Annotated in this window: 59 protein-coding genes and 1 tRNA gene (2 of these 60 cut by a window edge); 25 read left to right on the forward strand and 35 right to left on the reverse strand. The window is 42.9% G+C overall.

Translation table 11 applies throughout. The features are described from left to right. Both FN815_RS09010 and FN815_RS09015 read right to left on the reverse strand, forming a co-directional pair. On the reverse strand, positions 1 to 234 hold the 5' end (the start) of the coding sequence (locus FN815_RS09010) for a nucleotidyl transferase AbiEii/AbiGii toxin family protein (RefSeq protein ID WP_142454304.1). Its footprint begins 546 nt before the window's first position; only the first 234 of its 780 coding nucleotides appear in the window; its start codon is at positions 232 to 234; the stop codon falls past the left edge of the window. Continuing rightward, complete coding sequence (locus FN815_RS09015) at positions 221 to 850, reverse strand: type IV toxin-antitoxin system AbiEi family antitoxin domain-containing protein (protein ID WP_142454305.1); 630 nt, start codon at positions 848 to 850, stop codon at positions 221 to 223. Before FN815_RS09015 ends, FN815_RS09010 begins: the two co-directional genes overlap by 14 nt. Before the next feature lie 278 nt (positions 851 to 1128). Here FN815_RS09015 and FN815_RS09020 point away from each other — a divergent pair, with 278 nt between their 5' ends. Beyond that, entirely contained in the window at positions 1129 to 2415 is a 1287-nt protein-coding gene (locus FN815_RS09020; protein WP_142454306.1) for a hypothetical protein, read from the forward strand. After that, positions 2412 to 2609: a hypothetical protein gene (locus tag FN815_RS09025; RefSeq protein ID WP_069130090.1), complete on the forward strand. Its 198-nt coding sequence runs from the start codon at positions 2412 to 2414 to the stop codon at positions 2607 to 2609. The genes FN815_RS09020 and FN815_RS09025 overlap by 4 nt, the downstream gene beginning before the upstream one ends. A 233-nt stretch (positions 2610 to 2842) precedes the next feature. On the opposite strand, the gene FN815_RS09030 is transcribed toward FN815_RS09025, so the two are convergent. The 6 genes from FN815_RS09030 to FN815_RS09055 form a co-directional block, all read right to left on the reverse strand. Then, a complete protein-coding gene (locus FN815_RS09030) occupies positions 2843 to 3232 on the reverse strand; it encodes a hypothetical protein (RefSeq protein ID WP_142454307.1) in 390 nt (129 codons plus the stop codon). A 236-nt stretch (positions 3233 to 3468) separates the two neighbouring features. After that, positions 3469 to 4248 (reverse strand): endonuclease NucS domain-containing protein, encoded by a 780-nt coding sequence (locus FN815_RS09035; RefSeq protein WP_142454308.1) that lies wholly within the window; start codon positions 4246 to 4248, stop codon positions 3469 to 3471. 42 nt (positions 4249 to 4290) lie between these two features. Further along, on the reverse strand, positions 4291 to 7965 hold the full coding sequence (locus tag FN815_RS09040; RefSeq protein WP_142454309.1) for a type IIG restriction enzyme/methyltransferase: 3675 nt from the start codon (positions 7963 to 7965) through the stop codon (positions 4291 to 4293). A 198-nt stretch (positions 7966 to 8163) separates the two neighbouring features. Further along, positions 8164 to 10080 (reverse strand): heavy metal translocating P-type ATPase, encoded by a 1917-nt coding sequence (locus tag FN815_RS09045; protein WP_142454462.1) that lies wholly within the window; start codon positions 10078 to 10080, stop codon positions 8164 to 8166. Between the two features lie 71 nt (positions 10081 to 10151). Next, positions 10152 to 10379, reverse strand: coding sequence for a heavy-metal-associated domain-containing protein (locus FN815_RS09050; RefSeq protein ID WP_142454310.1), 228 nt, complete (start codon positions 10377 to 10379; stop codon positions 10152 to 10154). Positions 10380 to 10515: 136 nt separating this feature from the next. After that, positions 10516 to 11109 carry a DUF6448 family protein gene (locus FN815_RS09055; RefSeq protein ID WP_142454311.1) on the reverse strand — a complete coding sequence of 198 codons (594 nt, stop codon included), beginning with the start codon at positions 11107 to 11109 and terminating at the stop codon, positions 10516 to 10518. A 215-nt stretch (positions 11110 to 11324) separates the two neighbouring features. Between FN815_RS09055 and FN815_RS09060 the strand changes: the two genes are divergently transcribed. After that, positions 11325 to 12476, forward strand: coding sequence for a cytochrome P450 (locus tag FN815_RS09060; protein ID WP_142454312.1), 1152 nt, complete (start codon positions 11325 to 11327; stop codon positions 12474 to 12476). Positions 12477 to 12489: 13 nt separating this feature from the next. Continuing rightward, complete coding sequence (locus FN815_RS09065; protein ID WP_142454313.1) at positions 12490 to 13887, forward strand: hypothetical protein; 1398 nt, start codon at positions 12490 to 12492, stop codon at positions 13885 to 13887. A 19-nt stretch (positions 13888 to 13906) separates the two neighbouring features. Here the strand turns inward: FN815_RS09065 and FN815_RS09070 are convergent, their stop codons facing one another. From FN815_RS09070 to FN815_RS09145, 16 genes are all read right to left on the reverse strand, one after another. Beyond that, positions 13907 to 14578, reverse strand: coding sequence for a glutamine amidotransferase-related protein (locus tag FN815_RS09070; protein ID WP_185957235.1), 672 nt, complete (start codon positions 14576 to 14578; stop codon positions 13907 to 13909). A gap of 49 nt (positions 14579 to 14627) precedes the next feature. Then, positions 14628 to 15335 carry an SDR family oxidoreductase gene (locus FN815_RS09075; RefSeq protein WP_142454315.1) on the reverse strand — a complete coding sequence of 236 codons (708 nt, stop codon included), beginning with the start codon at positions 15333 to 15335 and terminating at the stop codon, positions 14628 to 14630. A gap of 12 nt (positions 15336 to 15347) precedes the next feature. Next, positions 15348 to 16046 (reverse strand): succinate dehydrogenase cytochrome b subunit, encoded by a 699-nt coding sequence (locus tag FN815_RS09080; protein ID WP_142454316.1) that lies wholly within the window; start codon positions 16044 to 16046, stop codon positions 15348 to 15350. Positions 16047 to 16260: 214 nt separating this feature from the next. After that, the gene (locus FN815_RS09085) at positions 16261 to 16530 is read right to left on the reverse strand and encodes a hypothetical protein (RefSeq protein WP_142454317.1); all 270 of its coding nucleotides are present in this window, start codon (positions 16528 to 16530) and stop codon (positions 16261 to 16263) included. Between the two features lie 20 nt (positions 16531 to 16550). After that, complete coding sequence (locus tag FN815_RS09090) at positions 16551 to 17879, reverse strand: NAD(P)/FAD-dependent oxidoreductase (protein WP_142454318.1); 1329 nt, start codon at positions 17877 to 17879, stop codon at positions 16551 to 16553. A 19-nt stretch (positions 17880 to 17898) separates the two neighbouring features. After that, a complete protein-coding gene (locus FN815_RS09095; RefSeq protein WP_142454319.1) occupies positions 17899 to 18258 on the reverse strand; it encodes a DUF488 domain-containing protein in 360 nt (119 codons plus the stop codon). 58 nt (positions 18259 to 18316) lie between these two features. Beyond that, a complete protein-coding gene (locus FN815_RS09100) occupies positions 18317 to 18781 on the reverse strand; it encodes a carboxymuconolactone decarboxylase family protein (protein WP_142454320.1) in 465 nt (154 codons plus the stop codon). Between the two features lie 17 nt (positions 18782 to 18798). Next, positions 18799 to 19143, reverse strand: coding sequence for a carboxymuconolactone decarboxylase family protein (locus FN815_RS09105; protein ID WP_142454321.1), 345 nt, complete (start codon positions 19141 to 19143; stop codon positions 18799 to 18801). A 21-nt stretch (positions 19144 to 19164) separates the two neighbouring features. Then, positions 19165 to 19902 (reverse strand): acyl-[acyl-carrier-protein] thioesterase, encoded by a 738-nt coding sequence (locus FN815_RS09110; RefSeq protein ID WP_221930293.1) that lies wholly within the window; start codon positions 19900 to 19902, stop codon positions 19165 to 19167. Between the two features lie 193 nt (positions 19903 to 20095). Beyond that, positions 20096 to 20920 carry a phosphosulfolactate synthase gene (locus FN815_RS09115; RefSeq protein ID WP_142454322.1) on the reverse strand — a complete coding sequence of 275 codons (825 nt, stop codon included), beginning with the start codon at positions 20918 to 20920 and terminating at the stop codon, positions 20096 to 20098. Then, positions 20913 to 22319, reverse strand: a complete 1407-nt coding sequence (locus FN815_RS09120; RefSeq protein WP_425461075.1) for an MmgE/PrpD family protein — start codon at positions 22317 to 22319, stop codon at positions 20913 to 20915. The genes FN815_RS09115 and FN815_RS09120 overlap by 8 nt, the downstream gene beginning before the upstream one ends. A gap of 122 nt (positions 22320 to 22441) precedes the next feature. After that, positions 22442 to 23188: a Crp/Fnr family transcriptional regulator gene (locus FN815_RS09125; protein WP_142454324.1), complete on the reverse strand. Its 747-nt coding sequence runs from the start codon at positions 23186 to 23188 to the stop codon at positions 22442 to 22444. A 15-nt stretch (positions 23189 to 23203) separates the two neighbouring features. Further along, a complete protein-coding gene (locus FN815_RS09130; protein WP_142454325.1) occupies positions 23204 to 23956 on the reverse strand; it encodes a DUF2249 domain-containing protein in 753 nt (250 codons plus the stop codon). 49 nt (positions 23957 to 24005) lie between these two features. After that, on the reverse strand, positions 24006 to 24944 hold the full coding sequence (nadA, locus tag FN815_RS09135) for a quinolinate synthase NadA (protein WP_142454326.1): 939 nt from the start codon (positions 24942 to 24944) through the stop codon (positions 24006 to 24008). A 45-nt stretch (positions 24945 to 24989) separates the two neighbouring features. Then, positions 24990 to 25616, reverse strand: a complete 627-nt coding sequence (locus FN815_RS09140; protein WP_142454327.1) for a helix-turn-helix transcriptional regulator — start codon at positions 25614 to 25616, stop codon at positions 24990 to 24992. A gap of 11 nt (positions 25617 to 25627) precedes the next feature. Continuing rightward, the gene (locus FN815_RS09145; RefSeq protein ID WP_185957236.1) at positions 25628 to 26353 is read right to left on the reverse strand and encodes a hemerythrin domain-containing protein; all 726 of its coding nucleotides are present in this window, start codon (positions 26351 to 26353) and stop codon (positions 25628 to 25630) included. A 178-nt stretch (positions 26354 to 26531) separates the two neighbouring features. Here FN815_RS09145 and FN815_RS09150 point away from each other — a divergent pair, with 178 nt between their 5' ends. From FN815_RS09150 to FN815_RS09190, 9 genes are all read left to right on the forward strand, one after another. After that, complete coding sequence (locus FN815_RS09150; RefSeq protein WP_142454329.1) at positions 26532 to 27551, forward strand: COX15/CtaA family protein; 1020 nt, start codon at positions 26532 to 26534, stop codon at positions 27549 to 27551. Between the two features lie 95 nt (positions 27552 to 27646). Beyond that, positions 27647 to 27985 (forward strand): ferredoxin family protein, encoded by a 339-nt coding sequence (locus FN815_RS09155; RefSeq protein WP_142454330.1) that lies wholly within the window; start codon positions 27647 to 27649, stop codon positions 27983 to 27985. A gap of 36 nt (positions 27986 to 28021) precedes the next feature. Next, positions 28022 to 28261 (forward strand): DUF2249 domain-containing protein, encoded by a 240-nt coding sequence (locus FN815_RS09160; RefSeq protein ID WP_142454331.1) that lies wholly within the window; start codon positions 28022 to 28024, stop codon positions 28259 to 28261. A 14-nt stretch (positions 28262 to 28275) separates the two neighbouring features. Continuing rightward, positions 28276 to 28593 carry a metal-sulfur cluster assembly factor gene (locus tag FN815_RS09165; protein WP_142454332.1) on the forward strand — a complete coding sequence of 106 codons (318 nt, stop codon included), beginning with the start codon at positions 28276 to 28278 and terminating at the stop codon, positions 28591 to 28593. 4 nt (positions 28594 to 28597) lie between these two features. Continuing rightward, a complete protein-coding gene (locus FN815_RS09170) occupies positions 28598 to 29677 on the forward strand; it encodes a hypothetical protein (RefSeq protein ID WP_142454333.1) in 1080 nt (359 codons plus the stop codon). A 12-nt stretch (positions 29678 to 29689) separates the two neighbouring features. Further along, positions 29690 to 30181 (forward strand): DUF4149 domain-containing protein, encoded by a 492-nt coding sequence (locus FN815_RS09175; RefSeq protein WP_142454334.1) that lies wholly within the window; start codon positions 29690 to 29692, stop codon positions 30179 to 30181. A gap of 145 nt (positions 30182 to 30326) precedes the next feature. Further along, positions 30327 to 31715, forward strand: a complete 1389-nt coding sequence (locus tag FN815_RS09180) for a chloride channel protein (protein ID WP_142454335.1) — start codon at positions 30327 to 30329, stop codon at positions 31713 to 31715. A gap of 176 nt (positions 31716 to 31891) precedes the next feature. Next, on the forward strand, positions 31892 to 32071 hold the full coding sequence (locus FN815_RS09185) for an acetyltransferase (protein WP_142454336.1): 180 nt from the start codon (positions 31892 to 31894) through the stop codon (positions 32069 to 32071). 207 nt (positions 32072 to 32278) lie between these two features. Further along, positions 32279 to 33439 (forward strand): IS481 family transposase, encoded by a 1161-nt coding sequence (locus FN815_RS09190; protein ID WP_342780481.1) that lies wholly within the window; start codon positions 32279 to 32281, stop codon positions 33437 to 33439. A 66-nt stretch (positions 33440 to 33505) separates the two neighbouring features. Here the strand turns inward: FN815_RS09190 and FN815_RS09195 are convergent, their stop codons facing one another. Together FN815_RS09195 and FN815_RS09200 are read right to left on the reverse strand one after the other, a co-directional pair. Then, the gene (locus FN815_RS09195) at positions 33506 to 34183 is read right to left on the reverse strand and encodes a hemerythrin domain-containing protein (RefSeq protein WP_221930294.1); all 678 of its coding nucleotides are present in this window, start codon (positions 34181 to 34183) and stop codon (positions 33506 to 33508) included. 19 nt (positions 34184 to 34202) lie between these two features. Beyond that, positions 34203 to 34511, reverse strand: a complete 309-nt coding sequence (locus tag FN815_RS09200) for a hypothetical protein (RefSeq protein ID WP_185957237.1) — start codon at positions 34509 to 34511, stop codon at positions 34203 to 34205. 263 nt (positions 34512 to 34774) lie between these two features. Here FN815_RS09200 and FN815_RS09205 point away from each other — a divergent pair, with 263 nt between their 5' ends. Beyond that, positions 34775 to 35026 (forward strand): hypothetical protein, encoded by a 252-nt coding sequence (locus FN815_RS09205; RefSeq protein ID WP_142454338.1) that lies wholly within the window; start codon positions 34775 to 34777, stop codon positions 35024 to 35026. Positions 35027 to 35233: 207 nt separating this feature from the next. Here FN815_RS09205 and FN815_RS09210 read toward each other — a convergent pair. Both FN815_RS09210 and truA read right to left on the reverse strand, forming a co-directional pair. Next, positions 35234 to 35305 (reverse strand) — tRNA-Asn (locus FN815_RS09210). A 51-nt stretch (positions 35306 to 35356) separates the two neighbouring features. Beyond that, the gene (gene truA / locus FN815_RS09215) at positions 35357 to 36115 is read right to left on the reverse strand and encodes a tRNA pseudouridine(38-40) synthase TruA (RefSeq protein ID WP_142454339.1); all 759 of its coding nucleotides are present in this window, start codon (positions 36113 to 36115) and stop codon (positions 35357 to 35359) included. A 266-nt stretch (positions 36116 to 36381) separates the two neighbouring features. On the opposite strand from truA, the gene FN815_RS09220 reads away from it, so the two are divergent. Beyond that, complete coding sequence (locus tag FN815_RS09220) at positions 36382 to 36984, forward strand: DedA family protein (RefSeq protein ID WP_142454340.1); 603 nt, start codon at positions 36382 to 36384, stop codon at positions 36982 to 36984. Between the two features lie 94 nt (positions 36985 to 37078). On the opposite strand, the gene FN815_RS09225 is transcribed toward FN815_RS09220, so the two are convergent. Beyond that, positions 37079 to 38383 carry a polysaccharide deacetylase family protein gene (locus FN815_RS09225; RefSeq protein ID WP_142454341.1) on the reverse strand — a complete coding sequence of 435 codons (1305 nt, stop codon included), beginning with the start codon at positions 38381 to 38383 and terminating at the stop codon, positions 37079 to 37081. A gap of 256 nt (positions 38384 to 38639) precedes the next feature. Here FN815_RS09225 and FN815_RS09230 point away from each other — a divergent pair, with 256 nt between their 5' ends. Beyond that, on the forward strand, positions 38640 to 40415 hold the full coding sequence (locus FN815_RS09230; RefSeq protein ID WP_142454342.1) for a chloride channel protein: 1776 nt from the start codon (positions 38640 to 38642) through the stop codon (positions 40413 to 40415). A gap of 181 nt (positions 40416 to 40596) precedes the next feature. Here the strand turns inward: FN815_RS09230 and FN815_RS09235 are convergent, their stop codons facing one another. Further along, positions 40597 to 41598 (reverse strand): TIGR00341 family protein, encoded by a 1002-nt coding sequence (locus tag FN815_RS09235; RefSeq protein WP_142454343.1) that lies wholly within the window; start codon positions 41596 to 41598, stop codon positions 40597 to 40599. Between the two features lie 173 nt (positions 41599 to 41771). After that, positions 41772 to 43067: an adenylosuccinate lyase gene (purB, locus tag FN815_RS09240; protein WP_142454344.1), complete on the reverse strand. Its 1296-nt coding sequence runs from the start codon at positions 43065 to 43067 to the stop codon at positions 41772 to 41774. A gap of 296 nt (positions 43068 to 43363) precedes the next feature. On the opposite strand from purB, the gene FN815_RS09245 reads away from it, so the two are divergent. Together FN815_RS09245 and FN815_RS09250 are read left to right on the forward strand one after the other, a co-directional pair. After that, positions 43364 to 44776, forward strand: coding sequence for an ammonium transporter (locus FN815_RS09245; RefSeq protein ID WP_142454345.1), 1413 nt, complete (start codon positions 43364 to 43366; stop codon positions 44774 to 44776). Positions 44777 to 45106: 330 nt separating this feature from the next. Beyond that, complete coding sequence (locus FN815_RS09250; RefSeq protein WP_142454346.1) at positions 45107 to 45799, forward strand: TorF family putative porin; 693 nt, start codon at positions 45107 to 45109, stop codon at positions 45797 to 45799. A 1059-nt stretch (positions 45800 to 46858) separates the two neighbouring features. Here FN815_RS09250 and FN815_RS09255 read toward each other — a convergent pair. From FN815_RS09255 to FN815_RS09270, 4 genes are all read right to left on the reverse strand, one after another. After that, positions 46859 to 48349: a M48 family metalloprotease gene (locus tag FN815_RS09255; RefSeq protein ID WP_142454347.1), complete on the reverse strand. Its 1491-nt coding sequence runs from the start codon at positions 48347 to 48349 to the stop codon at positions 46859 to 46861. 74 nt (positions 48350 to 48423) lie between these two features. Then, positions 48424 to 49461: a UDP-N-acetylmuramate dehydrogenase gene (gene murB / locus FN815_RS09260; protein ID WP_142454348.1), complete on the reverse strand. Its 1038-nt coding sequence runs from the start codon at positions 49459 to 49461 to the stop codon at positions 48424 to 48426. 3 nt (positions 49462 to 49464) lie between these two features. Further along, positions 49465 to 50847 carry a hemolysin family protein gene (locus FN815_RS09265; RefSeq protein WP_142454349.1) on the reverse strand — a complete coding sequence of 461 codons (1383 nt, stop codon included), beginning with the start codon at positions 50845 to 50847 and terminating at the stop codon, positions 49465 to 49467. Between the two features lie 203 nt (positions 50848 to 51050). Beyond that, positions 51051 to 51524, reverse strand: a complete 474-nt coding sequence (locus FN815_RS09270) for a single-stranded DNA-binding protein (protein WP_142454350.1) — start codon at positions 51522 to 51524, stop codon at positions 51051 to 51053. Positions 51525 to 51884: 360 nt separating this feature from the next. On the opposite strand from FN815_RS09270, the gene FN815_RS09275 reads away from it, so the two are divergent. The 7 genes from FN815_RS09275 to FN815_RS09305 all read left to right on the forward strand — a co-directional run. After that, positions 51885 to 52385: a TspO/MBR family protein gene (locus FN815_RS09275; protein WP_246075219.1), complete on the forward strand. Its 501-nt coding sequence runs from the start codon at positions 51885 to 51887 to the stop codon at positions 52383 to 52385. A 556-nt stretch (positions 52386 to 52941) separates the two neighbouring features. Continuing rightward, positions 52942 to 54987, forward strand: coding sequence for a S9 family peptidase (locus FN815_RS09280; protein WP_142454351.1), 2046 nt, complete (start codon positions 52942 to 52944; stop codon positions 54985 to 54987). A 306-nt stretch (positions 54988 to 55293) separates the two neighbouring features. Continuing rightward, positions 55294 to 55935 carry a hypothetical protein gene (locus FN815_RS09285; RefSeq protein ID WP_142454352.1) on the forward strand — a complete coding sequence of 214 codons (642 nt, stop codon included), beginning with the start codon at positions 55294 to 55296 and terminating at the stop codon, positions 55933 to 55935. 17 nt (positions 55936 to 55952) lie between these two features. Beyond that, positions 55953 to 56261, forward strand: a complete 309-nt coding sequence (locus FN815_RS09290; protein WP_142454353.1) for a hypothetical protein — start codon at positions 55953 to 55955, stop codon at positions 56259 to 56261. A 5-nt stretch (positions 56262 to 56266) separates the two neighbouring features. Beyond that, positions 56267 to 56905, forward strand: coding sequence for a hypothetical protein (locus FN815_RS09295; protein WP_142454354.1), 639 nt, complete (start codon positions 56267 to 56269; stop codon positions 56903 to 56905). 9 nt (positions 56906 to 56914) lie between these two features. After that, a complete protein-coding gene (locus FN815_RS09300) occupies positions 56915 to 57469 on the forward strand; it encodes a hypothetical protein (protein WP_142454355.1) in 555 nt (184 codons plus the stop codon). Positions 57470 to 57552: 83 nt separating this feature from the next. Continuing rightward, on the forward strand, positions 57553 to 57671 hold the beginning of the coding sequence (locus tag FN815_RS09305) for a PH domain-containing protein (RefSeq protein WP_142454356.1). 367 nt of this gene lie beyond the right edge of the window; the window shows 119 of its 486 coding nt (coding positions 1-119); its start codon is at positions 57553 to 57555; the stop codon falls past the right edge of the window.

Raw genomic sequence — 57671 nt, forward strand, 5'->3', positions numbered from 1 at the left:
TTCAAAGTCATCTTCACTCAATGAAATATTATCAAAATCGAGATCTTCGGAAAAGCGCTGATTCCCATGTACAATTCGAAGACATGTCCCTCCAAGAAAGCATAGTCCTTTGGCATACGGACTTTCAAAAATGATCTCTAAAATTTTGTATTGCAGGTACTCCCTCAATAAAAATTTAGGATAGCGGTGTAACTGATCCGGGTAAAAGGATTGGATTTCGTCAAGCGTTAGCATTCAAATAGTTTTTTAAGTGATTAATTCGGGTATGTAGTGCATTGGACCCAATATGATTGACATAGGCATCCAGCTTATCCATGGATATGCGGGTTACAATTTCTGCTGCATTCCATCGCAAACTTTCAAATTCTGCCGGACTCTCTATTTCACTGTGCAGGTACAGATAGTCAATGATTGTTTTTTCAGGTCCGGCAATGGTATAGTGGTGGTCATCCCACTGCTGAAGGTGATAGCCAAAAAATAGATCCGGTTTCAGGTTGCGGTATGAGAAATTACCTATCGGTGTATCAAAGGTATTTGTCTTTACCGTAGTGCATGAAGTGATTTGAAAGACTCCTTCCGGTATAAACCCATAAACGGACAAGGCTGATTCCAACGACACATAGGAAGGGCCATAGATGGCATTTGCACAATAGAACAGATAAGCTTCATCAACCTTGTAATCTGTGAACCGATAATATCGATTTCGTAATTTTTGGATGTAGCCTTTCTCCTGCCACTCTACCAGCCTGCGATTGTCGAAATTTGGGAAATGCTTCTCGATCTCACGGACTGAAAAGACCGGAAACCTCTGCATACTTTCTTTGAACTCAAGATAAGTCATATTTTTCATTTCTATTTATTGTTAATAATAACAATTTTTAGAAATAAAATCTCTCTTTAAATCTACGAGATCAAGTTCCACTTGGGAATAGCCCCGGAAAAGCGCCTCAAAGTCCGAGGTATGCTTCTCGGGAGAGGATTTTGAAGGCAAAGTCGTTGGATGGGGTTTTTTAACTCAAAAATAATACCCTAATAGTTACATCCAGCAATAAAAGTTGAAAGATTTGACTATTTATAATATCCGATTAACTTTTACGCATTGTCAATTCAATTAACTACACTAAAGTTATGTCATCGGTTATCGGGATTCTTAATAAACAAGCTGTAGCGTTAGCTGCTGATAGTGCCGTTACTATTTCCAGGAGAGATAACAGAAAGATTTTTAATACGGCCAATAAAATTTTTACTCTGTCAAAATATCACCCGGTTGGGGTAATGGTTTACAATTCCGCTTCCTTTATGGGAACCCCTTGGGAAATTATCATTAAAATGTACCGGGATCAGCTAAAAAATAAATCTTTCAAGACTGTTAAAGCCTATCAAGAAGATTTCTTCAAATACTTGCGTTCAAATAATTTTTTCAGTGACAGAGAAGAGGAAGACGGTGAGTTGACTGATTTTTTTATTTTCTGGATGAACGTGTTAGTTGAGGAAGTATTGAAAGACCACAGAAATCTACTTTTAAATCCAACTGAGGAAAACAAAGAAAAATTTCTAAACCGCTTCGCGGAAATGGTCACTAAGTTTACTAAAAATGTGAATGGGCGGGAATTATGCACTGACTTCAAAAACTATACTCAACGCTCATTTAGTGCCTATACCAAAGATATTTTTGATCAATGTTTACAATGGATTTTTGACCCGTTAGAGCTTGAACTAAAAGATAGCCTAAAATCGAAACTGCGGAAATTTCTCTTTTATCAGACAACTACCAAAGACTTTTATCGCAATTATACCGGTTTGATTTTTGTAGGGTATGGCGACAAAGAAATTTACCCGCAATTGATTCCTGTCCATGTATCATTTGTACTCGATGAAAAACTGAGAGCTTTTGTTGACGTTGATAATCAGGCCCAAATTTCCTCAAAAAATAGTGCCGCTATTCGGCCATTTGCACAGACTGATGTGATTAATACTGTACTTTCAGGGATTGACCCAGAGTTGGATTCTTTTTACACAGACAATTTCATGAAATTTCTACAAAAATATAATCGGCTCGTAGCAAAGACGATAGAGGATCAGTCTCAGGAACTTGCAGATGCCATTCTTGGTTTAAATTTAGAGAAAGTAGTCAAAGAATATATTGATGAAAACTTCAAGATCCGGCGGGAGAATTACATAAACCCTTTGATGAGTGCCGTTGGAAGCCTCTCAAAGGAAGACCTCGCAGAAATGGCGGAAAGTTTAATTTACTTAACGTATCTTAAACGCAGAATTACTTTTAAAGAAGAAAGTGTGGGCGGTCCGGTAGATGTAGCCCTTATCACCAAAGGTGATGGATTTATCTGGATAAAACGTAAACACTATTTTGATCCGAAACTTAATCACCACTTTTTCAAAAACTATCTGGAATGACCGAGCAACCAACAGATAACACAAGCCGTCGCTTTGATCCTCATGTAGCCGCTGACTTGTGGCGGAAAAAAGAGCAAGAACAAGAGGAACGTAAAGTGATGAATCCTGAAAAACTTGCTGAAGAAGTTTCTGACCGGCTGATTAGAATTATTGAAAAGGAGATGAAACGACAGCAGCCTAAAAAAACAGGGTAAGCCCCCTACCTAATCCTTCTTAGGAGGATTTGTCTTTGTAACATCCGGACGCGGAGGCTTTGTTTTGCTGTTGTGCCTAACTCTTTTCTTTTCCGGATACTTTGTAGTGCTTTTCTTTTTCTTTGAATCGCTCATTTTTTAGGTGGCTTTTTACCTTGACTTGCTGATGGTCTAGGTGGTTTGGTTTTTCCTTTCTTTACTGGTACCGTTTGTTGTGTTTTTTTAGCCATGATCTATAGATTAATGGTGAAGAATAGTACAAAAACCGTTATTGCTGCAATTAAAAACCCAAATGACCAGTTATTCAATCGGTTCGTCCTTTCATCTTGCTCATCACTTTCGGTGTGTTTTCCTTGTAACTCAAGAGTTCCCGCTTTAATGGCTGATTTATGGGACAATAGGATAAGCAGTAATGATATGACAAATCCCGCCCACGAAGCTATCATAAGAAACTTCCAACCTGCTTCATCCAAATCAACTAAGTCTTTTACGAAGCCCAACGTCAAAATCAATCCCCCGCTGGATAAGTACACAATTAGTTTGTCAAACTGTTCTTGGGCATAATCCCGCATCTTTCGGACAGTTGCTCTGTATTCTTCTAATTCTTTTTCTTGGTCTGTCAAACTTTTACTGTGTTTCTATTTACAATTCCTCCGGCTCCAGTAACTGAATCAATCGCTATATGTACGATCTATAAGAATGTACTTAATTATCCAAAGGGAATTGAGATTCTTTTTCCACAAATTTAGAACAGGGTTAACCACAGAAGTATCTTTTTGATAAAAAACATAAACAACTAGTGAAGATCTTAGAGTGATTAGCTTATAACTATATTAGATAATTCTTTTAAGCTAATGCACTATTTCAATTTTAACTGCTTGTAGTATTCCTTAACAATGGGAATAAAATTTTCAAAATCGGTTTTACTTTCAATAGATGTAGTTACCCATTTTCCATCTTGATTGTAAGTACCCAGCCTGAAATTTTGTCTTCTTGGATCTATATAGGCAAGAACATTTCCTTCATATTTAATTGAGATAGAATATTTGAGTGGTTCTGGTTTAATTTTTTCTTTGTCCCAACTTTTAACCTGTTCTACAACCCATTTTGCCAATTTTCTGCTTTCAGAATCTTTAATGTAATTGTATCTCTCATCTAGGGTATATGATTGAATTCTTTCAGGAAGACTGGGAGCATTTACCTCATTATAAATTAATATGATGTCATCGCTTCCCTCGAATTGAATACTTTGAAATGATATTAATGTTATTGGTATATCAATCCATTTTATTCTATTCAAAAGTTGAATGGAAAAACTTGGTGCAATTAACATTAATCTTAATTCCTGCGATGGATCTATATCAAGCTTACTATATGCTCTGGCATACCCTTCTATATTTCGATTCACATAATCATAATAGTCAATCGCTTGATCAAGCATTGAATCATTTTCAGTCACTTTCAGTTCGGCTACTACAAGTGATTTCCCTGCGTCTCTAAATAAAACATCTAATGGGCCCCTTGTTGTAAACGACTGGTGATCTACAAACTCTAGTTCATCTTCAATTAAATGTGGAGCCTTTCTTACAAGATCTTCCAACTTCGTCTCACTTATATCAACTGTTTTATAATTCTTCATACCCTATATGGAATATTATTTCTACTGCGTTATTACTTAATCTCATCCCACACTCCCCTCCACAATCCCAATCTCCTCTTCACTCAAGCCATACAGCTCATACACCAGTTGGTCAATTTCGGCTTCCAGTTTGCTGGTGTCGGTTTCGGGGTTTTCTTTTTTGGCCGCGAGGATTTTACTGACTAAATCACTCAACTCCTCTTGAGATTTAGAAACTTTGATAGGTAAAGTTTTAAATTCACCTACTCTTATTTTCGGGAATAAATCGTCAAACTCATTTCTTTCATACCTGAAAAACCAAACCATCAATTTAGATCCAAGTATTCCTAAGACATATTTTGGATCAACCTCTTTCTTAATTGGTTTTGCTATGTATAAGCTTCTATCAATTATTATATCATCCTCCAACAAAGTACAAATAAACCGATCTCCTAAAATCTCTCTCATCACTATCCTTTGACCAGTAAAAAATTTAGGATCTCTTGGGGCAGCAAGCCATTCACCGTAACTTATAAAGTGTTTTTTGTCCCACTTGGTAACAAACCAATCAATGTGTTTACCTCTAATTTCAGGTACAAAAGTTTCATCTTTTGCGTGATCGGAATGATACACTTTGTTCTTTATTACATGTTGGGACTGCCCTGTGTATTTATCATAAGGATTTACCCCTCTTGTAATATCAAACAATTCTTCAATATTTTTGCTCTCACTCCTAATTTTATCTAAAATCTTTTGAGCAAATTCGCTTACTAAGACATTAAATATCAGACCTTCGTTATTTGCAAATCTTAAAGAGTTTATTTCATGATTAATAGTTACCTCCTCTTCTTTGAAGTGCCAAACTTTTAAGGACTTCTCTTCTTTGGACTTTTTTCCTAAGAATATTAAGGTATCTACTGTAGCCTCTTCAAAAGCGTTTGAGATATTGGGATTAACTGAGATAAGGGGAATATTATCTAATACGAATTTTCTACATTTTGTCATGGTCATGTTTTTCAACCATGAATTAGGTGTAATAAAACTTATATATGCATTCTGTTTAATTAAGTTTGCTCCTCTTTCAATGAAGAAAACATATAGATCTAATTGATATTCAGCAGTCTCAAAATTTGAACGTAAGTAATCTTTTTGCTCTGGCACGTTTGTTCCTGATAAATAAGGCGGATTCCCAATCACCACATCAAAGCCAATATATTTGCCCTCTTCATCCAGCACTTCCGGGAACTCGAAGCGCCATTCAAAGGCCTGGTTATAAAACGCCCCGCTTTCTTCATCGGCTTTCTGCTCCTCCAGTTTTTCTACTTTCTTTTTCTGCTTTTTAATGTCCTTTTTGGTGAATTTCTGCTCGCCAAACAGGTCGGCATTTTGCATTAGCTCCAGCCTGCCCCGTTCTTTGGAGAGCTTTTTGTTAATGGGACGGATATTGGTCAGCGTGGTGGTGTATTCTTCCTTAATCTCACCAATGAGGTTCTGAAGTCGCTTTTTTTCGGAACGGTCACCCGTGTGTTTGTAATTGCGCACGGCTTCCTTATAGTCCTCCAGCGAATGATCGCTATCCTTGAACACCGAAGACAGATCACTGTCCAACTCAAACCGGCTGACCAGCGAATTACCCTGCTTAATGTTAATATCAATATTGGGCAATACTTCCAGTTCCAAATACTCGCTTCCTGGCGTGTAAAAGGCTCGCTTCAGCAGTTCGATCCACAGCCGCAGCCGGCATATTTTCACTGAATTGGAATTGATATCTACCCCAAACAAACAGTTCTCAATCAGGAATCTCTTTTCGTGAAAAAGCGCCTGCTGTATGCGCTGTCGCTCGGAGGCTATTTTTCGAGAAGCCAGTGTTTGTCCCTGCCAGGTGTGAGACACATCATACTCAAACAATTCATCATCCCCGTAACTGACAATTAACTCATCATTTTCGACCATCACGTTCAGGTCCCGAAACGCTTTGCCGTCCACATCACATAAAATCCCCAAATCGGATTTTATGGCCAGCAGCTCATTCAAACACGACACCAAAAAATGACCGGAACCCACAGCCGGATCACAAATAGTAATGGAATTAACGATCTCATTAGCCTCTTTAATAGAGACGGATCGGTTCGGGCCAATATGATTATAGAGATCTGAAATAGTAAGCTCTTCCCCGTTTTCAATCCCTCCGTACTCAATAAATTTATCAACCACGGCTTTTCTTAAGGTCTCTCGTGCCATGTATTCGGTAATGAATCCCGGCGTATAAAACGAGCCGTCCTTATAACCGTTTATCTTTTCAAAGATCAGTCCCAGCACCGAGGCATTAATAAGCGATTTACGTTCGCTTCGGATTTCCTCTTTTCCTTCCGCAGAAAAGTCAAAGGCTTCCAGAAACCGGAAAAGATAATCAAGAGTTGAAAGCTCGTTCCCTCGCAACTCATTCAATACGCTGCGATTGTACACCGGCATGGTGGTATCGGTTAGACCGGAAATGCGGGTTGTATCATGCTCCAGGTCCGAGACATCAAACAACGAACTGTTCAGGTACGGGATATGGCCGAATTTCTCCTTTATGGCCTCACTACGCTCCTCCGTTCTGCGGGCAAGCACCTGGAAGAACAGGGTATTCAAGGCATCAAAGCCAGCCAATTCTTCACTGTTCAGGAATTTGAATTTCTTGTCCCCCCGGTGATAGCGGAATAGCTGGGCTTCCAACAGCTTCAGGAACAGCACCCGGTTCATCCACGTAATGCAAAGTTCCAGGGCTACACCGAATAATTGATCATCTTTGTCTTCCCCGTAATTTTTAACAGGTTCGCTAAGCGTACTCAAATGATCTTCCGCATCCAATATGCGAATAGTGTTTTCGATCATGGAGCCGGGATTTCGATGCTCTTCGCTTACCCGACGAATGTAGCGGGTGTTGCCTTCTGTGGTCTCTTCCAGCCCAAGGATATATAGCAGTTCGCGATAGAATTCCCGGTTCAGGCTGTTGCTGTCATTGGCAAACGATTCTTTCAGCAGGTGAATGGGAGTAAACAGCTTGAAAAGCGGAATGAGTTTCTTTTCGTAATCGCTGCCTTCTTGTCCACCCAATAATTTCCGGGTTTTATCCAGCGGAATGTACAAACCTGTTATAGACGTATCCTGTTGGTCTATATATTTCGCGATTTCATTGTACATGAAATCATTGTTGGAGGACACTTTTTGGTCGGCCTTCCAGCTTTTCCACGTTTTTCTAAGCACAGACGGTTTGTAGAAACAGCGTTCAAATTCCTGTGCATCAAAAATAAACCAATCGTGCATGTTGGTGATGATGACATGCTTTAGATCGGTGTTCCCTTCCTCAATGCGCTGCTCCAGGTAATACAATACCGCTTCATGCAGAGCTTTTTTGTTGAAGTTATCCTTGGTGATCATCTCCGCTTTATTCCCCGGACGCTTCACCTCCATTAGCACACCTACCGGATCATTCTTTTTAGTGCCGGTATAAATGGCTAAATCAATGCGCCCACTGGTATTGATCTTGTGATCATCAAAGCCAAGTGCTTTAAAAAAGGGTGGCAAAAGGTTTTTCAGATGTTCTTCATGCTCATCTGCTTCAACTGCATGATCTATTTGATCCAGTACCCCTGATAAGACATTCTTAAAATTATCAAACTCCGGTCGCTCTACCGGTTCTTTTAGAAAAGCTTTATTGATCCCCTGCCGAACTGTTTTTGTCTGTAGCTGCATGTGCAATAATTTCCTCTATTATTAACAATGGATTATAGGGAAAGCGGACCATTAAGAAAAGGAAAGTTGTGTGTTCAAAAAAGCTCGGATTAAAAGGTGTATGTATATGAATTAATTGCAGGAAGTAGAAACCTAGCCATTCAACATCAAGATCATTATGCCAATGTGAAAAGGTGAGGCTACCACATCTTAACACTATCATTTCATCCACTTTAATCTCATCCCATTCAAGATCACTAACATTACTGAAAGCTCGTGAATGAGCATTCCGCCGGCCATGTGAACTTCCCCGGCAAATACGCCGGTAAGCAGTGCCGCAACGGTAATGAGTGCTATCACCACGTTTTGGCGGATGTTTCTTAGGGTGAGTTTGGAGATGCTCAGCGCTTCGGGAATTTTGGTGAGATCATCTGCCATCAAGGCAATATCGGCCGATTCTATGGCTACATCGGTTCCGGCAGCTCCCATCGCAATGCCGATGTCAGCATCGGTAAGTGCCAGTGCATCATTGATGCCATCACCTACCATCGCCACACGGTGTCCGTCTGCTTTTAGCTGCTCAATGATCTTATGTTTGTCCTCGGGAAACATGCGAGAATAAATGGTTTTGATGCCCACTTCTTCAGCAATGCTTTGGGCGGTTGAATCAGTATCTCCGGTTAACATGACCAACTCCTCTATGCCAATTTCACGAAGTTTTCGAATAGCAGAAGGAGCATCGGGGCGGATGGTATCAAACAAGCCAAGTCCACCGATCAACTCTCCGTTTTTTGCTACCAGCACCACCGTTCGTCCTTTCCCTGAAAGTGCTTCGATATGCTGAAGCGCCTCATCATCCACCCTAATATTCTTTTCTTTCATGAATGATGGATTGCCTACCAAGATTTCATTTTCCAAATAGCCTGCAGATACACCAAATCCGGTGTACGACTGAAACGAATCCGCCTCAGGGACTTCTTGCCTGTTTCGGGCTTCCTCCAAAATGGCTTTTGCCAACGGATGTTCGGAACCGGATTCGGCAATACCGGCCCAATATAAAACTTCATCTTCAGTAATTTCAGACTCAACTTCTTTCTCGAAACCGTCAGGTACTTTTTTGGATTGAAGACTAAATACTTCAGTCACTTTTGGCTTGCCCTGAGTCAGCGTTCCGGTTTTATCGAACGCCAAAGCCGAGATCTTTCCGGCATTCTCCAAATATTCTCCTCCCTTAATGAGGATGCCTTCTTTGGCTGCCCGACCAATTCCGGTAATCACGGAAATGGGCGTAGAAATAACTAATGCTCCCGGACATCCAATCACCAACAAGGTAATCGCCAGTTCAATATTTTGGGTAATGATGAAAGAGATCACACTTAACCCCACAATACCGGGTGTGTACCAGCGAGCAAAACGTTCGATAAACCGCTGTGTAGGTGCTTTGGCATCCTGGGCTTCCTCCACCCTGCGGATGATCTTGGCCAGCGTAGTATCCGCTCCGGCTTTGCCTGCCCGCACAAAAATGCGTCCGTTTTGGTTGATGGTTCCTGCAAATACCTTCGAGCCCTGCTTTTTGTCGACGGGAATGGATTCCCCGGTGATGGCGCTTTCATCCACCGAACTTTCCCCCGATTCTACCTTTCCATCCACCGGAATTCGGCCTCCGGGTTTTACCTGGACCAACATATCTTTTTCTACTTCTTGCGCCGGGATAGTCTCTGTTTCATCTTCACGAACTATCGTTGCTGTTTCCGGAACCAATTCCACCAGGTTTTTCAAGGTTTTGCGGGTATTCTGAAGAGTTCGGCTCTCCAACCATCCCCCCAGCAAAAACAGGAAGGTGACGGCCGCCGATTCCCAGTAGATCCCAATTAAAAGTCCACCGATGGCCGCAATACTCACCAGCAGCTCGATGTTGGTTTGACGGTTCTTCAGTCCCAGCCAAGCTTTTTGGATGATCTCATAACCGGCAACTAAAGCCGCTAAAATCATCAAAGCATTGCCAGTGAATGTAGCCTCCATCACCCCAAAAAAGAACCAGCCTGACAAGATTGATATACCACTAACAATCAGCAGTATCTTTTTGCGGGATGTTGGGTTTTTGAACATGGAAGTAAATTGGCTGAAAAGTGTCATCATTCTAAATTCTTTGGTTAAAAAAGACCTGTCAGGTTTCATAAACCTGACAGGTCTGACTTTGAGTTGATCTAAAACGGAGAAACCGTAGCCGAATAGCCCGACTGCTGAACAGCAGCTAATAGGTCATCTTCGGTTACTAATTCCGGGTTGTGATCTACTTCGATTTTGCCGGAATTGAATTTCACGGTTGCTTTTTCAATGCCCTCCATGCTGTTCAAATTGGATTCGATGTTGTTCACGCAAGAGGGGCAATTCAGTTCGTCACTTCTTAGGATGGTTTTAGTTAGTGTCTTCATGGTTATTGATTGTTTGTTTTATTAGAAATTATCAGTTGGAATAAACATTGATATGTGTAATCTCTATTCCCGAAAAATCGGAATTAAGGAAGAGCGCCCCGAGGATTTTACCTCGGGTGCTCCGAGTTTAAGATCCTCAATGGCTATGTGGGGTTGCGTTTTCAGCTTTAACTGCTTCATAAACCGGCTCCACATAATGCATGAACTTCACATATTTGTGCACAAACTCGCGGCCGGCCTCTATGTTTTCAGGATTGTAATCTTTGGCTTCAATCATTTCATCAAAATGCTTGTGAAGTCCTTCTTCAAAGGTTTTCACAATGAGGTTTCGTACTTCTTTTAATGAACCGGTTTCAAGGGCATTATCTCCGGCGGGAATGGCAGGTCCAAAATCGGTGCCGGCTGGCTTTAATCCGGTATATGGTGCACCTTCAGATTCGCGATGCAGGCGAACCAAGGTTTCAAGGAAATGGCGATCGGCGACTTTCCGTACCTTCTCATTCATATCCCTGATTTCCAGAGTTTCACTAAATGTAGTTTGGACTTCCCTTTCTTGTTCTTCGGTGATCCACTTGAGTACCGGGGTGATATCGCCGTTTTCAAGAGCGATTTGAGCGTCTTGCACTACCGGACCATCCATGCTGTCGCAATGAGCCTGCGAGAGGATGGGGGTTAATGAAAAGAGGGTTACAAGTAGGAGTGTAAGTAATGTTGATATTTGAGTATTCATAACTGTTAGTTTTTGGGGTTCTTGATTTTCATCCCCAATCTAACAGTAAGAGGTGCGCACTAAAATGATGTAGATCAATCAGACTACTTCAGTTTTAAGAGTCTTTACTCTTAAAATATATACCTCTATTTTGGATAATCCATCTATTTCCTTGGTTAACAAACTAAAGGCATTTTTCAAACTTCTTTCTGAATTAGAATTACGTTCGTACAAGCATGACAAACAGCAGTAAGAGTCAAACCATCAACCAGAATTTCCCCGACGATATGCGCAAAAGTTTCGACAAACTACGCAACCAATGCCCGGTTGCCAAGGATGCAAGCGGCCACTGGCAGGTAATGGACTACGCAACCGTGGAACGAATCTTGGAAGACCCTCACACTTTTAGCAACCAAGTTTCAAGTCATCTTTCAGTACCCAATGGAATGGATCTTCCTGAACACACCAAATACCGTGTACTGATTGAACCCTATTTTTCAGAGAGTGTAATTAATCGGTTTGAAGATGATTTCAGGAAAACGGCCCGTAAGCTCATCAGTAATGCAAAAAAGCAAGATGCAGCTGAACTCATGGGAACCCTTGCCCGGCCTTATGCAGGGCGCGTACAATGTGCTTTTCTCGGATGGCCGGCTTCCCTGGCAGATACGCTCATAAGCTGGACGATGGAAAATCAGCATGCGGCCCGTATTAACAACCGTGACCGGTTGGATGAACTCGGGCAGGAATTTGAGGAGCTGGTTGCAGAAATCATGGAACAGCAGCGTTCATCCTTAAAAAATAATGCGCCTTCAACCCTTACGCAGTCGCTGATGAACGAAGAAGTAGACGGGCGCAAATTAACCACTGAAGAACTCACCAGCATATTACGTAACTGGACAGTTGGAGAAGTAGGATCTATTTCAGCTTCTATTGGAATCATAATACATTTTTTGGCCCATCATCATGAAGTGCAGGAGCAGCTTCGGAATCATCCCGAAAAAATAACAGACGCCACTGATGAAATTCTTCGCATCCACGGGCCACTTGTATCAAACCGAAGAAAGACCACCTGTCCCGTACAGCTAAACGGCGAAAAAATTGAGAAAGGTGAAACTATATACCTCAACTGGATATCTGCCAACCGAGATGAAGCCGTATTTGAAGCACCTGATGAATACCGGGAAGATCGTGATTCCAAAAAAAATCTTTTATACGGGAAAGGCATTCACGTTTGTCCTGGTGCACCGCTGGCCCGCATGGAGCTTCGGATATTCCTGGAAGAATTGTTTGCGCAAACCCAGGTTATTTGTCCCTCACCCGGCTCCAACGAATGCTACGAAACCTTGCCCGCCAGCGGATTTTCATACCTGCCCTTAACCTTTAGATAATGCGGCCCATATCTTGACCACTAAGCAGCCACAAAATATTCTAACTGGCTTACATTTAAGAATTAGCCCGAGACAACTGTCGCAGGCATGGATTCTGTTCAGCATTTTCGCGCTAATTTTAGCCGGATTTCTTTCCCTATTCATAATGTTGGGGCGCGCTCCGTACATCAACGATTGGATGTTTGGCACCGAATGGATGCGACGCATCCTAGTAGTGCACGTCAATCTCGCCCTTACAGTCAGCTTTTATGCTTTCATCACGGGGCTGTTCTTGATGATTCCATCCTCTCAAACCTTCATAAATAAAAGGCAGCTTCTATCTTTTGGAATGGCATTGGCAAGCACTCTTGTACTTACCATCAGCGGCTTCATTCCGATTGGGGAACCTATTTTATCAAACTATGTGCCCGTTATTGACCATCCCATTTTTATTGTCGGTCTTTGTTTTTTTGCATTGTCGCTAATCCTCACGTATTGTGATGAACGCTTGCTACCGAACTTTGTAAGATATACATATATCAGCGAATTCAACTTTCCGGTTTCGATCATTCCAATACTACAGTCGGCCGTTATAATCCTTGTTATCGGTGTACTTAATTTTCTCCATGCCTGGGTGATTACTCCTGCAGAATTATCCCCGGAAGTCTATTTTGAATTAGTACTTTGGGGCGGTGGACATGTACTACAGTTCACAAATATGGCTGCTGGTGCAGCAATTTGGGGATTGCTTTTCCACAGTACAACTCAGAAACATTTTATGTCTTATCGCACCAATTTCATTCTTTTTGGACTATACGCATTACCCCTGTTTTTTACACCTTTTTTGCTGCTCGAAGGCACAACTACCGCTTTGTATATCACAGGGTTTACCCGTTATATGCAGTGGGGCATTTTTCCGGTTATTACGGTTGTAACAGTGATTGTAATTATTAGGATGATCCAGAACAGGACCTTTTTTAAGCTCAAAACCATCCTGTCTAACCCGGCCTATACGGGACTTGTTTGGAGTCTATTTTTAACTATTTCCGGCTTCATCCTCGGGGCAATGATTCGAGGTTCAAATACGATGGTGCCCGCTCATTATCATGCAACACTTGGAGCTGTTACCATAGCCTTTATGGCTGGTACATATGAACTTATGGGGTATTACGGTTATCCGTCGCCATCATGGAAAAGTAAAAAGCAGGAAGCTATTCAATTACTTATTTTCGGTGTTGGGCAGACTATTTTTGTAAGTGGACTTGCCGTGGCCGGAACGTATGGATTGGCACGCAAAGTTTTTGGGGAGGAGCAACTTATATTATCTCCAGAAATTTATGTCGGTCTTGGTTTACTGCTCGTTGGTGGCTTAACTGCTATTTTGGGTGGAATTCTATTTCTAAAAAATATACTTGCATATATTCGCCCATAAACCTTAAACACAATCTACTTTACTTGGTCCAGTAATACAGTAGATTGTAAAGAAGCACTTCTCCCCTCTTCGAAGCCTCTTCCGATTTAAGAAGCATTTGTTCAGCACTTTGCACATGATCCCCGGATTCCCGATATCTCCCCCAATTATTGATCATTGCCTGTACTTCTGGGCGTCCTATTTCAAGATGAAACTGCAAGCCGATAATATTTTCGTTCACAACAAATGCCTGATTGGTACAAAGTTCAGTGGAGGCCAAATGTACGGCTCCTTCAGGTAAATCAAATGTATTGCTATGCCAGTGATATACCATCGGATCTTCCCAGTGTTTAGTCGCGGGGTGAGTTTTACCTGTCTCTGTAAGGTTGATAGGATACCACCCAATTTCATGATCTTTTGCCGGATGCACAGATTTACCCATAACATGAGCAATCAGTTGTGCCCCAAAGCAAATTCCCAAAACCGGTTTTCCCAAACCTATCATCTTTTTGATCAATTCTTTTTCACCGGTTAACCATGGATACTTTTCCTCATCTTCAATATTCATGGGCCCACCCATCACAATTAGATAATCCACATCATCCACAACAGGAAGTGAATGATCATCATAGAGATTGATCTTTTGAAGCATAAAACCCTTTTCCTCAAGGTAAGTCTCAATCATACCAGGCCCTTCGAAAGGAACGTGCATAAGGCAATAGAAAACTGGATTAGACATTATTGGAGGTATTGAATTTAGGTTAAGACCTAGGATCGAGTGGACGGACTGTCATATCGTTTACAAGAAAATTATCCGGTGTTTGTAAAATGTGAACTATCATTTCAGCAAGATCATCCGGCTGCAACATGTTAGCATGTGATTCGATTCCTGATTCTTCAAAAAAATGAGTGTCTATAGAACCTGGGTTGAAACACGTTACTTTGATATTGCTAAAGCGCAGTTCTTTGAACAGAGCCTCACTAAATCCCTGTACGCCAAATTTGGTAGTACTGTAGGCCGATTTCGTCATGCCGGAGGTTTTTCCGAGGATGGAACCCACGTTAATGATATGGGATGACTCGGCATTGGCTTTCATCAATGGCACGACCTCCCTTGTTAAAAAATACATTCCGTTTATATTGGTATCCATCATTTGCTTCCACTGCTCAAGAGGCAGTTCCTCAATTTTACCAAATATCCCTGCCCCCGCGTTGTTGATGAGGATATCTGGACTGTATCCATCGTTGAAAGTCTGGCCAAACCATTCCGAAACAGCCGCTTGATTGGTAATATCCAGGGTAACTGGAAAAAATAAATTTCCCAGCTCTGTTTCCATTTTATTCAATTTTCCGGATGAACGTGCCAATCCGAAAACCCGAACCTGAAGTTTGGTTAACTGACGTGCGATAGCGGCTCCAAGCCCACTGCTGGCGCCGGTAACAATAGCTGTTTTATTTTCTAAAAACATGTATACTGATATTTATAAAGTTGATAATAATACTCCCTCTCCTCCAGTGAAATAGATGTATAACGGTATGAAGAGAAAACCAATAGCCAACAGAATGGCGAAGAAGATGCTGAATACATAGAACAAATCAGAGAATCTTCTTCTCTGCATGGAAAGAGAGGTTAATGCACTCCAGAATCCATGAGCCAGGTGAGCAGCGAGAAATAGCATCACCGCCGTATATCCAAAGGCGTGCCACGGATTTTGAAAGGTCGAAATGACCAAAGATTTCAGGTCCCGAACTTCTACCCCATTCAGCGTTATCATTTCCACCGGACCGAATTTGAAATCGTTGAGATGGACAATCAAAAACAAGAATAGTACAATACCGGAAATTGCTTTGGTCCGTGCATGCCAGGTATTATGTGCAGGCTCTCCTCTGGTTTGATAGGTATCATATCTATCCGAACGCGCTCGTTTCCGTTTTCTCCAAATAGATATACCTACGATGGCATGTACCAAGAATGTAAGTGCCAGAAGGAATTCAAGGATATATAAAATCCATCCCAAACTTTCCAATTGATAGGTGTATTGGTTAAACGCATTTTCGGGGCCAAACAGGGTTAGGTTTCCCGCCAAATGTACCACTACAAAACCGACAAGTGCCAAACCGGTAGCACCATTTAACACCTTCCTCCCGACCTGCGATCGTAATACTTTCATTAATTTCATTTGAAATCTCCGGTTTGATATAAAATTAAATATGTGAACCCATAGACAATAGTGTCTATTCTATGGATTCACAAACCTGTCGCCTGTATATTTAATCAGGTTTGATAAAAAAATTATTCGTGAATTAACTAACTTTGCTATAAGTTTAATGGAGTTTTGGGTTATGCAAAGTTTTTTTCAATAAGATCAATCTCTTTAATCCACAGTTTAAAATTTAACAAACCTTTCCTGATTTCGGATCGATGTAGCATCCGTCCCCGCTGAGAGATCGCTGCCAGTTGAGGTCTGCTTCCAGCTCCCGGAGCCATACTTCGATTTCTTCATCTCCTGAAATAACTGAATCACCATCGTATATTTTCGGGAGATGATTCTCACTGGATCCATTTTCAAGTACTTCCGTTTTGTATGATAGAACCAAATCCTTGAACCGGGATTCAATTTCATCCGCTTTTGGATCATTAGGCTGCCTGATGAGTTTGATCATAGCTGATGTATGCTTAATGTTTAATGTTCATATTCTGAAAATTCGATTTCCGGTGATTCCGGAAAGGTTGAAATTCCTGTTTCTCCACAGTATTTGCAGTCAAGGCGGTCAGTGATAAGCCTTACCCCGCGTTTGAAGGTAAAATAGTACCACATCCATTCTACAAACACCCGAATTTTATTGTGGAAGCACAATAAAAACAATATGTGTACAAAGGACCACATGAACCAGGCGGGGAAACCGCTTAATTTTAAGCCATGAATATCTGCAACGGCTTTAGCCCGACCAACAGTAGCCATCATGCCTTTATCTTTGTAGATAAAAGCTGGCTTTACTGAAGAGGTATCGCCATGTATAATCTGATCAGCTACAAACTTCCCTTGCTGCAAAGCCACGGGTGCCAGGGCTGGAAGCGGGTTTCCTTCTTTATCTTCAACATACGCCGCATCTCCTATTACAAAAATTTCGGGATATTCCGGTACGCTCAGGTTTTGATTCACCTTAACCCGGCCTGACCGATCTTGTTCTGTTCCCAGCGAATTCACCAGTGGTGAAGCCGATACCCCGGCAGCCCAAATTATATTGGGCGTTTCTATAAAGCCTTCTTTGAAATGGATCTTATTTTCTTCAATATCTGTTACCGGTGTATTTAAAAGAACTCTCACTCCCATATCCTCCAGCATTTGCCGGGCTTTTTCAGACAGTTCATCGGGGTAGCCATTCAAAATCTTGGGTGCAGCTTCTACCAAAAATACTCGGGTTTCGTTAGCGGAAATATTCTGGAAATCACGCATCAACTGACGTTTGGCAATTTCAGCAATGGCACCAGCCATCTCCACCCCGGTGGGTCCTCCTCCTACAATCACATAAGTAAGATAAGGTTCCCGCAATGCCGGATCCTCAATCTGTTCCGCTTCTTCCAGCGAAAGTAAAATACGTTCCCTGATGTTTAGGGCATCCGAGATAGATTTCAATCCGGGTGCGTGGTTTTCCCACTGTTCGTTTCCAAAATAATTGTATTTGGCCCCTGGAGCCAGCACCAAACGGTCGTATGTTACGGTGCGACCATCATGCAATAGCAATTGTTTTTGCTCCGGTTTTACCTTTTCTACTTTTCCCATGAGTACTTGTATACCGGAATCTTCTCCCAACACGGCTCGGATGGGAGCGGCAATATCGCCGGGAGAAAGTGCTGCCGTGGCCACCTGGTATAGTAACGGCTGGAACAAGTGATGATTAGACTTATCAATGAGGGTAACTTTACAGGATGATTTCCTCAGCTTCTTAGCGGTCGCAATCCCGCCAAAGCCTCCGCCTACAATTACAATATGTTCCTGACTCTTATCCATAATTCTCACCTCTACTTTTTTATATCAACTCATCTAAAAATTCTTTCAGTACAATGGCATGATTGTGTGTTTCATCTTTGGCCGCATACAGCAGTGTTAATTTTTGGCCCTCTGCATTTTCGAAGAGTTCATCAATCACAGCCTCGCGATCGGCCAATTCTGTTTTATACCGTTTTTTGAATTCCTCGAACTTTTCCGGATCGTGATCGAACCATTTTCGGAGCTCAGGCGAGGGTGAAATCCTTTTATTCCACTCATCTAACTGAGCCGCTTCCTTCGACACGCCTCTCGGCCACAGCCGATCTACCAGTACCCGGTAACCGTCGTTTTCAGATACATCTTCATAAATTCGTTTTATTTGTATGGATTGAACTGCCATAATAAAAATTCGTTGTTGTGTTAATATTTTGAGTCACATTGTTGATAACCTTTAATCCCTATTTCGCCAACTCCGGTTTATACGTTCCGACCTCATTTCCGAATCCTATAGCCAGTCGGTTCCAACCGTTAATGGCAACAATGGCCGTAGTCAATACCACCATTTCCTGCTCTGAAAAATGCTCGCGAATCTCCATAAAAAATTCATCTGTGATGTCATTTTCTGAAATACGAGTCAGGGCTTCGGCCCATGCCAGTGCCGCTTGTTCTCTTTTAGAATAAAAAGGTGTTTCACTCCAGGCACTAAGGCCGTAAATACGTTGTTCGGTTTCGCCGGCTTCGCGGGCATCCTTGGTGTGCATATCAATACAATAAGCGCATTGATTGATTTGGGAAGCCCGAATCTTCACCAGTTCAATCAGAGAAGATTCTATTTCCGAGTCTTTCACATAACCCTCCAGCTCCTGCATTCCCTTTACAGCATTTTGGTCTATTTCGTAATAATTAAGTTTCTCTTTTCTCATTATTTGTGAATGTTAGTTTACTCCTCCAATTTATCCATCTCATCAATGGCTATGGCTGCGTGCGCATAAGCCGCACCGGCACGCATTTCGGAGGCCACCCAAATGGCTTCCATGATTTCCTCATTAGATGCCCCTTTTTGTTTGGCTTGCTTGGTGTGACTTTTAATGCAATACGGGCACTGCGTGATGTGAGCCGATGCTACAGCTATAAGCTGCTTGGTCTTTTCGTCCAGCGCACCTTCCTTAAAAACTTCCTTACTGAAATTCCGGAACGCACTTACCTGATCGGGAGCCAGATCGGCACGCTTTTTAGACATTTGTGGGGTAGCGGGTGGAAAAATAGTTTGGTCTTTGTTACTCATAATGCTGTCCTGTTTTGTTTGTTATTTACGATTCTTCCAGACTGTTTTAGCCGTTGAAAAAACTTGTTTGTTATACTGGTCTTGTAAAGTGTGATTAAATGTTTTTCCCGTGTCAGCAGGATCTGTCAGTGACTCTACCGTTTGCCCATATTGTGCTTCTCCTACAAAATTACCGTCAATGGTATGCAGGTAGCAGGTATCCACGATTTCATCAGGGATGGATTCCATAGCCCACTGTAAATATCTCAAATTGTTTACATGCTCATTTGAATCCATATCAAACCGATGAACTGAAAAATGATTGCTGTAGATAGCCTCCTCAATTGCTTCAATCTTAATTTTTTCCATTTGGATGGATTCTTTCGGATTGATAGTCCACTGTTCCACCATTTCCTTGAAAATCCGTGCCGGCCTTCTTCTTTTAATATCAAAAAACAACCAAAATCCTTTAGCCCTCCCAATAATGGAGCCGGCCTCATCTAAAATGAGATTTTTCCTTGTCCCCCTGAATGTGGTCAATTCCGACAGCCAGGTTTTTATGGTGATTTTTTCTTTATACGCGGGATACCGCTCCATCACCATACGGCCCGACAGCAGCACCCATCCGATTCCACTTTCAAGTAAATCATATAAACTGTGGCCAATAGACAGGCAATGATCTGCCGCCGTTTCTTCCAACAGCGTCAGGATTGTAACAGGGGTTGCTTCTCCATGAACTCCCATTTCGAAGTATCTTAAATCAAAGGTATTTTTAAACAAAATTTTGTAATTATTAGTGGTTGTTATCTATATATTTTTTAGTAACATAAGCATGGAATTATTAACAAATGCGACAGTTCCAGGCGGGTCGCCAAGTGGCGAATTAAGATTACTTATTGTTACTTCTTAAATCTTTAAGTGATCAAAACCTGCCGGACTTTTACATCCGACAAGTCTTGTCGATCACTCCAATTTAACCTTTATAGGTTAATACACGGCCCCAGAGGCTTTTGGTGCCCCAGATGCCACGGCGCAGGGTCTCAAGTTGCACTATCTGACTATGGTCAACAAATACATTTACTTCCGGACCGTAGTTTTTAATGTACCAGGCAAACACTTCGGGATCGGCTGCCTCAAACATCAGTTTTTCCAGCCCGATCTCATTGATGAATTGTGCCGGAACATCGGTTCTCCATGGATCAGCATTTTCGGTGATACCTTCTGATTCTATCATAATCATGTAGGCCCCGGCATCCACAAAGCGCTTGGCTTGTTTTACCGCATAGCCGGTATCCAGTGTGCCTTCGCTTTCCAGTTCGCCTTTGGCCGTATCACCGCCGGCACCAAACTGAATGCCGATTTCCGGTTTCGCCTTTAGCCCAGCCTCTTGTACTTTCTCGATCAGCCGCAGCCAATCATCAGTAGGCAAGGTGATGAATCCTGCTGAGAGCTCAATGATATCAAAACCATAATCTTTGCAGGTTTCGATGTATTGATCTACTGCTTCTTTGCCCTGGGTAAGCACATACTCCATGAATCCACCGGTAGAAACCAGCACATCATGGTCATGGGCAATCTCAATGAGTTCCTGTACAGACTTTTTGGGCATCAGCGAAAAGGAACCCCCTGAGAATTTGAGAGCATCTACATGCTCTCCCATGGTTTCCATGATATCTTGCAAATAGCGTTTACCCATCACGGCATAATACGGGCCGCGGATTTCGGTAACTCCTGTTTTTCGTGGTTTAGATTCTCGTTCGTTCTTATTTAGAAAATCGAATGTTTTCTCTTTAGGCATAGTAAACCTCTTCTGTTTTTATATTGACATTATTTGCGAGCTGAACAGCATTTAGCAACTTCATCAGGTCTCTCACAGTATGCTGTTCAAAATTCTGGACCGTCTCTATAATTTTGTTTCTTAATTCCTGTGAGGTGTAAGGTTCAGCCAACTGCTCAAATTTTTGGATGATGGTATTCCAGTCGGCCGGACGAGTATGAAAACCTTCATAATCCATTTTGTTGATGGAAAACTTGTCGCCGTTTCTCAAATAAACAGTCAGCGTGGCCGGCATTTCATCCGGGAAGCGGTCACTATATTCCTGCTTGGGAGACACCTCAATTTTCTTCATTAGATTCTGGATGTCGTCGGCTTCAATACGCTCTTTTTTGTACTGATCCGGAAGTACTTGTCCATCTAACAAAGCAGCAGCAACCATATATTGCAGGCTGTGGTCGGCTTCCTCTTTCGTTCGAACGATGGTTTTATCACCTTCCTCTCCACCACCGATGATGTGATACGCCACATCAAATATGTCAGTGGTGATTTTCTCTACTTCATCCGCCGTGAATTCGTGTTCTTTCTTCAGCTCAAGTATTCCCTCGATAGAAGATTGCGAATGAATTTCTGCGTTGTATTTTTTGATGATGGTATTTGTGACCCGTTCCAAGTCTTCATTTTCCCAGTCAATGGTAAATGACCCGGCAATGGCATCCATAAATCCTTTATTGCCTTCAAATACAGCAGGCGGACCGGTAATTCCATATTTGGCCAGATAGGCCGCATGAGTACCACCAAAAGCTGTGTGCGGATAGGCAAGTCCTTTCCAGTTAGACAGAGCGCCCGTTCGTGTTACACGAAGTGCATTTAGTGCCGTTCCTGCAATAGATAGGGCATTTGCGGTTTTATCTTCATTCAGTCCAAGCGCTTTCGATACTCCTGCCGCCACGGCATAAGAGCCTTGTGTAGTATGATCAAATCCCTTGTCGCGCACCGGGGCTTCATCACTCAATCGACACTGCACCTGGTAAGCAAGGGCGAGGGCGGTCAGGAAAGTCTTGCCACAAATATCGTTATGTTCACCAGCAGCCAAAATGGAGCCGATGTTGTCGCTGGGGTGGCCCGTTTCGCCTTTGGCCAGGTAGCTGTCGTTATAATCAAGATAGCGTACCAAGGCGCTATTGTAGAGAGCTGCACGGTCTGGAGTGGTTTTTCCGCCACCAATCAGCGAGCTGAGTCCGGTTCCACCGAAGTCCCCGATCATCCTTCGAATAGCTTCTACCGGGGTTCCCTCTATGGCACCAATGGCCGTGCCCAGTGAATCTAGCAATCGTATTTTTAGTTGTTTTTTGGCTTCCTCTGAAAGGTCTTCGAATGTAGCGTTTTGAATAAATGACGCGAGTTTTTGTGCAATCATGATGGGTCTCCTTGAATATTATGAGTCCAAAACTCAATGTTTTGATTTCCAATTCATCTAAGAATACCAAATCATCATCTGCACTAAAATGATATAGATCAAGTTAGTGCTGCTCATCTTGGAGTCTAATCCTCTATAATGGTTCTAAGCTTCTTAATATCCTTTAAAGCCACCCATTGCCGGCCGGTTTCTATGATTCCTTCTTTTTGAAAATTGCTCATTACGCGGCTGGCCGATTCCGTAGTTGTTCCGGCCATGTCTGCCAGGTCTTTGCGGGAAAATGGGAGTTGGATCAGCGTTCCTTCTTTTTTGTTTTCACCAAACTTCTCAGTGAGGGTTAGTAAAATATTGGCAATGCGTGTTTCCACCGGCTCTGTGGTAAGCTGTTTGATCTGCTCTTGAGAAGATCGCAGTTTTTCAGCGCTAACCTCAAGGATGGCTATGCCAACGGAGGGATATTCCTGCAAGATCTCTCGAAAATCCTTCAGTCCAACAGAGAGAATACAGCAGCCGCTTTGGGCCACGGCCGATTCGGTATAAACATCACTGCCCAAAAGTTTGAGTGAGCCAAAATAACTTCCGGGTTCTAATATATCAAGCACGACATCCTTGCCCTCATCGGTATATCGAAGCAATTTAACGGCACCATCTACTACCACACGGAGATAATTCGCAGGATCTCCCTGGTAATAAATCTCAGCTCCCTCCCGATAATGTGTAGCCGAAAACCGTTTTACGATCTCGTCCAGATCTTCCTGCTTTAGATCACGGAAAAAGGAGACCATCCCCAGTTTCGACGTTTTCAGCTCCAGCGAACAGTGATGTCCATCGGGGGCATAATCTTTAAGCGGAGTGGTCTTTCGTTTTCCCATAACTGACTACATTTTTTATTCGGGTTTCAGCTTCATCACCTTCACTTTCCATTCCTCAGGCATTACTTCCAGGTACTCCCAGTTAAACGGAACATCGTTTTCAGCTTCCATCTGGTAATATAACGGTTTGGGGTCGTGATCATTAATGAACACGAAAGCCTCTCCGGGTTTTAGCTCATCAAAAGCCTCAAAAACCATGTCATGGCGTTTGGCCGGTGGGTAGGGGCGTACATCAAATTTATTCACTACGCTGATGTCGGTGGTGTCTACATCATTTTCGGCGTTTTTGGTTACGTGAACCACGTACTCACCTTCGTATTTCTTTTTATATTCCCAACTGTGCTCGCCATCAAATTTCTTTTGGAAGATCTGATGGATTTCTTCAGGATCTTCTGCTGCCCGAATCTCCATTACGTCATTGGGCAACATCATTCCATATCGGTGGAAGATGGTGTATTTCCAATCCTTCTTTTCGGCTTTCCGCAGATCAATTAGTGTGGAAACGCCGGAGCTTTTGCTGCCTTCAGAGGCTTCGGTTCGGGTGACCCGCACTTTCCATTCTTCGGGATCTCGTTTCAGGTATTCCCAGCCTACCACGTCTCCAAAAATAGAGCGGAATTCGTAGTACAGCGGCTTTGGATCATGATCATTAATAAAGACAAAGCTCTCCCCGGCAGGAAGATCTTTGAATAACTTCAACAGTTTCTCATGTCTTTTGATAGGAATGAGTGTTCGTACGTCGAGTTCTTTTTCAGTTATTTCAGACATTTTCATCTTATTTATAGTTAAAATTTTTAGCTTTTAGCTGACAGCTTCCTCACCCAATCGCCATCATGCGCTCAATAGGTTTGATTGCTCGCTTAGCCAGTTCTTCCGGCACTTTCACATCATACCGATCGTATTCGAGAGCTTCATACAAGTTTTGCAGATTGATCTTCTTCATGAACTCACACACCGATTCTTCGTTGGCCGGGATGAATTTCTTGCCGGGGTTTTCCTTTTCCATCCTATGCAAAATGCCCGTCTCCGTAGCCACCACAAATTCTTCGGCTTTAGATTCTTTCACAAAATCGATCATCCCGCCGGTGGAATAGATGTGTGCGTCTTTACAATCGTGATAAAAGGTAGAATTCAACATACAACTGGTGGAGCAGCCGCATTCTGGATGAATGAGGATTTCGGCTTCGGGATGCTCTTTCTGTTTTTCACCCAGATTCAGATCTCCGATCTTTTCGTGAACATGACAAGCACCATCCCAGATATGCATATTCTCCCGGCCGGTCATCAACTGAATGTAACTGCCCAAGAATTTATCGGGACCGAACAGGATTTCCTTATGCTCGGGAATCGAATTGATTACATCCATAGCGTTCGATGAAGTGCAGCAATAATCGGTTTCGGCCTTCACTTCAGCCGTAGTGTTTACATACATCACCACCGCTGCACCGGGATGTTCAGCTTTCCACGCCCGAAGTTGATCAGCCGTAATGGTATCCGCCAGCGAACAACCGGCTTCTAGATCGGGGATCAGTACTTTCTTATCAGGCGAGATAATGGAGGCTGTTTCCGCCATAAAATGCACGCCACAAAAAACAATCAGTTCGGCATCGGTTTGGGCGGCTTTGCGGGCCAACCCCAGGGAATCACCAATATAATCTGCAACATCCTGCACTTCAGGAACCTGATAATTATGCGCCAAAATAATGGCGTTCTTCTCTTTTCTAAGCTCGTTGATACGGTTATTAAGTTCTTCCATTCTTCTTTTTAGTTAACAAAATCAAAAAGCATACATCTCAAATCATTAATCGATACAATACGTACACGCGAAATCACCATCGGCGATGTAGCTCGTTCTTTCCACCTCTTTCCCAAATACTCTTTGGTAAAATTCCTTTTCAAGTTTACAGGGCAGTTTTGTCACTTTAATGATCTCCCGAAACGGACAATTACACTCTTTCATCATCAGCTTTCCGGAATCCTGATCATGTCCATATTCTGCCATAAATCCTTCTTCATCCAGCATTTGGCGGGTAACCCGGGCTTTATCTTTTTCGGATTTTACATTTTCCTCTTCCAGCATAAGTTTCAATTTCTCATACCGACGATCCCAAAATTTTTGGAAAAAAACCTCCAGTATTCGATGCTCTCCCTCCGTCTGCAGATAGCGAATAAATTCACGCATCATCTCCGGTTCATACGAAGGATACAAACCATTCCCTTTTTTGGTGAGCTGAAAGCGGAGGCTTGGTCGTCCCCGTCCTGACCGCTCGTAACTTCGCTCAATGTATTCGTCCTTCTCTAATTGGGTAAAATGCTCGCGAACCGTTGTCTTTGCCAGATCCATTTTCTCAACAGCATCATCTATAGTTATTTGCCCTTGATGTTTGGTCAGGTCTAGTAACTCTTTTTTGGGGCCGGTTATGGTCATAAATTAGATATTTAGCTGATCTTAATTTCCGATTTAATTCTGGAAATGAGATACTGTTCCTCCAGAAAGTGATGCTTTTCCAGATCATCTTTCAGGTTTTTCAGAGTAGTATAAAGCAATCTAAATGTCGTACAGGCCTCATTTGGTGGTTTAAAGCTATCCGTAAGCTCCGCAATCCGCCCAATCTGATATTCTATTTCCTCCTGATCTTTTTGAATGAGCATGATCTGGTTTTTCAAAGACTGTACAAGACCATCACGTGGTTCCCCGTTCTGACTGAACAGCTTCAAAACTGCCGGAAAAAATTTTTCTTCCTGAAATTTCAAATGAAACTCTAGTTTTTCCTTCAACTTCTCAAAGTACCAGCGCACCTGATTTAATTCAGGATATTGGGTTCCGTGAACATCATAGGTACGATGCTCGAAACCGGTGGCATCTTCTATCAAGGACCGCGTATAGGCATGATGTTCTTCCTCCAAATAATGCACCACTAGCTCGGGTGACCACCCAAAAATTCCTGAAGGATATTCAAAACCTTTTCCATTACCCAATCTCAGAAGAGCATCTAAAACCTCGTCTTCATTTTTCTTCTGAGCCGTGCAAACTTCCATCACTGATTTTTCTTCATTTCCTTTAATAGGCAATCCAAGGTTTTTCAATACATCCGTTGCCCTGCTCTCTTGTTCCAACAATTCCGATACGGTCATTGCTAAAAGTCGGGATTCTGTTTTTTCCATGATCTCTGCCATAATTAGGGTTAATCACTCAAAATTTCATCTGATTCAGTAACCTCTACAATGATAGGCATAGAATTTACTATTTTCAATAAAAACGGTAATAATAGTTTAAAATATTGTAAGTCAATTTAAAGCCTCTTACTTTTATTCCCTTTGAAATCACCAAATACTCCAAAAAATGAATTACACCTTTCACCGGTCGGTATATGTATGGCTTTGGACAGGCATTATTTTGATTTCCCTAATGATCATCATAGGTGGAGTCACCCGTCTAACTGATTCCGGACTTTCCATGAGCGACTGGAATCTGATCATGGGCTCAATCCCTCCAATGAATGAAACCGATTGGCAGCAGACCTTTGAGCGCTACAAAGAATTTCCACAGTACCAACAGCTCAATGCCGGTATGAGTTTGGAAAAATTTAAAGGCATCTACTTTTGGGAATATCTGCACCGGGTTCTCGGGCGTGTAGTTGGCATCGTATTCCTGATTCCTTTCGGGTACTTTTGGGCCAAAGGGTATTTCGACTCCAGATTATTGAAACGTATGTTTATTCTCCTGGGATTGGGAGCCCTGCAAGGTGCCATGGGTTGGATCATGGTAAAAAGTGGCTTGGTGGATATTCCCTATGTAAGCCATTATCGGCTTGCAGCACACTTTATGTTGGCTTTTATCTTGATTGGATTTTGCCTTTGGTACGCATTGGATCTCAGGAATAGATCTATACAGGTTCTTCAAAAATCAATTCTTAGGAAATGGCTTTCGGTCGTTGGAGTTCTATTTATAATTCAACTCATTTATGGAGCTTTCACTGCCGGACTCGATGCCGGATACATCTATAATACGTTTCCAAAAATGGCTGGGCAGTGGATTCCACCAACCCTCGCTGCTTTAGATCCCTTTCTGCTAAACCTGATTGAAAATCCCGGAACCGTTCAGTGGATTCACCGGGTTACCGGAACGCTTCTTTTGATATCCGTAGTCATATTCTGGTGGAAGTCTGCTGTTCAACAATCAAAAAGTAAATGGCTGCAAGCGATGAGCGGAGCTTTGCTTACTATCATACTACTGCAATACCTCGTTGGTGTTCTCACGCTTGTAAATCATGTCCCAATTTCGCTGGGAGTTCTTCATCAAGGCATTGCTATCCTCTTCTGGATCATCTTCCTGACGATTGCACATCGCCTAAAATATTAAAATCTAATTTAGCCGTTTTTATTATTGATAATCAGTTCACGGCTTTCTACCTTTGGGACAGATTAGTTGACATCAATATTTAATCGTTCAACCACATGGCATACGTAGTCACCGAGAATTGCATTAACTGTAAGCACACAAATTGCGCAGCCGTTTGTCCGGTGGACGCTTTCCGGGAAGGTCCGAATTTCCTGACTATCGATCCCTTTGAATGTATCGATTGCGATGCCTGTGTTTCCGAATGTCCTGTGGAAGCTATTTATCCCGATGATGAAGTCCCCATGAAGTGGGAGCATTACATTGAGTTGAACGAACAACTTGCTGAAGAATGGTCAGACAGGATCATCAACGAAGCAAAAGAGCCATTGCCCGAGGCTGAAAAATGGGCCGACAAATTTCCTAAACTTAATGAGTTGATCAAAAGCTGGAGTTAGTTTCAGCTAAAATTTTTAACCTTAAATAAGACAAAAATGTCTGATATAGAGCAAGAATTGGATGTGAGAGTAATTCCTCCTCCACAAAAACACCCGACAATTTTTAAAACCTTCGAAAACCTGGACGAAAACGAAGCCTTCATCCTGGTAAATGACCACGATCCCAAGCCACTGCGTTATCAGATGTCAGCTATGCTGGGAGACGATGTTTTTCACTGGGAATATCTTGAAGAAGGTCCTGAAATATGGAAGGTAAGAATAGCTAAAACTGCATAACGGAATTGAATTTCATGACCGAAAAACGGCGCCGGGTAGCCCGAAAATTAAAAGAGGTGATAGATCCCGAGTTGGGAGTAAACATCGTGGATCTTGGGTTGGTTTATGACATACTTATTAAGGATGGGCATGTCATAATAGTATATACAACCACCACTCCGGGCTGCCCCATGCGTCGTTATCTACAACAACAAATTGATAAGGCACTTACCGAAATCGAAGGCATCGAATCGGCCGAAAGCAAGCTGGTAATGGAACCTGAATGGACAGTAAATATGATCGTACCTGATGTTGAATTTTTCGCTGTCCCACCTCCCCAACTCAATCAATAGCCGGATGCAAGCTTTTCGATTTTCGAACAAATTATTGGCCGGTTTTATGGCCTTTGCAGCCCTTGGATTACTCACCGGTTTATTTGCAGGGCTCGCCAAATTGGGTTTTCTGAGAGATGTAAACCTGCACATCCCCGGCGGACTCCATGGCCCTCTGATGATCAACGCTTTCCTGGGAACACTCATCGGCCTGGAACGCGCGGCTGCTTTAGAAAAACGATGGACGCTCTCCGGTCCCTTTTTGATGGCAGCTTCTGTGATCTTCATGCTATTTGTGGATCTACAGTACGGAAGCTGGTTATTTACGACCGGTAGTTTTTTCGTGACCCTCACCCTGTTACACATCTGCATCATTCAGCCAAAGATCTATCACTACATCATGGCGATAGGCGGGGCTTCTCTATTCATTGGAAATCTTTTGTTCACAATGGGAGCACCGGTTTTCGAGATCGTGATCTGGTGGATGGGCTTTCCCGTACTCACTATTTTTGGAGAGCGTTTGGAGCTAAACCGAATTATGCGTCCGCCTAAAAAAGCGCAGTGGGCTTTTGTGGCATTCATTTTCGTTTGGATATTGGGAACCGCCTTACTTCATGTGAATCGTGTGCACGGCTGGCATTTGGTGATGGTTTCTACGCTCGCTACAGCCATCTGGCTTATCAAATACGATATTGCGCGAAAGACCATAAAATCCGTGCAATGGACCAAGTACAGTGCCTGGTGTCTGCTCAGTGGGTATGGCTGGCTTATTCTCACCGGAATTTTTGGATTGATATACGGCCTTTCCGCAGCCGGACCTATTTATGATGCGTTGCTCCACATGGTATTCGTCGGCTTTGTATTCAGCATGATATTTGCTCACGCCTCGGTTATCATTCCGTCCCTTTCCGGGAAGATCATTCCCTGGAGCCGCTATTTTTATCTGCCGTTAGTGTTGCTTCACGGTTCCCTTGTTATCCGGATTGCCGGAGACTTTTTGGGCTTTTATTCTATTCGATCTATCGGCTCATGGATCAATGTGTTGGCTATTTTGATGTTTTTAGGCGGTGTTCTCGTGCAAATTGGAAAAAACCGTTCAAAATAACGGACTGTAATTATGTACTATATCTCCCTCTTCATTCACATTCTATCAGCTATTTTCTGGGTCGGCGGAATGCTATTTACGGTCGCGGTTTTGGTTCCTGCTTCACACCATAAGATCATAGCGCCAAACCGGGGAACGTTTTTTAAGATCATCGGTGAAAAATTCAGTCGCATTTCCTGGATGTTGTTCTTGATCTTGATCATCACCGGTATTACCAATTTGACTACTCGTGGGTTTGACTGGCGTTTATTTTTCTCCCTTGATTTCTGGCAAGCCGGTTTCGGCTATTACCTCGGGATCAAGCTTATCATTTTCAGTATCGTCCTCATCATCAGCGGACTTCATGATTTTTACTTCGGCCCCAAAGCTGCTGAGTTGATGGAATCGAATCCAGACTCACCCCAAACCCAAACCTTTCGGAAGGTCTCAAGCTGGCTGGGGCGACTTAACCTGGTCTTCGGATTGATGATTTTGTACTATGCCATCAGAGTAGTTCGGGGATAGCTGTGGCTTCACAAAAATAATCCAATTATCTCTTATAGATTCCTCCTATATATTATAGGTATGGGCTAAACATAAAATACCTGAGTTTGCTCATATTAATACTTAGCTTTGCTATCTTTTTAATAAGTTATTACTAGCTAAGACAATGAAAAAGTTTTCGATCCCTTCTTTCTTGCAAGCTCCTGGGCGGTCAAAGGAGAATCGTTTAATGCCCTATGGTCAAACAATTTTGTGGGCCGTAATAATTGGTCTTTTGGGTGGGCTTATTGCTACTATATACTACGGAATTCTTGCTGGCGGACTCTATGTTATTTGGGATGTTATACAACCAGCCTTACAGGCTGGTTTCAAAGTAAAGGGTGCAGAAATGTTTTCAATTGTACTTTTGACAACAATCGGTGGAATAATAGTAGGCTTTTTAATGAAATATCTGCGTACGCCAGGTGAAATTTCAGCGGTTGTAAATAATATTCATGTCAAGCAAGGCCGCATGGATCCCAAACAAAATCCATCCATGTTTATTAATTCACTAACGAGTATTGTATTTGGAGGAAGTGCAGGACCAGAAGCTCCACTCGTACAATTAATAGGTAGTAGCGGTAGTAAACTAGGAGAAAAGTTAAAGCTACATGGGGATCTAATCCGAACGTTTACTTTTTGCGGAATGGCTGCTGCTTTGGGAGCTTTTTTTGGTGCCCCAATTGGAGGAGCCCTTTTTGCTCTCGAAATCCCTCATAATCGCGGGCTTGAATATTATGAAGCACTTATCCCATCTGTTATTTCTGCAATAGCTGCATTTGTAGTTTTCCGCTTGTTCATTGGTTATGAAGGAGCTTTATATCAATTACCCCAACTCACTGACATGTCTATGCTATTCGTATTTGAAGGTATTGGGATGGGAATAATCGGAGCCGGAATAGCCATACTTTTTATTATTATTTTTAGAAGAATAGACAAACTACTTTTTCCACTTAAAAAATATCCTGTTCTACTCGGATCTGTTGGAGGAGTAACAATAGGGCTATTAGCTATAACTATTCCTGCCAATTTTATTACTACACCATTATTCTGGAGCGAGTTTCAAATTATTGATTTAATAAATGGTATCTCTACACTCCAGTTAAACTACAGCCTTTGGGGCGCTGTAGGTTTATTGGTGTTACTTGTTTTTGTGAAGATGCTATCAATCAGTTTTACACTCCATAGTGGTTATCGTGGTGGTTTTATATTTCCATTATTCTTTATTGGTGCAAGCAGTGGCATCGCTATTTCATTAGCAACCTCCCAATTCATTCCCATGCCTGTAGCTATTATTGGATTAATGGCAGCTGTGAATGTAGGAGTAACAAAAACACCCATCAGTACTAGTATTATCTTAATTAGCCTAACCGGTGGAGCTTTATTTCCTGTTGTCGCCGCAGCAAGTGTTACAAGTTATATATGCACTGAGCGAGTTCGTCTTATTAATACACAACAACATCGAAAAGATAATTCCTCACCAATGCATCGGGTTTGGAGGTGGAAAGAGCACTGATTTGGAAAGGCAAAGCATTTACATTGTTACCCTGACAATAGCATACTGATACTAGGGTGATGGCCACATCAATATTTTTGCCATTGCTGCTGTACTATATATACTATATCATTTTTTGTTTATGATGATCGACAAGGCAAATATGAACTCGAACTTTAAAAAGCTAGGCTGACAGTATGAAAAGTACGTCTGAACAACTTGTACTTGCAGAACAGATCCGCAATGCCTGCATCAAAGTCGCAAGGGAAGGATTTATGGATGCCTCCATGAGTGGACTTTGCACAGAAGGAGCTATGGAGGCGGCCATCAGTGCCATGCAATCTTTGGATATAGAAAAGATAATTGAGGAAATTTAAAATCTAGTTAAATCCCCTGCTGAGCAGGCTAAAGTGTACAGCAAATTGCTGGACTCAGGAAAGGTAAAAAAACAAAGCTGCTCTTGCCCGGAAATTTGGGGTTAGTCGGGCTTGGGTTACTAAGGTTATGTGAAGTAGTCACGATGAAATCTGACAGTTTAGTTAGATTAGAGTAAGCAAAACCTAATCACTAAACCCAGACTCACCATGACTACACAAGACAAAATAATCAAAACCAAGTTAGGATTACTACAATTAGCGACTCATTTAAACAATGTGTCTCAAGCCTGTCGCACGATGGGCTACTCCCGTGACAGTTACTACCGGATCAAAGAGCTGTATGACACCGGTGGCCAGGCGGCCCTTCAAGAGCTTTCCAGGCGTAAACCCAATCACAAGAATCGGGTAGATCCCGCTATCGAAGAGCAGGTGGTTGCTATGGCACTTGAGTACCCCGCTTATGGGCAACAACGTGCCAGTAATGAGCTAGCCAAACGAGGCGTTACCATTTCTCCCGGCGGCGTACGAAGCATTTGGCTGCGTCATGATTTGGAGACCTTCAAAAAAAGGTTGGCATCGTTAGAGGCCAAAGTAGCCCAGGAAGGGATTATCTTAACCGAAGCACAGTTGGTGGCCTTAGAGAAAGCGAAAGAGCAAAAAGTGGCTCGCGGAGAAATCGAGACCCATCACCCCGGATATCTGGGAGCTCAGGACACCTACTATGTGGGTACGATAAAAGGCGTGGGACGCATCTACCAGCAAACCTATATCGATACGTATTGCAAAGTCGCCCAAGCGAAGCTTTATAACGCTAAGGATGCCATTACCGCTGCCGATCTGCTCAATGACAAGGTGCTTCCGATGTATGAGGAGCAGGGTATTCGCCTGTTGCGAATCCTCACCGACCGGGGCACCGAATACTGCGGAAAACTCGAGAATCATCCGTTCCAGTTGTATTTGGATCTGGAGGATATCGACCACACGCGAACCAAAGCCAAGTCCCCGCAGACCAATGGAATTTGCGAACGGTTTCACCGAACCATTCAAGAAGAGTTCTACTCGATCATCTTTCGTAAGAAAGTCTTCCGGAGCATCGAGGAGTTGCAGGCTGAATTGGATGAGTGGATCAGTTGGTATAACACCGAACGAACCCATTCCGGCAAGTATTGCTACGGCAAAACACCGTGGCAGACGTTGGAGGACAGCAAACATTTAGCTTTGGAAAAACAGGTGGACGAGTTACCTTGGCAGAACAGCAATCAGGAGGGAGAACCGGTAGATTCTCCCCTCGAATTACGTGCGGAAATTCAAAGCCAACAAGCGCCAAATTTGGACGAGAGGAACCTGACAACAAAAACAACTTTCTAACCAGTGACTGTCAGATCAAGTCGTGGCTATTACAGGTTATGAACCATCATTAACAAGTTTTGAAGTTTATTTTAATTTCGAAAGTAAATATTTTTCTTGCTTAAAGTAATGTTTTATTAGATCCTCATCTAACTTTAAGAGCGTAAAATATAACATCCGTAAGGTAGTACATGCTTCACTAGGTGGGGTAAAATCATCAGTCAGATCATGTATTCTCTGAAGGTAATCCTTAATTTCTTCCTGATCTTTCTCGATGATCTTAGCTTGTTTTTTCAGCGTCTCAACTATTTCATTCGAGGCTTCACCATTCAAGTCAAATAACCTGAGCATCATTGGAAAGAATTCTAGTTTTTCAAAATTCAGGTGTGTTTCAAGCTTTTCTTTCAGTTTCTGAACATACCATTTTACCTCATTCAACTTCGGATACTGAATGCCATGAACCTCCCACGCTCTTTCACCGTATTCTTGCGCATCTCGGATGAGTGAACAGGTGTACTCGTGATGTTCCTCTTTCAGGTATTGAATTACATGCTTCGGCAACCAGCTAAAAAACCCCTCGGGATAATCAAATTCAGGTTCTTTCTTCAACCGTTCAATTTCTTTAATCACCTCATCTTCGTTACGCTGCTGGGCTGTGCAAACTTCCATTAGCGTTTTATGTCCATTTCCCTGTGCCGGAATGCCTAACACTTGCAATAATTCGGAGCCTCTCTTCTCTTCCTGCAAGAAATTCGTAATGGTCATTTTTAAAACATTTGTCGATTCATTTTCTTCGATATCCTCCAAAATTCCCTCCGTTTCTAAAAAAAGCCGTTTCATGACTAATCATATTTGCTGTTTCATGGCTAAAAACATTCACCGTAAATAAAATACAGAGAGCCCCAATTCCGGCATAAAATGCAGCGCCTGCCACGTCTATAATTAGAACGATGCCCATTCCTGCTAAAGACCCGAGCACACCAAAAGCTAAACTGGGAATCATGGCAACACCCCGGTCTTTGGTGATGATTCGGCTCAACCACCCAATGATAATTCCAATTGTGATGTATCCAAGTATTGTCATGAGTGTCATAGCTTAGCTCCGTCGAATTAGATTTGTGGTGAGTAATTATGAAGTCAAGTTGTCCTACCCACTGCCGTAAAGCATTACATAATTATTGTGAAGTGCTGTATATATCACTTAATTATCTTTTCTTTATTCCGAAAAGCTATTGTTCAAGAGCTCAATCGAACAATATTCAGGAATCCAACCATTGGCGCCTGTTCGTGTAAGGAGTACTACTTCATGCAAAACTTCTCTATATTTTATAGGTTAATAGTTAACAGAGAGAGATTATGGAAGACAAAAAGTATCAACTCAAGATTAAATTGGATCTATCGGGTGAATCGGCAAAATATTATAAACTGCAAGAGCGATGGGAAAATGAGGGCGGTTCAACAACAAATCAGCCAGTAACAAAGTCGCTGTCGGAAGCTGAACCACCATTAAAAACGGGAGATTATTTCCAGGTAGTCGGTGGCAACATCGATTTTATTGGCAATGAAATTTTCTACATAGCCGACATCCAAAAAGTGGATATACAATAATCAGAAAAAAATGGTGAAGCTGGAAACTCGCGCACAATAATGGAGCAGGTTTGAGAAAAAATTTTTGAGGTAATTTTGTGAAGTTTTCGGAACGGCTCAGACTATCCGGTTGGGGAGCTATCGGGAGTGTTGTACTTTTGTTGTACCCACCTAAAAGCAAAAAAGCCTTAAACGCATATTTAAATAGCGTTTAAGGCTTTCGAAGTGCTCCCCGGGTAGGATTCGAACCTACGACCAATTGATTAACAGTCAACTGCTCTGCCACTGAGCTACCGAGGAATGTTTTAGTGACGTCCCTCCTTCGAGGGGCGACAAATATAAGTACTTATACTAACTACTTTCAAGAGTTTTTTTAACTTTTTTGTAGAAAATTTCCTGAAGCACTAATCCGCGGGCCGGAGCTGTGTACGTAGGCGCTTTAAACGCAGTTTTTTCTAAAATTTGCCGGAAAGTTTTTTTTGAAATTTTTCCTTGTCCCACGTACACCATGGTGCCAATTAACCTCCGAACCATGTTTCTCAGAAACCGGTTTGCGCGAATATGATATTTGAGCACTTCGCCATCAATCTCAAACTCGGATTTTTGAATAGTACAAAGTGTAGTCCGGTTGTCTTCATTATATTTGGAGAAGCCGGCAAAATCATGTTCCCCCAACAATAGTTCCGCACATTCATGGAGCTTTTCCAGTTCTACCGGTTGGCGCAATGGCCATGTGTAGCGATGCATCAATGGCATGCTTCGGGTGGTGAGTGTGTATTCGTACTGGCGGGCTATGGCATCAAAACGGGCATGGAAGTCAGCATGCACTTTTTGATGGTCAATAATTTGTATATGATCCCCGGCCATCCTGTTTACGGCAGATAATAGCTTCTCCAAATCTGCCTGTTCAGGAAGATCCACATGAGCCACCTGTCCCCTGGCGTGAACACCGGCATCTGTCCGACCCTGTCCTATTAAGTCGACAGGTTGCTGCAGTACAGTCGAAAAGGCCTCCTCCAGGCTTTCTTCTATGGTGATGGCATTAGGCTGTATCTGCCAGCCACTGAAGTCGGTACCGTCGTATTCTATCGTTAGTTTATATCGGGGCATGTGCTCTTTTAAAATGAGCCGGAAGATAGTAAGCCATGAGCTTTTATGCAGTCTTGTCGAGGCGAAGCCTCTTTTGGCTTACGCTTTTCAAGTACAACTTGAAAAGATCTCTGACAGACAATAATTGAAAATTCGACATTTAGTATTCAAAATTAATCTTACATCTTTAATTTTGGATATTGAATTCCTTATTCCTGTTTATCGTACACTGCCTTCATTACAAAACCAGAAACAAATCAGAGGAAATATGACTATCATTTTCCACTATGACAGACTGGATACAATCTATTATTGAAAGCGTTGGCTACGCCGGCATTGCCTTTTTAACCTTCATCGAAAATGTTTTTCCGCCCCTCCCCTCGGAAGTCATCATCCCCTTTGCTGGCTATGTAACCACCAATGGATCGCTAACGATTATTGGGGTAATTATCGCGGGAACTATTGGCTCAGTATTGGGAGCCTTACCTCTGTACTACCTGGGATATTTTATCGAGGAGGAACAACTTAAAACCCTGGCCGACGAATACGGCAAATGGTTTATGATCTCCCCTAAAGATATTGACCGGGCCTCCTCCTGGTTTGAGAAAAGAGGCGCGCTGGCCGTCTTTGTGTGCCGTTTGATACCAGGACTCCGTTCCCTCATCTCTATCCCTGCAGGTATCCAAAATATGAGTCTGTTGCCTTTTCTTTTATTGACTACTCTGGGTACGGCCATCTGGACGTCTTTGCTTAGCTGGGCCGGAGCTTCACTGGGCAACAACTATTCCAACATCCAAAACTACCTTGATCCAATCAGCTATGTGGTGTTTGGAGGGATGATTGCTTGGTACCTCTATCACATCTTCAAAAAAACAGTTATTGAAGATTAAAAATTTAAGATTGAAGATTGGGACGAAGCTTAATCACCCATTTTCCATGGTTCTAGCAATTCAAAATTCAACATTTAGCATTCAAAATTAGAAGTTACTTAACCAGCATCATCTTACGGGTTTCCATGAAATCACCGGCATTGAGTTGATAGATATACAAGCCGCTGGAAAGATGGGAGGCATCAAAATGGACATTATGCAAGCCGGGCCCTTTACGGTTATCAATCAGGGTTGCCACTTCTCTTCCTAAGGTATCAAACACTCTCAGGCTCACTTCGCTGTTAACCGGCAAATGAAAGCTGATTTTAGTGGAAGGGTTAAACGGGTTTGGATAATTCTGAATCAGGTTAAAAGAGTCGGCTTTATCGATCAGCTCGTTTGAAGTTGCTACCTGATTTTCTATCGTGATGGTTCCCTGGTCCGGTACAGCATTAAATTCCACAAACCTTGATCCATCCAGTGTAACTATTCGAGCATCCAGTGATTCTTCATTTTGAGATACCGAAGCAGAATCCCAGTCCTGGGGCAATTCACGACGGACCGTTAGCGCCACATCATACACTTCATTATCAAGTTCATCTGTCAGCTCCAACTCTATTTGAGATTCACTCGCCGATAGTTCTGTGAAGGATGCCGATTCACGTTCCTGGCTATATTTGAATACATTTCCAAAACTGCTTACCCAAAACCGGGTATCACCTTCAGCCATGTAGTCAAGATTACCTTTTATTTCCCTGGAAGAGACTTCCGAGTAGCCACCTTCTCCGTCTGATCCATGACCTAAGAACACAACCCAGCCTTTTGTACGTGCCGCTGCATTCACCCGGTTGTTGAAATCCTCCGTGGTTTCATGTCCTTCCGTACCGATCACCATAGAGCTGATGTTCATGGCATTGGAGGGATCATTGGAAACAATCTGACCAGAACATCCGCGGGCAGCGATATAATACTGGCTAGTTATATCATTATTGCCAGGAACACAGAATGGGTATGCGATGGTATGTACCGAATAACCGCTAATATTATCCTCTAAAGTCGCCTTGGAGTTAGCCAACTCTTCTATTTGTTCTTCATCGGACAAGTCAGAAAGATTACGGTGAGTTACTGTATGGCTGCCAATTTCATGTCCCTGTGCAGCCGCCTCTGAAAGACCTTCATAATTAGCGGAAATAAAAGCATTGGTAAAGGTAAATAAAGTCAGCTGATACCCATATTCATTGAACATAGGAACCATTACATCCAACTGGTTGCCATAGTTATCATCAAAGGTATAACTTACCGCCGCCTCACCAAAACCTTGCCAGGTGGCAATTTCATAATTATCACCAGCAGATTGAGCTTTAATATGTTGAGTACATAGAAGTGAAAAGAGGATCAGAATAACAGAGGGGTATTTCATCAGTGTTATATTAAGGGATGAAGCATGTATTTAAGCGCCTTGATTATAACACTTTATAGTGAACAATTAGTGACCAAATTTTGAGCAAATTTATACCTGCTTCTCTATTCAGCATTAATCAAAAATAATTCAATAGAAAGGGGGTGCATATCATTACAACTTAAGTTGTGAGGCTAAAATTTATTATATTATGCCTGCTTTTTTCTGGTAACCTGCAAGCTTTCACATGATTAATATGGGTCAAAAAAGCTCTTAGATGTCACACTCACCAAAAACAGTATTGGGAAGAATATTGGTGTGGCGGGCCCGCCATTTATCCCAGCAGCAATTTGTACTGATTCTTAGTGTTCTTGTCGGTTTTATTACCGGACTGGTGGCCGTTGTTCTGAAGAACACCACGCACCTGATTCAACAGCTCATAAGCTCCAACAACTTCAGCCAATATTTTAACCCCTACTATTTTGTATTTCCTATTATTGGTATCGGTATTACCGTGCTTATACGGAGGCTGATCAAAGGGAAAATTGGTCAGGGTATTCCCTCTACCCTGTTTTCCATCTTGCGTAAAAATGGGATTCTCCCCACTCACCGGATGTACTCATCCATCATAACCAGTATTTTTACGGTGGGTTTTGGTGGCTCGGTGGGACTTGAGGCCCCAACCGTAAGTTCCGGAGCTGCCATCGGCTCTAATTTGGGCCGGGTGATGCACATCGATTATAAATCAAGGATTTTGTTGATGTCGTGTGCCGCAGCTGGGGCTTTGGCTTCCATTTTTAATGCGCCTATTGCAGCTATCATTTTTACCATCGAGATTTTCAGCCTGGACCTCACCCTCACCTCCCTGATTCCCCTGCTTTTGTCTTCTGCGGCAGGCGTGGTTACCTCCATTTTTATTCAAGGCAACGATTATATTTTTCACCTGGATAAAGTGTCCCCTTTTGTGGTGGAGGAACTACCTCTCTACATCTTATTAGGAGTGATAACGGCATTTATCTCCCTCTACTTCAACAAAATTTACTTTCGGGTAAGTGCTTATTTTAACAAGATCAGCACGCAGTTTAGGCGAACATTAATTGGCGGTGGTCTTCTTGGGTTGATGATTTTCTTATTCCCGCCTTTATACGGTGAAGGTTATGAAACCATCAATATTTTATTAAACGGTAATGTAACTCAGATTGCCAATTTTGGGATTCTTGAAAGCTTAGACAGCAAAGAGTATTTCATTATCCTGATGCTTCTCTGTTTGATGATGTTTAAAATCATTGCTACCTCTTTTACCATCGGGGCAGGCGGAATTGGCGGTATTTTTGCACCGGCTCTTTTCACCGGTGCTACCCTTGGTTATCTCTACTCCATTTGCATCAACGATGCCGGTATTGCTTCCATAGCGGTTAGTAACTACACGCTGGTAGGCATGACTGGCCTGATGGCAGGAACCTTACACGCCCCGCTAACCGCCATATTTATGATTGCAGAGATTAGCGGCGGTTATGAACTTTTTATTCCTCTTATGTTGGTATCGGCAATCTCCTTTCTGGTGTCACGGCACTTTATGCCGCACTCCATTTATACAACACAGCTGGCTCAAAAAGGTGACTTACTCACCCATAACAAAGATAAAGCCGTACTCTCAGTTCTAACGGTGGACAAACTGGTGGAAAAGAACTTTGCGGAGATTCATCCCAAAATGAGTTTGCGGCAACTAATTCAGGTCGTCAAAACCAGCAAACGAAATATCTTTCCAGTGGTTAGCTCGAGTAGAAAGCTAGTAGGCATTCTTACGCTGGATGACATCCGGGATATTATGTTTGATGAATCCCTGTACGATATCATAGCCGTTGCCGAGCTCATGACTCAGCCTCCCGATACGATTCAGAAAGATGAGGATATGAAATCGGTCATCCAGAAATTCCGTTCTACCGGAGCCTGGAACCTCCCGGTTGTTGATGAAGAAACTTATGTCGGGTTTATTTCCAAGTCCAAGCTCTTTTCTGCCTACCGGCGTAAGCTTATCGAGTTTTCTGTTTAGCTAGTAGTACAAGAGGTGCAACCTCTTTTGACTGGTGCTTTTCAAGTACAACTTGAAAAGATCCTTTGGTTGGCAGGATTTGATAGTGAAAGCAAGCAAAAAAACATCCAGAGATCTTTAGAGGTTGTACCTCTAAAGCACAAGCCATGCAAGGTTGTACCTTGCCTTAAAAGCAAGAAGATTACAAAAATTCAAAATAGATGATAACTGAAAGACCAATCAACAGAGCAACCCAAATAAAAATAGCATAGCGGCTCAACTCCTCCCCTTCCCTTTGTTCTACAAAACTGTGCGGTTTTATACCCTGCAGCAAAAAAGTAACCACGCCTGCTAAATTAATGCAGATGATATACGTCAGAGTTAACAAACCGGCCCCGTACGCAAGTTTGTACATTCCACTACCTAACAACAAGCCGGTAGCCACCATCGGAGGAAGTAAGGCCACCGCCACCATCACCCCAATAACTGCCGCAGAGATTCCCCTGGTAAACGATAAACACCCAGCCACTCCTGCTGCAAGTCCCAAGGCGATATCAGCATAACTCACTACCGTTCTCGAGTTGATTTGTGATACCTCTGGGTTAAAATCAATAAGAAGTCCCATGAGGTAAGAAAGACTGATCCCCAACGTAAAACCAAAAAAGATGGATTTAAATGACCGTTTCAGAAGTGATTTATCTCCCAAAGTAGTAGCCAGTGCCAATCCAACATTAGGACCCAAAATGGGGGCAATTACCATTGCCCCAATCACCATGGCTGCGCTGTCGCGGATTAATCCATTAGCTGCCACCACACACGATAATGCGATCAGTACAAGATAGACCCATGAAAAGTCACTGATCTTATTAATCTCAGAATATAGCTCATCTCTTGAAATACGATGGATCTTCTCATCATTCTCTTTATCAGCCGACTTCTCTTCTTCCTCTTCATCTGATTGTGACGGCAAAGTCGCCGATATGGGAAGTAATATGACTCTGTAATCATCCTTACCAGAAAATTTCGTTTCAAGCTCTCCAAGAATTTTCTCGGTAAGTCCTACGTCAGCCAAAAGATTGATGGATGTCTTTCCACCATCTTCAGATTTATCAATCCAGGAATCAACAATATCCTCCTCATTGATCAGGCTCTCGAAATCTTCAAACCCTTCAGGCGGTAATATCTTTACAAGTCGTAATGCCATCCTTTACATATATAGGTGCAAATTTTGTCAACAGCAGAAAACCAGAGGCACAGCCTCTTATGGCTCTTGCTTTTCAAGTATAACTTGAAAAGATCCCATGAAAGGAATGGGGTATATTAAAAACCAAGAAAACCCTAAAGGGATCTTTAAGTCTTGCAAGCTTATACCTTGCTTTATTCCAATCCTACGCGCTTAAAAATGCGATCTACGTTCCGGGTATGATGTTCCAGGTCAAAAGCATCATCAATCTCATCCTGACTTAAGGCATTCTGAATAGTTTCGTCTGCCTCCACAATAGGCTTAAACAAGGTCTGCTCTTCCCAGGATTTCATGGCAAGCGGCTGTACGGTGTCATAAGCCTTTTCACGAGCCATGCCTTTGTCGATGAGTTTATGAAGCAATCGCTGGGAAAACACAAGTCCCTGCGTCTTCCAGATGTTGTCTTCCATATTATCCTCAAACACCACCAGGTTTTCAATCACATTTGCAAAGCGGTTCAACATGTAATCCAACAAAGTGGTGGCATCAGGCAGAATGATACGTTCGGCTGAAGAATGGGAAATATCACGTTCATGCCATAGCGGGATGTTTTCGAAAGATGTCACCATATAGCCCCGCAGCACCCGTGCACAACCCGAAATATTCTCAGAGCTCACCGGATTCCGCTTATGTGGCATTGAAGAAGAGCCCTTTTGTCCTTTTCTGAAAGCCTCTTCCGCTTCCCGTAACTCGCTACGCTGCAGATGGCGAACTTCCACGGCCATCTTCTCCAGCGTAGAGCCAATCAATGCCAGCGTAGACAAGTAATAGGCATGCCGATCGCGCTGCAGGGTTTGGGTTGATATGGGGGCCGGGGACAGACCAAGTTTCTCGCACGTATATTCTTCTACTTCCGGCGGGATATTGGCAAAAGTACCTACTGATCCAGACAGTTTTCCAAACTCTACATCAGTTGCTGCTTTTTTGAAACGCTCCAGGTTTCGGTTCATCTCGGCATACCACAGGGCACACTTCAAGCCAAAAGTGGTAGGCTCAGCATGGATGCCGTGAGTTCGCCCCATCATCACCGTATATTTATGCTCTTTGGCTTTCTCACCTAAAACATTAATGATATGCTCAAGATCGCCTAAAATAATTTTGTTAGCCTTTTTCAGGCGAACGCCCCAGGCAGTATCCACTACATCGGTAGAAGTAAGTCCGTAGTGTACCCATTTTTTCTCCTCTCCCAGCGTTTCAGAAACCGCACGCGTAAAAGCCACCACATCGTGACGGGTCTTTGCTTCAATTTCTTTAATTCGGTCAACGTCAAACCCTGCATTTTCATACAAAGCATCTACATCCTCCATAGGAATTTTACCCAGTTTAGCCCAGGCCCAGCAGGCAGCCAGTTCAACATCCAACCAAGCCTGAAACTGAGATTCATCATTCCAAAGATCAGACATTTCTTTTCGGGAGTAACGCGCAATCATGTATAAGAGATTTTATTGATTTCAAAATTTCCGCTCAAAGATAGTGGTTTTCAAGTTGAGGTTTAAAAGGAATAGCAAACAATTATTTAACTGCACAGCAACTTATTAAATAAACATGGAAGCGATTCCATTACTTAATTTTATGAATTTTAGGTGAATGCTTTTTTAGTAAAGTATTAAGGGTATTTAATTTAATTAATTTTATTTGATTATTGATTTATCCTAATTATTTTAGTCACGGCTTTAATATCAATCATTAAAGCTCACTCACTCAACCTTAACTAAAGACTTAAAAAATGAAGTTACGATACGGAATAATACTAACTGTGCTGTTACTCATGTTGGGCACAACGGCTTATGCATTTCCTGAAGCGGTGGAAAATGTTTCAGAAAATGCGGAGGTACTCATACAAACAAATGGAAATGAATATACTTCCATGGAGGACTTTGAGGCATCAACCGATTACATCATCTTTACGGTAAATAACCTTTGGATTTTAATTGCCGCATTTATGGTATTAATGATGCACTTAGGTTTTGCAACAGTAGAAAGTGGACTTACCCAAGCTAAAAATGCGGTGAACGTTATTTATAAGAACGTTTTTATCCTCACCGTAGGAATTCTTCTATATGCCTTGGTAGGTTTTCAGATAATGTATCCCGGAGATTTTAACGGGTTCTTAGGCTTTGGAGGTTTCGGCATTGGATTCGACCCCTCTAACCTGGTAGGTATGCTAACCCCTGCTTACGGCTTGGACATGACCATTTGGACGGACTTTATCTTCCAGGCTATGTTTGCCGCAACAGCTGCAACCATTGTTTCAGGTTGTGTAACCGGACGTATTAAGCTTCCGGCTTTTATGATCTTTGGCGTGTTACTGCTTGCTTTCTGCTACCCTGTTACCGGTAGCTGGCACTGGGGCGGTGGCTGGTTGTCAGAACTTGGTTTCTATGACTTTGCCGGTTCTACCCTTGTACATGCTGTAGGTGGCGCAGCCGGACTTGCCTGCGTACTCTTGTTAGGCCCCCGTTCAGGTAAATATGAAGGTGGAAAAATCCATGGTATCCCTGCCCACAACATTCCACTTGCCACAGTAGGTGTATTTATTCTTTTCCTTGGCTGGTTTGGATTTAACGGTGGTTCTGTACTGAATGCTGATCCTGTAGGTGTATCCTATGTATTCGTAACTACTGCTCTTGCTGCTTGCTCTGGTGCAATTGCTGCCATGGTTACCACTCAGATAGTAATGAAAACTCTGGATGCCCCTATGGCTCTCAACGGTATTTTAGCCGGTTTGGTAGGTATTACTGCTGGTGCTGATGCTGTTGGCATTATGGATGCCGTATTTATTGGAGCCATTGCCGGAGTTATCGTAGTATTTTCTATCCTTATGTTTGATAAACTTAAAATCGACGATCCTGTGGGAGCCATCTCTGTTCACGGTGTCGTTGGTATCTGGGGAACCATTGCGGTAGGAATTTTCTCTCCTGACGTGAGCTTTGGTGTTCAGGTATTAGGAACACTCTCTATTGCAGCTTTTACCTTTGTATTCTCTCTGGCTGTATTTGGAGCTATCAAAGCTATTATGGGCGTTCGTGTCTCCAAAGAAGTGGAATCCGATGGACTGGATATTTCCGAACACGGGAGCCATGCATATCCGGAATTTTCTCCAGTTAAAACTTCAGAATTGGGTGCATTCGCAGATTAGTTGGTATAGGTATCGCTAGCACTTAAACGTAGCATTCGAGTGGGTAGCCCTGTGCTGTTATTAACACAGGCAGGGTTCCCCCTCTGCTACCAACAAACAATACAGTGCTAAAAACTACTAACCGATACCATTACCCTATTCTTCTCATTCTTCCATCAGTTTTGGAGAATGGAACCTTAAACACACATCGAAAAACATATCAGGGATACACAGGTACAAGCATCTCTGATCACAACTAATAAAAATCGCGCCCTCTTATGCTTATAACCAATACATAGGAATTGGTGCGGGAAAAACTCACTCATTAAACAATTTTACAGGTATATCACTATGAAAACTTCTACGAAAATATCAAAACTACTTAAGTCGGGTTTACTTGCTCTGGTTGGAGCTTTTCTGATCAGTTCACTAAACCCTGAAACGGCCAAAGCACAAGAAATTTCCACCGGTGTTGATCTATACAGTACCTACGTATTCCGAGGTGTTGCATTCTCGGGCCCTGCCCTGCAACCGTATGTTGAAGTAAGTGAAGGCGGCTTTGCCATTGGTGCCTGGGGATCTCAAGGTATTGATGGGACTACCGGAAGCCTTGGGTTTCAGGAAATGGATCTTTATGCCGGCTATAGCTTCGACTTCGGTTTAAGCTTAGGTCTTACAGATTACTACTACCCCGGAACTTCCTGGACTGACGAAGATAGCCATGCTTTTGAAATCAATGTAGGCTACTCAATCGAGAATCTATCTCTGGCTGGTAACTTTATTCTGAACGAAGCCACGGGTGCTGGATCTGCTGGCGAAGACATCTACTTTGAAGCTGGCTACACTGTTGGCGCCGCTGACTTATTTATCGGTGCCGGTGATGGATGGCACTCATCCGATGGCAATTTCGCCCTCGTAAACATTGGACTGGGAACCAGTAAGGAATTAGTGATTACCGACACTTTCAGCATCCCGCTGAGTGGTGCCGTAATCTACAACCCTGATTCAGAGCAATTCTACATTCTGGCAGGACTTTCTTTCTAAGGTGAAATGAGATACTGTTAAGGCTTTTTAGCTGACAAAGCCGGGTAGCATGAGATGCTGTCCGGCTTTCTTTTTTTAACCGCTAAAGCGCAAAGATCCCAAAGAAATTAGCGTTTATATGCTCGCCCCTGTCAGAATTCTATTTTGATGTACCGTCAACAATAAGATTCCTGCCTTCTCAGGAATGACCTAACTAACCTCAGTTCGATATAAACCTCCCTATTGCTGTAGATGTTGGATAATTAGCAGACAGTTTTAGTAATTGTGAAGACCCTGAAAGGGTCCAACATTAATAGCCCCGGGTAAGCTTGTTCAGGGGCCCCGCTTGCGGGGAGCAAACAGGCGCAACCCGGGGTTTCGGAGATCAAAAAAACCACCTGCACTGAAAGTGCAGGGGTTTGGTTGGAGACTGAAAGTCACGCTTTTTCTCCACCATCCCGGTCATCCATCCCGAATTACTCGGGACGATGGACCTTGCATTTTGCGGAGCATCTTTAACCAATTTCCTAAACTATATTTCCAGTGGCTAAAGCGCTGTTGCCATTGGTTGGTTAGCAATCATTTCTTGGCTAAGGTTCTTCAGCGGTAGCTTCAGAATGACCCTATGATCTTAATCTTTAGATTTTTTCGGAATACTAAAGTGCAGGGTTTTTCACCCTCAGCTGGGACCAATAAACCAATCCTCAATAGGCTACCTGTTCGCCCAGCCCTAGACAAACATTCATGACTCTATATCAAAAAAGCCTCGGGTTCTTTATTGCTGAAAAGCCACCCCAGGATTGCACCCGCTTAGGCGGTTTTACACTGACGGCTTCAAGTCTGTCTTTAATTTAGACTATCAGGCTTTATCAGACTTAACAATCAGACGAGGCATCTGAAATGAAACCCTCATATCAGCAATTAATGTTGCATCAAGGCTGAAATATCGGCTGAAAGCACCTTGGAATAAATCATCTAGCCTTTAGCCCACACCATCACCCGGCTCATTTGCAAGAAATCATTGCCTGCCTGTTTCGGCTGAACCGAAGGATAGGGCTATAGTCTTAATAGCAGAAAATCTTATTGCACCGGGATTTTTATCCTTGTGCCCTCTTCAATAGTATCATCCATATGTACCTGGTTAATAATAGCAATGTCTTCGGCGGTAATATTCATCGGCAGGTTGTTGGGTATGAAGGAAGAAAACGCCGCCGTTCTGTTTGCTGCTCTGATCTGCAGGCGAACCGGTTGAACATTGAGGATAGATTCGTCGTGAAGTGAGTCAAATCCACCGGCTATTTCCAAAAAGGCATCGTTGTACTCTTCAAACTGTGAGGCAGTGGTATAACTCAGGAAGCGATAAATATTTCCATCATAGGATATAGCGCTTATCAACAACTGTAGTTCATTCCCGTTTTGTCCGCTTGCACTGGCTACTGCCTGGTATGCATTCAGATTGTTGATGTCACTACTACCCTCTTCCATTACGGTAATGCCTTCCTGAGCCAAAAACTGCTGTACTGAACTTTCCGGTGAACTATTTTCGGAATCGATGGCAAACTGGGTAATTACATCCTGGGCTTCATTCACTAAGATAACTGCCGAAGGCTGGTTTATAACCTGAAAGCCTGCTGGAACCGGAAATTGAAAAGCCAGTTCGGGATGATAGAAGGTACCATCGCGTTCAAAGCCTTCCCTGGGGTTCTGCCCGTACATAATCCCTTCAATCATGTTCAGGTATTCGTCTTTATCCTCAATGGTCTGTTCGTATCCCTTTTCTCTCCATTTTTCTGCTAATTGAGGGATCGTTTGCTCACGCTCCCCTGGATCGGGGTGACTGGAAAGCAAGGTTGGAATGCCCCCGCCCTGTTGTTCTGAAATACGTTCTAAGGAAGTAAAGAAGTCAGCACCTTCTGCCGCTTCATAATTTTGCATAGCTGCATATTCAACACCCAAAGCATCCGATTCACGTTCATCATCACGCCCGTACTTCAAAAACATGAGCTGAGCTGTTTGGCTGCTGAGCTGCAGGATACTTTGTCCATCATACCCAAGCGATTCACCTAACACCGCTCCACCAATCACTGCCAGCTGACCAACCTGCTGTTCAACGGCCCGCTGGGAAGCATGCCGGGCAGCCACGTGGCCAATCTCGTGCCCTATTACAACAGCTAGCTGTGCTTCATTATTCAAATGTGCAAGCAGTCCCCGGGTTACATACACATACCCGCCCGGCAAAGCAAAAGCATTCACCACCGGGCTATCCAGCACACGAAAAGTAAATTCTGTTTCCCGGAACTTCTTGGGGGTATCTTCTCGCCTTAGGTGACTTACCTCCAGCATTTCTTGTCCCAGAGCTGAGACATAATTGCTGAGTTCCTCATTCTCATAAACGCCGTACTGAGCCGTAATTTCCTTATCAGACTGGGCACCTATCTTTTCTTCCTCTTCCCAGCTGTATCCAAACGCCCGCTTGTTCCCTGAAACGGGGTTAACCTCAAGCGAAACACAGCTATTAATCAACACTGCAATTAATAAAACAAAAGAAACGTATCGTGACCTTAATTTCATAGCTTCCACATTAGATTAGAATTAACCCTAAACACAATGTATGGTAGTAAAAAACAAGCTGGAATGTTTCCTGTTTATGCTGTTTTTCCAACCACATTTACTTCAGGTACCAGTGAAATACCGAATTTATCTTCAACAGAGGCCTGAATTCGTTGCGCCAGGCTCCAGATTTCCGAACCGGTTGCTTCGCCGTAATTCACAATGACTAATGCCTGCATTTTGTGAACGCCAGCATCACCAAAACGCTTGCCTTTCCAGCCACATTGATCGATAAGCCATGCAGCCGGAATCTTAGCGCCTGATTCAACTGAATAATGAGGGATATCCGGGAAGCGTTCCTTTAATTCATCGAAGATCGATTCTGAAATAACCGGATTTTTAAAAAAGCTACCTGTATTCCCAATTTCTGCAGGATCCGGCAACTTACTGCGACGAATTTCAATCACGGTATCGCTGACATCTTTTATAGTTGGAGTGGAAATACCTTTACTTTCCAGTGCCTCCGACAAAGCCTTGTAAACAGTATTTATTTGTGGATCTTTCTGAAGGCGAAGCGTTACGGAAACCACCACATACTTGCCACGCGCTTCCTGCTTAAAAATGCTGTCGCGATAACCAAACTTGCACTCATTCTTAGTGAAGGTGTGTATTTCACCGGTTTCAACATTTACTGCTTCCAGTACATGAAACACATCTACCAGTTCTGTACCATAAGCGCCAATGTTTTGTATAGGAGCTGCTCCCACTGATCCAGGAATCAGGGACAGATTCTCTATTCCGCCCCAGCCTTTATCCACGCAAAACATCACCAGCTCATGCCAGTTCTCACCTGCGCCGGCTTTCAACAGCACCAGATCATCACTCTCTTGAACTACTTCTTTACCGGGTATATCCACATGTACTACCAGGCCATCAAAATCATCAATAAAAAGTACATTACTTCCACCGCCTAAAATCCAGCGTTGATTTTCCTGCCAAATTTTATCAGCAATAAACTCCTTTAACTGATCAACTGATTTCAGAGAAATAAAATAACGGGCTTTGGCCGCCAGCCCCATCGTATTATAAGGCGATAAATCAACATGCTCCCGGATCTGAAAATCACTATTCATAGCTTATTCGGAACCGGATTCTGTTTCTTGGGGATAATTCACTTTAACCCGCACCTTACGAATACGATTGTTCTTCACCGAGTGCACGGTGAGTTCCATGTTCTTATAGGTGATACGTTCCCCTACCAAAGGCAAGCTTTCGGTGAGATGATAGATAAGCCCACCAAGGGTTTCGAATTCGTCTTCATCGGTGGTGATTTCCGTGTCCAGGATTTCTTCCATATCGTCGAGATCCACCCGGGCATCAAAAATATAAATACCACTTTTAAAGCGGGTATAGAGGGATACTTCTTCTCCGGAATCGTCGGCAATGTCCCCTACAATTTCTTCCAGGATATCGTCCATCGTCACGATCCCTTCCGTCCCACCGTACTCATCCACCACAATGGCAATATGGGTTTTCTCTTGTTGAAAGTCCCGAAGCAAGTCATCCAGGCGCTTGGTGGCAGGAATAAATAAGGCCTTACGGGATACCGTCTTCCAGTTTAAAGTCGGTTCGGCTTCTTCAGCATTCAAATATGGAAGCACATCTTTGGCATACAGCACCCCAATTATGTTATCAATATCGTTCTCGTACAAGGGCATCCTGGAAAAGCCATTTTCACGAATTTTGCCCAATACATCCTGCAGCGACTCATCCAGCGACACCGCAATTATGTTTACCCGGGAGGTCATGATTTCCCGAACGCTGATGTTACCAAAGCCAATCACATTTTCGATGATTTCACGCTCGTCTTCTTTGATAGACCCCTCCTGTTCGCTAACCTCGGCCATAGTGCGAATGTCTTCCGAGGTCATTTTACTGGCTGGTTTGGGGAGATACCGTTCCAGGCTAATGGTGCTATCGGCTATTAATTTGGCAAAAGGCTTCAGCAGTATGAAAAGCGAATAGATAAATGCACTGTTGGTGCGTGATACCTTAATCGGGTTATTTATAGCAATAATCTTCGGGGTGATTTCGCTCAGGATTAAAATCATGAACGTAAGCACTATCACCTCTACAGCAAAAACCAACACTTCTGAGAATCCGTATGCGGCTACAATATCCCCGGTAATAACAGCAGCAAGCACCGATGCAATGATATTAGCAAAGGTGTTACCGATTAGAATAGTAGCTAATAAACGGCGTGGTTTATCCAGCATTTTGAGAATGCGATCATCGGAGGAACCGGCCGACTGATCTTGCTTCAAATCTTCCATCCTCGTTGAGAGAGAAAAGAGAGCCACCTCTGAGCCAGAAAATATGGCTGAGAAAGCCAACCCTAAAAACAAAAAAACCAATTCAATGGTAAGTACCACCGGATCGATGGCCGTTTCAGCAAAGCCTCCGGCAGCGGTCATCAACGTATCTTGCACAAAACTGAAAGGATCTTCTAAAGTATCCAATTATCAGGGTTTATTGAGGTTTGAATAAAAATTGAACATACATTTCCATGGAATAAAAATAAAGCATTTTCATGCAGATAGTAGGGATATTTGATGTTATCGGCCCTTATTTAGAAAAAAGCTTCATTTTCTTTTTATAGATACCATAAAAAAGGCCTGAGGAAATTCCCCAGACCATTTTATAAACTGATATTCAACAACATTTAGAATGGAAGATCGTCATCCATATCATCAAAATTGCTGTCCAGTTCCACATTACTGCTCATGGGCTTACTGGCCGGCTGATTTTGATTGTTGTTTTGCTGTTGTGGCTGTCCTCCACCTTGTGGGCCTTGTGGACCTCCGCTGGCACTATCCAACATAATCATGCGCAAAGCCTTGACTTCAGTGGTGTATCGTTTTTGCCCATCCTTGTCTTCCCATTGGCGGGTTTGGATAGGACCTTCAATATACACTTTGGAGCCTTTAGTGAGATACTGCTGGCAAACTTCAGCTGTTCTGCCCCAGGCTACCACGCGGTGCCATTCGGTACGTTCCTGGTATTCCCCATTGCTATCCTTGAACCGCTCGCTGGTAGCGATGCTTAACGTAGCCACAGCGGTATTAGATTGAGTGTATCGTACTTCCGGGTCTTGTCCCAGATTTCCTATGATCATTGCTTTATTCAGTGAGCTCATATCGTATCGTGTTTTTTTATTGTTTCTTTATAATGTAAGAGTTAGCTCACTCGGATTCCTTACAAATTTATTTCAAAAAAATTTCTTCTTGGAGATTCATAGAGCTCTTTATTGTTCTCATTAAGAATAATAAACGTTTATTATTTTTAGTCTTACTAAAATAAATTCCAAACTAAATTTCTTAAAAATATTTTGTAGTGAATTGTAGGTTTCGACTTCAATGTGCGACTGTTCGTTGAAAATCACCCCTACTTCAATTGCCTTAAAGTTCTATAGTTCTTTTAAATCCCCATCCTCCAAAGAGCAAAAGAAACTGTTCAAGCAATCTTCAGATTTTTATATTGACCTCGAAATAGAAATTTGATTATTTATATTTTTCCTGTCTTGAAAATCCCATATTGGCTTAAAATCGTCCTCGGTATTATTGTTTGTAACCTGGTGGGCTTGCTGGCAAGTTCGGTTACTCTTCCCGCCATCGAGGGATGGTATTCACAATTACAGAAGCCTGTTTTCAATCCACCGAACTGGCTCTTTGGTCCGGTCTGGACTACACTTTACACGCTGATGGGAGTAGCAGCGGCGGGCATCTGGCAAGTTGGTTTTCAGCATAAAGCCGTCAAACACGCCTTGTCTATCTTTGGCATTCAGCTGGCGCTCAATGGGATTTGGTCCTTCCTGTTTTTTGGTTTTCAGAGTCCATTGCTGGCTTTTATTGAAATACTATTTCTCTTGCTTGCCATACTGATTACGATTAAACGCTTCAGCGAACTTAAAGCCTGGACCGCCTGGCTGCTGATTCCCTACTTGCTATGGGTTTCTTTCGCCTCAGTACTCACTTTCTCTATTTATTGGTTGAATTAAAGCGACAGAATTGGTGAATAAAACAAGTTAGCCAACAAGCTCCATTCTCCATTTGGAAAACCGTTGGCTGGAAATAATACAACCATAGCCCACGGGTTTATCCGTGGGAAAAAGAGAACATGCCTTATAAGTCCGAGGCTAAATAGCTTTAACAGTAAACCGGTTCCGAGGACGCTTCTCAATGATTTGGTAGTATCTTTAAAAAATTTATAGCCCAATCTTCGGTAATCAGTTTATCCCAATAGCCTATTTAGGCTCAGATTTTCTCTCTATGATCCCATAAACCCACGGATGAATCCGTGGGCTATAGTAAAATTTTTAAGGATATATTATCTACCAAGCCTGCCGCAAGCGTCTCGCTTGTGGCCGTTAGACTAAACCTCCCAATATTTAGTAAGGCATTTGAGCCAAAGGCAACCGAAAGGAAACAACTGGCTGTAAAAAAATCAGGCCAAAAATATTTCCACACCGAAAACTTATAAATGTACTTTTACAAATTTACATCTTTGGCTCAAGTACCTTCAACACATCTTCCCTCAACCTAAACTTTTACCCTATGCAGCTTAAACGATTCTTTTCTACTCTCGCATTTGCATGGATGCTCCTCAGTATCCCAGCCGCAGCCCAAGTGGACGATTCCTATTTCGATTATATGGACGTCTTTGAACTTCAACTGGTTGCCAATCCTGAAATCTCCCCGGATGGTAACACGATTATCTATCAACGCCACCAGTTTGATCCGATGACCGACCGGAGGTTCGTCAACCTATGGAGTATTTCTTTCACGGGTGAAAATCATGTCCCACTCACCTCTGGAAAAAGCGGTTATGGAAACGTAGCATGGTCTCCTGATGGCAAAAAACTGGCTTACACTTCCAGTGAAGAAGGTTCCAATCAAATTTTTATCCGCTGGATGGATACCGGCGTTTCCACCTCCATTACCAACCTGACGGAAAGTCCGGGCAGCCTGAGCTGGTCGCCCGATGGCAGTATGCTGCTTTTTTCCAAGTTTGTCCCCGGAGCTTCAACAACCGTAAAGCCTCAGCTTCCAGCTCCGCCCAGTGGAGCAAAATGGGAAGAATCTGCTACCGTAATTGATAAGGCCGTATATCGCAGAGATGGCGGCGGTTATGTAGACGACGGCTATCGTCACCTATTTGTGATTTCTGCCGATGGCGGTGCCCCCCGACAGCTTACTTCCGGGGATTACAACTACGGCGATCCCACCTGGGCGCCCGATGGCAAACACATTCTTTTTACCGCCGATCGCTCTGGAAATGCCGATCTCGATCCAAACAATGAGCAAATTTATGAGATGAATATAGAGACCGGTGAAATGGAGCAAATCACCGATAAGCGTGGCCCGCATAGCAATCCTGTTATTTCTCCTGATGGTGAGCTTATTGCTTATACCGGTTATAAAGACGAATTCCTGGGCTATCAACTCACCGATTTATATATCATGAATCGTGACGGTTCTGACCTCCGTAATATTTCCGGGGATGTAGCCAATGATATTTCTTCGGTTACCTGGGCCAGTGATAGCAAATCGCTCTTTTTTAGATATACGGAAGAAGGCGTGGCTAAAGTGGGCAATATCAAACTAAACGGAGATTATACCGAAATTGCCTCCAATCTTTCCAGTTCTACTATTGGTCGCCCGTATAGCGGTGGTTCTTATTCTGTAGCTGACAATGGCCGATTCGCTTTTACCGTGGGTTCCCCTGCCCAACCCTCTGAACTGGCAGCCGGACATTTCCCTACCCGCATGGCCAATCGAACACTCACCGACTTAAACGGACAGCTTCTGAAATCCAAGAAACTTGGAAAGGTGAAAGAGTTTTGGGTGGATTCTTCAGTAGATGATTTCCGCGTACAGGGATGGATCATTACCCCGCCGGATTTTGATCCTAATAAAGAATATCCCATGATCCTGGAAATTCATGGCGGCCCGCATACTGCCTACGGTCCCCAATTTACCCCAGAATTACAGCTGATGGCCAGTCGTGGCTATGTAGTGGTGTATACGAACCCGCGCGGCAGTACCAGTTACGGAAAAGAATTTGCGGCCTACATCAATCATAATTACCCCAGCGAAGATCACAACGATCTAATGGATGCTACCGATTACGTGATTGATCAGGGTTATATTGATGAGGACAATTTATTCATCACCGGGGGAAGCGGTGGCGGAGTACTCTCGGCCTGGGCCATTGGCAAAACCGATCGCTTTGCTGCGGCCGTGGTAGCCAAGCCGGTAATCAACTGGTACAGTTTCGTACTTACTGCAGACGGCTCTCCTTACTACAGCAAATACTGGTTCACTGAAAAACCCTGGGACGATCCCGAGCAATATCTCGAGCGTTCGCCCATCTCTTTGGTTGGCAATGTTACTACTCCAACCATGCTGCTCACCGGCCAGCAGGATTACCGAACGCCTATGAGTGAAACCGAGCAATATTATGCCGCCCTCAAACTGCAAGGCGTAGATGCCACCATGGTTCGCATAGCAGGCTCCGGTCACGGCATTGCTTCCAAGCCCAGCAACCTATTTCGTAAAGTAGGATACATTCTCGCCTGGTTTGAGAAGTATAAGAACTAGCTATTGACGAATAAGGTGTTGATAAATCTATAAAGGATATGTCATTGCGAGGACTGCAGCGACCGAATGGGAGCTCTGTCCTCGCAATCTGTTCAATCCTAACAGCATATTTACTAATATCTGTGGCAGTATTACAACCTACATTAACCGTCTTTTTACATATCCATCATTCGATTTTTCCGGGTGATGGTTTTTTTATTTGCATTAAAGACAATTAAGCCACAACTTCCCTGCGAACAAAGAATTAGGGAGAAATTTATATAGACGTATAATCGCTACTACACTTTTAACTAAACCTAAAAGACCATGCGATACGTCACTCTATCCCTTCTTGCTATCTTTTCTATTACCGCTTGTTCAACCGACTCCAACTCCGATCAACCGTCCCCTCCCATTCCACTTGCCATTGGTAACAGCTGGGTTTTTGATATTGAAACTGATGACGAGCTTAAAACAGATACCCTAACTGTTATCGGCGACACTTTAATCGGAGCAACCACCTGGTATGAACTACACTCTAAAAATCCCCGTATCCAGGATTTCTTTGGTGGATATGCCGCCAATCTTGAACAGGGCTATTACAAATACCGCGGAGCTGAGACAGCCAGCGACAACTTGCTGTTGTTCAAAACCGAACCCGATCAAAACGAAACCCGCTATATCGATACTGGAAAAGCAGCCTGGCTGAATATTTATGAAGGAGAAGATGCTAATGAAACCTTTAACGTAGTTGCAAACCGATACTCCGTCGTATATGATTATGTCATATCAGGAGAAAGGAGATTTAAATTTGATCAAGAGTATGAGTTTAACCGGCTCATATCCCCTGAGCTTGGATTTATTCATTGGCAAGGTGCCTATTTTAGAACGGAAGATGATTCCACCTTAACCCTGTCCTCATATATAAATGTAGATTTGCAGGAATTTATTCCGGGAGAGCAGCAATGAGACTGAGCCTGATCCTAATGAGCCTGCTCTTACTGCAGGCTTGTTCCAATTCGGTTTCTACCAAAGAAGACCCAGGCACTACTCATTTACGCATAACCCTACCTGAAGATGGCCATGTACATGCCTGGGTTGAGAATGCTTATCAAACAAAGGTTAAAACAGTAGTCAATAGGTATTTGCAGAAAGGCCCATATTCTTTTGCTATTAAAATGGAGGACAAAAAGGGCAAGCCTCTGCCCTATGGAATCTATACCTATCATGTTAAAACAGATACATTGAGCCATGCAGGAACGCTGGTGTATTCCAAGCCAACCAATAATTATTAGCCGCTATGAAAGTCTCTCTTATATTTATTCTGTTTGGGGTGATGAGCCTAATATATCAACCACTTAATGCTCAGCACCAGTTCAGTGTATCTCTCTTTCCGGGATACAACGTAATCAATAATGATCAACCCACATCCAAAAATAAACAAACCAATTGGGTGTTCGGAGGAACTATTTCTTTTGATAAGCAGATAAAAAATCAGCCTCTCAGTTTTTCATTAAGCTACTTACAAGGTAAATCTACTATATTTAAGATTCGGACTAATATAGGACCAGTTCAACCCAACTACGAAGTCCTTCTCCGCTATCAAACCATTCCCATAGAGGCTTTTTATGTGCATAGCATTGGTCAGAAAACAGAATTGCTGACAGGTATAAATTTCACCCCACAATACCGCACACTGCTGTATGAAAGAATCAATATTAAAAACGATCGACTACTAAGTTTAGGCTTCGGTTTATCGGGGAAGGTTAAAACTGATTTTGCGACTTTTAATGGTGGACAGGGTGTACTTTTCGGAAGCGTGGCTGCCCGGTGGACCGAATTCCTTTTCCATCATGCCAATGGCCGCAATGTGGATGATTTTAGCCTGCGGCATGTCGTTGTTTCCCCGCAGATTGGGATGTCCTGGAATCTTAACTAAGAGGGTTTGATGAGAGCAGCCATCCTGAAAGTATTTTTTGTCGGGATACTTTGCAGCTTGAGTTTTTTTGAACACTCTTTTGCCCAAACTGAAGAAACTGTTGCAAAAGAAGATAAAGACCCGGAGTTCACAGACAACGGATGGTGGACTCTTGGATTCGGCAAAGACCTCAACGGTTCCAAAAATCTTGGAAACTATCTGGCCTTTTCACTTTCCATCAATGTGGGGAGTACACGTTTTTGGCAGGTCGGCATTTTTGGAAACAGCCCCATATTCGGAAATGAAGGTGCAGCCGCTTTGCACGTAGGACGAGGAATCTCAAAACATGACCGATGGAGCAGGGTTTCTGTGGCCGGAGGTCCTTCTATCGTTATGGTTGAAGAAAATCAACCCGGAAATAGAAAAACTAACCGGATTTATACCCCGGGGTTAGCAGTTAACGCCCAGGCCATCTTTACGCCCGTCATGGAATTAGGTTTGGGGTTAGAGTTCCAGGGAAACCTGAATATCAAAAACCCAATGACCGGAATCCGGCTTATTCTTGTTATAGAAGGGATGAAATAAAACAGCTGGTATTACGAGAGCTTTTCATTTGACAAATACCACCACAGGTATAACCTTGTGTTTTCATTCAAAGACCATCCGTCATGAAAAAACAATTCAGAGCACCTTGGGATCTTTTACTTACTTCGCTCACCGTGATAGTGATAGCGGTATTAATTGGGATCAACTATGCAACTCCTGGTCTAATAACTACGCTCATCAC

Origin of the sequence: Gracilimonas mengyeensis (assembly GCF_900182705.1) — a bacterium.
GTDB classification, from domain to species: Bacteria; Bacteroidota; Rhodothermia; order Balneolales; family Balneolaceae; genus Gracilimonas; species Gracilimonas mengyeensis.

What these genes read in the sequence shown, in the direction of transcription:
- FN815_RS09015 (WP_142454305.1), bottom strand. Translation starts at nt 850, where the DNA reads ATGAAAAATATGACTTATCTTGAGTTCAAAGAAAGTATGCAGAGGTTT.
- FN815_RS09020 (WP_142454306.1), top strand. Translation starts at nt 1,129, where the DNA reads ATGTCATCGGTTATCGGGATTCTTAATAAACAAGCTGTAGCGTTAGCT.
- FN815_RS09025 (WP_069130090.1), top strand. Translation starts at nt 2,412, where the DNA reads ATGACCGAGCAACCAACAGATAACACAAGCCGTCGCTTTGATCCTCAT.
- FN815_RS09035 (WP_142454308.1), bottom strand. Translation starts at nt 4,248, where the DNA reads ATGAAGAATTATAAAACAGTTGATATAAGTGAGACGAAGTTGGAAGAT.
- FN815_RS09040 (WP_142454309.1), bottom strand. Translation starts at nt 7,965, where the DNA reads ATGCAGCTACAGACAAAAACAGTTCGGCAGGGGATCAATAAAGCTTTT.
- FN815_RS09045 (WP_142454462.1), bottom strand. Translation starts at nt 10,080, where the DNA reads ATGACACTTTTCAGCCAATTTACTTCCATGTTCAAAAACCCAACATCC.
- FN815_RS09050 (WP_142454310.1), bottom strand. Translation starts at nt 10,379, where the DNA reads ATGAAGACACTAACTAAAACCATCCTAAGAAGTGACGAACTGAATTGC.
- FN815_RS09055 (WP_142454311.1), bottom strand. Translation starts at nt 11,109, where the DNA reads ATGAATACTCAAATATCAACATTACTTACACTCCTACTTGTAACCCTC.
- FN815_RS09060 (WP_142454312.1), top strand. Translation starts at nt 11,325, where the DNA reads ATGACAAACAGCAGTAAGAGTCAAACCATCAACCAGAATTTCCCCGAC.
- FN815_RS09070 (WP_185957235.1), bottom strand. Translation starts at nt 14,578, where the DNA reads ATGCACGTTCCTTTCGAAGGGCCTGGTATGATTGAGACTTACCTTGAG.
- FN815_RS09075 (WP_142454315.1), bottom strand. Translation starts at nt 15,335, where the DNA reads ATGTTTTTAGAAAATAAAACAGCTATTGTTACCGGCGCCAGCAGTGGG.
- FN815_RS09080 (WP_142454316.1), bottom strand. Translation starts at nt 16,046, where the DNA reads ATGAAATTAATGAAAGTATTACGATCGCAGGTCGGGAGGAAGGTGTTA.
- FN815_RS09085 (WP_142454317.1), bottom strand. Translation starts at nt 16,530, where the DNA reads ATGATCAAACTCATCAGGCAGCCTAATGATCCAAAAGCGGATGAAATT.
- FN815_RS09090 (WP_142454318.1), bottom strand. Translation starts at nt 17,879, where the DNA reads ATGGATAAGAGTCAGGAACATATTGTAATTGTAGGCGGAGGCTTTGGC.
- FN815_RS09095 (WP_142454319.1), bottom strand. Translation starts at nt 18,258, where the DNA reads ATGGCAGTTCAATCCATACAAATAAAACGAATTTATGAAGATGTATCT.
- FN815_RS09100 (WP_142454320.1), bottom strand. Translation starts at nt 18,781, where the DNA reads ATGAGAAAAGAGAAACTTAATTATTACGAAATAGACCAAAATGCTGTA.
- FN815_RS09105 (WP_142454321.1), bottom strand. Translation starts at nt 19,143, where the DNA reads ATGAGTAACAAAGACCAAACTATTTTTCCACCCGCTACCCCACAAATG.
- FN815_RS09115 (WP_142454322.1), bottom strand. Translation starts at nt 20,920, where the DNA reads ATGCCTAAAGAGAAAACATTCGATTTTCTAAATAAGAACGAACGAGAA.
- FN815_RS09125 (WP_142454324.1), bottom strand. Translation starts at nt 23,188, where the DNA reads ATGGGAAAACGAAAGACCACTCCGCTTAAAGATTATGCCCCCGATGGA.
- FN815_RS09130 (WP_142454325.1), bottom strand. Translation starts at nt 23,956, where the DNA reads ATGTCTGAAATAACTGAAAAAGAACTCGACGTACGAACACTCATTCCT.
- nadA (WP_142454326.1), bottom strand. Translation starts at nt 24,944, where the DNA reads ATGGAAGAACTTAATAACCGTATCAACGAGCTTAGAAAAGAGAAGAAC.
- FN815_RS09140 (WP_142454327.1), bottom strand. Translation starts at nt 25,616, where the DNA reads ATGACCATAACCGGCCCCAAAAAAGAGTTACTAGACCTGACCAAACAT.
- FN815_RS09145 (WP_185957236.1), bottom strand. Translation starts at nt 26,353, where the DNA reads ATGGAAAAAACAGAATCCCGACTTTTAGCAATGACCGTATCGGAATTG.
- FN815_RS09150 (WP_142454329.1), top strand. Translation starts at nt 26,532, where the DNA reads ATGAATTACACCTTTCACCGGTCGGTATATGTATGGCTTTGGACAGGC.
- FN815_RS09155 (WP_142454330.1), top strand. Translation starts at nt 27,647, where the DNA reads ATGGCATACGTAGTCACCGAGAATTGCATTAACTGTAAGCACACAAAT.
- FN815_RS09160 (WP_142454331.1), top strand. Translation starts at nt 28,022, where the DNA reads ATGTCTGATATAGAGCAAGAATTGGATGTGAGAGTAATTCCTCCTCCA.
- FN815_RS09165 (WP_142454332.1), top strand. Translation starts at nt 28,276, where the DNA reads ATGACCGAAAAACGGCGCCGGGTAGCCCGAAAATTAAAAGAGGTGATA.
- FN815_RS09170 (WP_142454333.1), top strand. Translation starts at nt 28,598, where the DNA reads ATGCAAGCTTTTCGATTTTCGAACAAATTATTGGCCGGTTTTATGGCC.
- FN815_RS09175 (WP_142454334.1), top strand. Translation starts at nt 29,690, where the DNA reads ATGTACTATATCTCCCTCTTCATTCACATTCTATCAGCTATTTTCTGG.
- FN815_RS09180 (WP_142454335.1), top strand. Translation starts at nt 30,327, where the DNA reads ATGAAAAAGTTTTCGATCCCTTCTTTCTTGCAAGCTCCTGGGCGGTCA.
- FN815_RS09185 (WP_142454336.1), top strand. Translation starts at nt 31,892, where the DNA reads ATGAAAAGTACGTCTGAACAACTTGTACTTGCAGAACAGATCCGCAAT.
- FN815_RS09190 (WP_342780481.1), top strand. Translation starts at nt 32,279, where the DNA reads ATGACTACACAAGACAAAATAATCAAAACCAAGTTAGGATTACTACAA.
- FN815_RS09195 (WP_221930294.1), bottom strand. Translation starts at nt 34,183, where the DNA reads ATGACCATTACGAATTTCTTGCAGGAAGAGAAGAGAGGCTCCGAATTA.
- FN815_RS09200 (WP_185957237.1), bottom strand. Translation starts at nt 34,511, where the DNA reads ATGACACTCATGACAATACTTGGATACATCACAATTGGAATTATCATT.
- FN815_RS09205 (WP_142454338.1), top strand. Translation starts at nt 34,775, where the DNA reads ATGGAAGACAAAAAGTATCAACTCAAGATTAAATTGGATCTATCGGGT.
- truA (WP_142454339.1), bottom strand. Translation starts at nt 36,115, where the DNA reads ATGCCCCGATATAAACTAACGATAGAATACGACGGTACCGACTTCAGT.
- FN815_RS09220 (WP_142454340.1), top strand. Translation starts at nt 36,382, where the DNA reads ATGACAGACTGGATACAATCTATTATTGAAAGCGTTGGCTACGCCGGC.
- FN815_RS09225 (WP_142454341.1), bottom strand. Translation starts at nt 38,383, where the DNA reads ATGAAATACCCCTCTGTTATTCTGATCCTCTTTTCACTTCTATGTACT.
- FN815_RS09230 (WP_142454342.1), top strand. Translation starts at nt 38,640, where the DNA reads ATGTCACACTCACCAAAAACAGTATTGGGAAGAATATTGGTGTGGCGG.
- FN815_RS09235 (WP_142454343.1), bottom strand. Translation starts at nt 41,598, where the DNA reads ATGGCATTACGACTTGTAAAGATATTACCGCCTGAAGGGTTTGAAGAT.
- purB (WP_142454344.1), bottom strand. Translation starts at nt 43,067, where the DNA reads ATGATTGCGCGTTACTCCCGAAAAGAAATGTCTGATCTTTGGAATGAT.
- FN815_RS09245 (WP_142454345.1), top strand. Translation starts at nt 43,364, where the DNA reads ATGAAGTTACGATACGGAATAATACTAACTGTGCTGTTACTCATGTTG.
- FN815_RS09250 (WP_142454346.1), top strand. Translation starts at nt 45,107, where the DNA reads ATGAAAACTTCTACGAAAATATCAAAACTACTTAAGTCGGGTTTACTT.
- FN815_RS09255 (WP_142454347.1), bottom strand. Translation starts at nt 48,349, where the DNA reads ATGAAATTAAGGTCACGATACGTTTCTTTTGTTTTATTAATTGCAGTG.
- murB (WP_142454348.1), bottom strand. Translation starts at nt 49,461, where the DNA reads ATGAATAGTGATTTTCAGATCCGGGAGCATGTTGATTTATCGCCTTAT.
- FN815_RS09270 (WP_142454350.1), bottom strand. Translation starts at nt 51,524, where the DNA reads ATGAGCTCACTGAATAAAGCAATGATCATAGGAAATCTGGGACAAGAC.
- FN815_RS09280 (WP_142454351.1), top strand. Translation starts at nt 52,942, where the DNA reads ATGCAGCTTAAACGATTCTTTTCTACTCTCGCATTTGCATGGATGCTC.
- FN815_RS09285 (WP_142454352.1), top strand. Translation starts at nt 55,294, where the DNA reads ATGCGATACGTCACTCTATCCCTTCTTGCTATCTTTTCTATTACCGCT.
- FN815_RS09290 (WP_142454353.1), top strand. Translation starts at nt 55,953, where the DNA reads ATGAGCCTGCTCTTACTGCAGGCTTGTTCCAATTCGGTTTCTACCAAA.
- FN815_RS09295 (WP_142454354.1), top strand. Translation starts at nt 56,267, where the DNA reads ATGAAAGTCTCTCTTATATTTATTCTGTTTGGGGTGATGAGCCTAATA.
- FN815_RS09300 (WP_142454355.1), top strand. Translation starts at nt 56,915, where the DNA reads ATGAGAGCAGCCATCCTGAAAGTATTTTTTGTCGGGATACTTTGCAGC.